Origin of the sequence: Rhodopseudomonas palustris HaA2 (assembly GCF_000013365.1) — a bacterium.
Classification (GTDB): Bacteria; Pseudomonadota; Alphaproteobacteria; order Rhizobiales; family Xanthobacteraceae; genus Rhodopseudomonas; species Rhodopseudomonas palustris_J.
Genome location: NC_007778.1, coordinates 684917 through 742175, shown reverse-complemented (window position 1 = coordinate 742175; position 57259 = coordinate 684917). Strand labels below are relative to the sequence as shown.

50 protein-coding genes and 1 tRNA gene (2 of these 51 cut by a window edge) are annotated in these 57259 nt (G+C 67.3%); 24 read left to right on the top strand and 27 right to left on the bottom strand.

Annotated features, from left to right (window positions below; all coding sequences use genetic code 11):
• The 5 genes from RPB_RS03345 to ptsN all read left to right on the top strand — a co-directional run.
• A protein-coding gene (locus RPB_RS03345; protein WP_011439558.1) for an LptA/OstA family protein crosses the window boundary here: on the top strand, window positions 1-314 show its end. The gene continues 346 nt to the left of window position 1, outside the view; 314 of the gene's 660 nt are visible here — the last part of the coding sequence; the start codon falls outside the window, past its left edge; it ends in the stop codon at window positions 312-314.
• A gap of 57 nt (window positions 315-371) precedes the next feature.
• A complete protein-coding gene (lptB, locus tag RPB_RS03340; RefSeq protein ID WP_041797913.1) occupies window positions 372-1334 on the top strand; it encodes an LPS export ABC transporter ATP-binding protein in 963 nt (320 codons plus the stop codon).
• A gap of 169 nt (window positions 1335-1503) precedes the next feature.
• Window positions 1504-3144 (top strand): RNA polymerase factor sigma-54, encoded by a 1641-nt coding sequence (gene rpoN, locus RPB_RS03335; protein ID WP_011439556.1) that lies wholly within the window; start codon window positions 1504-1506, stop codon window positions 3142-3144.
• A 55-nt stretch (window positions 3145-3199) separates the two neighbouring features.
• On the top strand, window positions 3200-3808 hold the full coding sequence (gene hpf, locus RPB_RS03330) for a ribosome hibernation-promoting factor, HPF/YfiA family (protein WP_011439555.1): 609 nt from the start codon (window positions 3200-3202) through the stop codon (window positions 3806-3808).
• 274 nt (window positions 3809-4082) lie between these two features.
• Window positions 4083-4544 carry a PTS IIA-like nitrogen regulatory protein PtsN gene (gene ptsN / locus RPB_RS03325; RefSeq protein ID WP_011439554.1) on the top strand — a complete coding sequence of 154 codons (462 nt, stop codon included), beginning with the start codon at window positions 4083-4085 and terminating at the stop codon, window positions 4542-4544.
• Between the two features lie 149 nt (window positions 4545-4693).
• Here the strand turns inward: ptsN and RPB_RS03320 are convergent, their stop codons facing one another.
• The 10 genes from RPB_RS03320 to RPB_RS03275 all read right to left on the bottom strand — a co-directional run bounded on the left by RPB_RS03320 (window position 4694) and on the right by RPB_RS03275 (window position 12707).
• A complete protein-coding gene (locus RPB_RS03320) occupies window positions 4694-4960 on the bottom strand; it encodes a DUF1150 family protein (protein ID WP_011439553.1) in 267 nt (88 codons plus the stop codon).
• A gap of 50 nt (window positions 4961-5010) precedes the next feature.
• On the bottom strand, window positions 5011-5436 hold the full coding sequence (locus RPB_RS03315; RefSeq protein WP_011439552.1) for an Hsp20 family protein: 426 nt from the start codon (window positions 5434-5436) through the stop codon (window positions 5011-5013).
• Between the two features lie 154 nt (window positions 5437-5590).
• The gene (locus RPB_RS03310) at window positions 5591-6685 is read right to left on the bottom strand and encodes a sn-glycerol-3-phosphate import ATP-binding protein UgpC (RefSeq protein ID WP_011439551.1); all 1095 of its coding nucleotides are present in this window, start codon (window positions 6683-6685) and stop codon (window positions 5591-5593) included.
• A 4-nt stretch (window positions 6686-6689) separates the two neighbouring features.
• Window positions 6690-7538: a sn-glycerol-3-phosphate ABC transporter permease UgpE gene (gene ugpE / locus RPB_RS03305; protein WP_011439550.1), complete on the bottom strand. Its 849-nt coding sequence runs from the start codon at window positions 7536-7538 to the stop codon at window positions 6690-6692.
• On the bottom strand, window positions 7538-8419 hold the full coding sequence (ugpA, locus tag RPB_RS03300) for a sn-glycerol-3-phosphate ABC transporter permease UgpA (RefSeq protein ID WP_011439549.1): 882 nt from the start codon (window positions 8417-8419) through the stop codon (window positions 7538-7540). The genes ugpE and ugpA overlap by 1 nt, the downstream gene beginning before the upstream one ends.
• Window positions 8420-8441: 22 nt before the next feature.
• The gene (locus RPB_RS03295) at window positions 8442-8837 is read right to left on the bottom strand and encodes an endonuclease domain-containing protein (protein ID WP_049824649.1); all 396 of its coding nucleotides are present in this window, start codon (window positions 8835-8837) and stop codon (window positions 8442-8444) included.
• A gap of 106 nt (window positions 8838-8943) precedes the next feature.
• Window positions 8944-10236, bottom strand: a complete 1293-nt coding sequence (ugpB, locus tag RPB_RS03290) for a sn-glycerol-3-phosphate ABC transporter substrate-binding protein UgpB (RefSeq protein WP_041797912.1) — start codon at window positions 10234-10236, stop codon at window positions 8944-8946.
• Between the two features lie 331 nt (window positions 10237-10567).
• Window positions 10568-11773: a CaiB/BaiF CoA transferase family protein gene (locus RPB_RS03285; protein ID WP_011439546.1), complete on the bottom strand. Its 1206-nt coding sequence runs from the start codon at window positions 11771-11773 to the stop codon at window positions 10568-10570.
• A 386-nt stretch (window positions 11774-12159) separates the two neighbouring features.
• A tRNA-Ala gene (locus RPB_RS03280) sits at window positions 12160-12235 on the bottom strand.
• A 67-nt stretch (window positions 12236-12302) separates the two neighbouring features.
• Window positions 12303-12707 carry a TIGR02300 family protein gene (locus tag RPB_RS03275; protein WP_041797910.1) on the bottom strand — a complete coding sequence of 135 codons (405 nt, stop codon included), beginning with the start codon at window positions 12705-12707 and terminating at the stop codon, window positions 12303-12305.
• A gap of 148 nt (window positions 12708-12855) precedes the next feature.
• Here RPB_RS03275 and aroA point away from each other — a divergent pair, with 148 nt between their 5' ends.
• Complete coding sequence (aroA, locus tag RPB_RS03270; RefSeq protein WP_011439544.1) at window positions 12856-14193, top strand: 3-phosphoshikimate 1-carboxyvinyltransferase; 1338 nt, start codon at window positions 12856-12858, stop codon at window positions 14191-14193.
• 10 nt (window positions 14194-14203) lie between these two features.
• Here aroA and RPB_RS03265 read toward each other — a convergent pair whose 3' ends face one another.
• The gene (locus RPB_RS03265; protein WP_011439543.1) at window positions 14204-14878 is read right to left on the bottom strand and encodes a lysophospholipid acyltransferase family protein; all 675 of its coding nucleotides are present in this window, start codon (window positions 14876-14878) and stop codon (window positions 14204-14206) included.
• Window positions 14879-15050: 172 nt separating this feature from the next.
• Between RPB_RS03265 and cmk the strand changes: the two genes are divergently transcribed.
• The 11 genes from cmk to RPB_RS03210 all read left to right on the top strand — a co-directional run bounded on the left by cmk (window position 15051) and on the right by RPB_RS03210 (window position 25804).
• Window positions 15051-15689, top strand: coding sequence for a (d)CMP kinase (cmk, locus tag RPB_RS03260; protein ID WP_011439542.1), 639 nt, complete (start codon window positions 15051-15053; stop codon window positions 15687-15689).
• Between the two features lie 296 nt (window positions 15690-15985).
• A complete protein-coding gene (gene rpsA, locus RPB_RS03255; protein ID WP_011439541.1) occupies window positions 15986-17683 on the top strand; it encodes a 30S ribosomal protein S1 in 1698 nt (565 codons plus the stop codon).
• A gap of 292 nt (window positions 17684-17975) precedes the next feature.
• Complete coding sequence (gene sppA, locus RPB_RS03250) at window positions 17976-18941, top strand: signal peptide peptidase SppA (protein WP_011439540.1); 966 nt, start codon at window positions 17976-17978, stop codon at window positions 18939-18941.
• Window positions 18942-19113: 172 nt separating this feature from the next.
• Complete coding sequence (locus tag RPB_RS03245) at window positions 19114-19419, top strand: integration host factor subunit beta (protein WP_011439539.1); 306 nt, start codon at window positions 19114-19116, stop codon at window positions 19417-19419.
• A 39-nt stretch (window positions 19420-19458) separates the two neighbouring features.
• Window positions 19459-19848 carry a lipopolysaccharide assembly protein LapA domain-containing protein gene (locus RPB_RS03240; RefSeq protein ID WP_041798536.1) on the top strand — a complete coding sequence of 130 codons (390 nt, stop codon included), beginning with the start codon at window positions 19459-19461 and terminating at the stop codon, window positions 19846-19848.
• A 56-nt stretch (window positions 19849-19904) separates the two neighbouring features.
• Window positions 19905-20561 carry a phosphoribosylanthranilate isomerase gene (locus tag RPB_RS03235; protein ID WP_011439537.1) on the top strand — a complete coding sequence of 219 codons (657 nt, stop codon included), beginning with the start codon at window positions 19905-19907 and terminating at the stop codon, window positions 20559-20561.
• A 1-nt stretch (window position 20562) separates the two neighbouring features.
• Window positions 20563-21777 (top strand): tryptophan synthase subunit beta, encoded by a 1215-nt coding sequence (trpB, locus tag RPB_RS03230; RefSeq protein ID WP_011439536.1) that lies wholly within the window; start codon window positions 20563-20565, stop codon window positions 21775-21777.
• On the top strand, window positions 21777-22613 hold the full coding sequence (gene trpA, locus RPB_RS03225; protein ID WP_011439535.1) for a tryptophan synthase subunit alpha: 837 nt from the start codon (window positions 21777-21779) through the stop codon (window positions 22611-22613). The genes trpB and trpA overlap by 1 nt, the downstream gene beginning before the upstream one ends.
• A 108-nt stretch (window positions 22614-22721) precedes the next feature.
• Window positions 22722-23690, top strand: coding sequence for an acetyl-CoA carboxylase, carboxyltransferase subunit beta (gene accD, locus RPB_RS03220; RefSeq protein WP_011439534.1), 969 nt, complete (start codon window positions 22722-22724; stop codon window positions 23688-23690).
• Window positions 23687-25033, top strand: coding sequence for a bifunctional folylpolyglutamate synthase/dihydrofolate synthase (locus tag RPB_RS03215; RefSeq protein ID WP_011439533.1), 1347 nt, complete (start codon window positions 23687-23689; stop codon window positions 25031-25033). The genes accD and RPB_RS03215 overlap by 4 nt, the downstream gene beginning before the upstream one ends.
• A gap of 21 nt (window positions 25034-25054) precedes the next feature.
• Window positions 25055-25804: a metallophosphoesterase family protein gene (locus tag RPB_RS03210; protein ID WP_011439532.1), complete on the top strand. Its 750-nt coding sequence runs from the start codon at window positions 25055-25057 to the stop codon at window positions 25802-25804.
• A 197-nt stretch (window positions 25805-26001) separates the two neighbouring features.
• Here the strand turns inward: RPB_RS03210 and trxA are convergent, their stop codons facing one another.
• The 11 genes from trxA to ubiE all read right to left on the bottom strand — a co-directional run bounded on the left by trxA (window position 26002) and on the right by ubiE (window position 43007).
• Window positions 26002-26322, bottom strand: a complete 321-nt coding sequence (trxA, locus tag RPB_RS03205) for a thioredoxin (protein ID WP_011439531.1) — start codon at window positions 26320-26322, stop codon at window positions 26002-26004.
• A gap of 94 nt (window positions 26323-26416) precedes the next feature.
• Entirely contained in the window at window positions 26417-29902 is a 3486-nt protein-coding gene (gene addA, locus RPB_RS03200) for a double-strand break repair helicase AddA (RefSeq protein ID WP_011439530.1), read from the bottom strand.
• Window positions 29899-33045 (bottom strand): double-strand break repair protein AddB, encoded by a 3147-nt coding sequence (gene addB / locus RPB_RS03195; protein WP_011439529.1) that lies wholly within the window; start codon window positions 33043-33045, stop codon window positions 29899-29901. Before addB ends, addA begins: the two co-directional genes overlap by 4 nt.
• A gap of 71 nt (window positions 33046-33116) precedes the next feature.
• Window positions 33117-33839, bottom strand: coding sequence for a nucleotidyltransferase family protein (locus RPB_RS03190; RefSeq protein ID WP_011439528.1), 723 nt, complete (start codon window positions 33837-33839; stop codon window positions 33117-33119).
• Window positions 33840-34026: 187 nt separating this feature from the next.
• A complete protein-coding gene (locus tag RPB_RS03185) occupies window positions 34027-34341 on the bottom strand; it encodes a PilZ domain-containing protein (protein ID WP_011439527.1) in 315 nt (104 codons plus the stop codon).
• Between the two features lie 111 nt (window positions 34342-34452).
• A complete protein-coding gene (locus RPB_RS03180; RefSeq protein WP_011439526.1) occupies window positions 34453-35970 on the bottom strand; it encodes a bifunctional tRNA (adenosine(37)-N6)-threonylcarbamoyltransferase complex ATPase subunit type 1 TsaE/phosphotransferase in 1518 nt (505 codons plus the stop codon).
• Window positions 35967-38480, bottom strand: coding sequence for a sensor histidine kinase (locus tag RPB_RS03175; RefSeq protein ID WP_011439525.1), 2514 nt, complete (start codon window positions 38478-38480; stop codon window positions 35967-35969). The genes RPB_RS03180 and RPB_RS03175 overlap by 4 nt, the downstream gene beginning before the upstream one ends.
• 180 nt (window positions 38481-38660) lie before the next feature.
• Window positions 38661-39119: a dUTP diphosphatase gene (dut, locus tag RPB_RS03170; RefSeq protein ID WP_011439524.1), complete on the bottom strand. Its 459-nt coding sequence runs from the start codon at window positions 39117-39119 to the stop codon at window positions 38661-38663.
• The gene (coaBC, locus tag RPB_RS03165) at window positions 39116-40573 is read right to left on the bottom strand and encodes a bifunctional phosphopantothenoylcysteine decarboxylase/phosphopantothenate--cysteine ligase CoaBC (protein WP_011439523.1); all 1458 of its coding nucleotides are present in this window, start codon (window positions 40571-40573) and stop codon (window positions 39116-39118) included. Before coaBC ends, dut begins: the two co-directional genes overlap by 4 nt.
• Before the next feature lie 101 nt (window positions 40574-40674).
• Window positions 40675-42249: a 2-polyprenylphenol 6-hydroxylase gene (gene ubiB / locus RPB_RS03160; RefSeq protein WP_011439522.1), complete on the bottom strand. Its 1575-nt coding sequence runs from the start codon at window positions 42247-42249 to the stop codon at window positions 40675-40677.
• Entirely contained in the window at window positions 42246-43007 is a 762-nt protein-coding gene (ubiE, locus tag RPB_RS03155; protein ID WP_011439521.1) for a bifunctional demethylmenaquinone methyltransferase/2-methoxy-6-polyprenyl-1,4-benzoquinol methylase UbiE, read from the bottom strand. The genes ubiB and ubiE overlap by 4 nt, the downstream gene beginning before the upstream one ends.
• A gap of 134 nt (window positions 43008-43141) precedes the next feature.
• Between ubiE and mutM the strand changes: the two genes are divergently transcribed.
• On the top strand, window positions 43142-44023 hold the full coding sequence (mutM, locus tag RPB_RS03150; protein WP_011439520.1) for a bifunctional DNA-formamidopyrimidine glycosylase/DNA-(apurinic or apyrimidinic site) lyase: 882 nt from the start codon (window positions 43142-43144) through the stop codon (window positions 44021-44023).
• A gap of 224 nt (window positions 44024-44247) precedes the next feature.
• Here mutM and RPB_RS03145 read toward each other — a convergent pair whose 3' ends face one another.
• Entirely contained in the window at window positions 44248-45630 is a 1383-nt protein-coding gene (locus RPB_RS03145; protein ID WP_011439519.1) for a serine protease, read from the bottom strand.
• A gap of 295 nt (window positions 45631-45925) precedes the next feature.
• On the opposite strand from RPB_RS03145, the gene RPB_RS03140 reads away from it, so the two are divergent.
• Entirely contained in the window at window positions 45926-46723 is a 798-nt protein-coding gene (locus RPB_RS03140; RefSeq protein ID WP_011439518.1) for a HesA/MoeB/ThiF family protein, read from the top strand.
• Between the two features lie 202 nt (window positions 46724-46925).
• Here the strand turns inward: RPB_RS03140 and RPB_RS03135 are convergent, their stop codons facing one another.
• A complete protein-coding gene (locus tag RPB_RS03135; RefSeq protein WP_011439517.1) occupies window positions 46926-47927 on the bottom strand; it encodes a 2-hydroxyacid dehydrogenase in 1002 nt (333 codons plus the stop codon).
• Window positions 47928-48257: 330 nt separating this feature from the next.
• Here RPB_RS03135 and RPB_RS03130 point away from each other — a divergent pair, with 330 nt between their 5' ends.
• Window positions 48258-48737: an SH3 domain-containing protein gene (locus tag RPB_RS03130; protein WP_433993733.1), complete on the top strand. Its 480-nt coding sequence runs from the start codon at window positions 48258-48260 to the stop codon at window positions 48735-48737.
• 355 nt (window positions 48738-49092) lie between these two features.
• Here the strand turns inward: RPB_RS03130 and irrA are convergent, their stop codons facing one another.
• The gene (gene irrA / locus RPB_RS03125) at window positions 49093-49575 is read right to left on the bottom strand and encodes an iron response transcriptional regulator IrrA (RefSeq protein ID WP_433993732.1); all 483 of its coding nucleotides are present in this window, start codon (window positions 49573-49575) and stop codon (window positions 49093-49095) included.
• Between the two features lie 265 nt (window positions 49576-49840).
• Here irrA and fabA point away from each other — a divergent pair, with 265 nt between their 5' ends.
• The 3 genes from fabA (at window position 49841) to fabI (ending at window position 52705) form a co-directional block, all read left to right on the top strand.
• Window positions 49841-50371, top strand: coding sequence for a 3-hydroxyacyl-[acyl-carrier-protein] dehydratase FabA (gene fabA / locus RPB_RS03120; RefSeq protein WP_011439514.1), 531 nt, complete (start codon window positions 49841-49843; stop codon window positions 50369-50371).
• Window positions 50372-50437: 66 nt separating this feature from the next.
• On the top strand, window positions 50438-51664 hold the full coding sequence (gene fabB / locus RPB_RS03115) for a beta-ketoacyl-ACP synthase I (protein WP_011439513.1): 1227 nt from the start codon (window positions 50438-50440) through the stop codon (window positions 51662-51664).
• A gap of 195 nt (window positions 51665-51859) precedes the next feature.
• A complete protein-coding gene (gene fabI, locus RPB_RS03105; protein ID WP_011439512.1) occupies window positions 51860-52705 on the top strand; it encodes an enoyl-ACP reductase FabI in 846 nt (281 codons plus the stop codon).
• Window positions 52706-53187: 482 nt separating this feature from the next.
• Here the strand turns inward: fabI and katG are convergent, their stop codons facing one another.
• Window positions 53188-55386 (bottom strand): catalase/peroxidase HPI, encoded by a 2199-nt coding sequence (gene katG, locus RPB_RS03100; RefSeq protein WP_011439511.1) that lies wholly within the window; start codon window positions 55384-55386, stop codon window positions 53188-53190.
• 249 nt (window positions 55387-55635) lie between these two features.
• Between katG and RPB_RS03095 the strand changes: the two genes are divergently transcribed.
• A complete protein-coding gene (locus tag RPB_RS03095) occupies window positions 55636-56574 on the top strand; it encodes a LysR substrate-binding domain-containing protein (RefSeq protein WP_011439510.1) in 939 nt (312 codons plus the stop codon).
• 33 nt (window positions 56575-56607) lie between these two features.
• Here RPB_RS03095 and RPB_RS03090 read toward each other — a convergent pair whose 3' ends face one another.
• Window positions 56608-57259: the end of a methyl-accepting chemotaxis protein gene (locus RPB_RS03090; RefSeq protein ID WP_011439509.1), read on the bottom strand. 1037 nt of this gene lie beyond the right edge of the window; only the last 652 of its 1689 coding nucleotides appear in the window; its start codon lies beyond the right edge, outside the window — the gene reads right to left on this strand; its stop codon occupies window positions 56608-56610.

Below are 57259 nucleotides of genomic sequence, written 5' to 3'. Positions count from 1 at the left end.
GCCCCGGCGGCGCCTCGGCGATCCGCAGGCTCGAAGCCAAGGGCAATGTCGTCGTCACCCAGAAGGATCAGGTGGTGACCGGCGACAGCGCGGTGTTCGACACCAAGACCAATCTAGTGACGATGCTCGGAAACGTCGTGCTGACCCAGGCCAAAAACGTGGTCCGCGGCGACCGGCTGATCGTCGACATGACCACCGGCGTGTCACGGGTCGAATCCAACAGCGGCCGCGTGCAGGGGTTGTTCCAATCGTCGGGCAGCGGCGCTGGCGGACCGCTCGGCATCGGACCGCCGACGGCGGGCCAGAAGAAATGACCGCGCAATGGCTTCGAACAATGGTGCGGTGCCCGGCAGGGCCTGATCGGTAGCGACATGGTGGATCTTCTCGGCATGTTCCGTCGGCGCGCCCCGAAACAACCTTCGGGCTTCGGGCGCCCGCGTGCGGACATTACCGCGCTGCGCGGCGACGTCGGCGACCTGCTGACCGCGCCGGTGCGCGACGCACCGCCGATCGCGCGGGCGGCCGGACACGATGCGCCGCTCGCTTCCACGCCGGCCCAGCCGCGTCCGCGCCGGCCGGCTGCCGCGGCGGCCCAGAGACGCGAAAGCCATAGCGGCTACCTGGCGGTGCATCGCGTCGAGAAGAGCTTCGGCACCCGCAAGATCGTGCGCGGCGTCAGCATCTATGTCCGCCGCGGCGAAGCGGTCGGCCTGCTCGGACCGAACGGTGCCGGCAAGACCACCGTGTTCTACATGATCACCGGGCTGATCAAGGCCGACCGCGGCGCGATCGAACTCGACGGCCACGACGTCACCAAGCTGCCGATGTATCAGCGCGCCCGCCTCGGCATCGGCTATCTGCCGCAGGAAGCCTCGATCTTCCGCGGGCTGAATGTCGAGCAGAACATTTTGGCGGTGCTCGAGGCGGTCGAGCCGGACAAGCGCAAGCGCGAGGCCGAACTCGACAATCTGCTGCACGAGTTCAATATCGAACGCTTGCGCAAATCGCCGTCGATCGCGCTGTCCGGTGGCGAGCGTCGTCGCGTCGAAATCGCCCGCGCGCTGGCGAGCCGTCCCAACTACATGCTGCTCGACGAGCCGTTCGCCGGCATCGACCCGATCGCCGTCGGCGATATTCAGGATTTGGTCCGACACCTGACCAATCGTGGTATTGGGGTGCTAATTACCGACCACAACGTCCGCGAAACGCTCGGCCTCACCGACCGCGCCTACATCGTCTATGCCGGCGAGATCCTCACCGAGGGCAGCCCCGAAGAAATCGTCAACAATCCCGACGTCCGGCGGCTTTACCTTGGCGAAGAATTCCGCCTGTAAGCGGTTGCAGTTTCGGGACCGACGCGGCATGCTTGCGTTGCCTTGCTCGCCCCGCGCTGGATCGCCGCTGGTGGCCCCCTACTCCGAATTTCCAATTCGTCAAGGCGTGTACATCAGCCGCGGAAAGGCGTAAGCAAGAAACGGACCAACTTGGATCGTTCCTGCCGCCATGGCACTAACTCAACGCCTCGAGTTCCGACAGTCACAGTCGCTGGTGATGACGCCGCAGCTGATGCAGGCGATCAAGCTGCTGCAACTGTCGAATCTGGACCTCGCGACCTTCGTCGAGGACGAACTCGAGAAAAACCCCCTGCTGGACCGGGCCAGTGACAACGCCGAACCGCCGGTCGCCGGCGAGGCAGTGATGGAGCGCGCCGAGGCCAGCGGCGACGATTTCGGCGGGAGCGAGAGCAGCGGAGACGGCTCTGACTTCTCCGACGGCGTCGGCAGCGACTCGTTCGAGCCGGGCGCCGAGGATTGGATGCACCGCGACCTCGGCAGCCGCAGCGAGATCGAGCAGACGCTCGATACCGGCATGGAAAACGTGTTTCCGGAAGAGCCGGCCGAGGCCGCCGCCCGCGCCGCGCAGGACGCGGCTCCAGCCTCCTACACCGAATGGGGCGGCGGCGCCTCCAGCGACGAGGGCTACAATCTCGAGGCCTTCGTCGCCGCCGAAACCTCCCTGGCCGATCGCCTCGCCGAGCAGCTTGCGGTGGCGCTCACCGCGCCGTCGCAGCGCATGATCGGCCAATATCTGATCGACCTCGTGGATGACGCCGGATATCTGCCGCCCGACCTCGGTGACGCCGCGGAGCGTCTCGGCACCACCCAGGCCGAAGTCGAAGCCGTCGTCGCCGTTCTGCAGACCTTCGATCCGCCGGGGATCTGCGCGCGCTCGCTGGCCGAATGCCTGGCGATCCAGTTGCGCGAACTCGACCGGTTCGACCCGGCGATGCAGGCTTTGGTCGAGAATCTGGATCTCCTCGCCAAGCGCGACATCGCCAGCCTCCGCAAGCTCTGCGGCGTCGACGACGAGGATCTCGCCGATATGATCGGCGAAATCCGCCATCTCGACCCGAAGCCGGGTCTGAAATTCGCATCGTCGCGGGTGCAGACCGTGGTGCCGGACGTGTTCGTCCGCCCCGGCCCGGACGGCGGCTGGCTGGTCGAACTCAACAGCGACACGCTGCCGAAGGTGCTGGTCAACCAGTCCTATTACTCCGAACTGTCGAAGACGATCCGCAAGGACGGCGACAAGTCGTACTTCTCCGACTGCCTGCAGAACGCCACCTGGCTGGTGCGCGCGCTCGACCAGCGTGCCCGCACCATCCTGAAAGTGGCGACCGAGATCGTGCGCCAGCAGGACGGCTTCTTCACCCACGGCGTCGCGCATCTGCGGCCGCTGAATCTGAAGGCGGTGGCCGACGCGATCCAGATGCACGAATCCACGGTATCGCGCGTGACCGCCAACAAATACATGGCGACCAATCGGGGCACGTTCGAACTCAAGTATTTCTTTACCGCTTCGATCGCTTCCGCCGACGGCGGCGAGGCGCATTCGGCCGAAGCCGTGCGCCATCACATCCGGCAGTTGATCGACGGCGAAGAGCCGACCGCCATCCTGTCGGACGACACCATCGTCGAACGGCTGCGCGAAGCCGGCATCGAGATTGCGCGCCGCACCGTCGCGAAGTATCGCGAGGCGATGCGGATCCCGTCGTCGGTGCAGCGGCGGCGCGACAAGCAGAGCATGCTCGGCACGGCCCTGGCGGCGCCCGCCGATCGGTCCCGCGACACCGCTCCGGCTTGATTACGCCGCTGCTCGGACTACTGTCATTACCCCCAAGGACGAAACGAGGCATCCCATGACTTTTCGGGTCTCCGGCAAAAGCATCAGCGTCGGCGAAGCCCTGCGCGGCCGCGTCAGCGAGCGCACCGAAGAAGTGCTGCGCAAGTATTTCGACGGCAATTATTCGGGCCACATCACGCTGAGCAAGGACGGCTTCGGCTTCCGCACCGACTGCTCGCTGCATCTCGATTCCGGCATCACGCTGGAAGCCGAATCGAACGCCGCCGATGCCTATGCGAGCGCCGATCAGGCGCTGCTGCAGATCGAGAAGCGACTGCGTCGCTACAAGAGCCGGCTGAAGGATCGATCCGCGCGCAAGGCGCATGCGGAGGCCAGCGCGCTGGCCGAACTGACCGCGCCGGTGGACATGCCGAGCTACATCATCGAAGCGCCCGGCGACGAGGAACATCACGAGGACGCCTACAACCCGGTGATCATCGCCGAGGCCACCACCGCGATGAAGCGGTTCTCGGTGAGCGAAGCCGTGGTCGAACTCGACCTCACCGGCGCCCCGGTGCTGGTGTTCCTTCATGGCAGTTCGGGACGGGTCAACATCATCTACCGGCGCGCCGACGGCAACATCGGCTGGATCGATCCGCCGGCGCTGAACGGCGCCGCGGCCTGACGGAGCGGCGGCGGAGCCGGCCGGAGGTTGCGGCGAGATCGGGCATTGACGCCCGCCGACGCCTCTGCCTATGGTCCGCCGCCTTCCGACGCCGGTCCGGAACGGCCGGAGTTTGCGACCGCTGGCAGGGATGGTAGATTAGCTAGGTTGATGATTTCAGGGATGTTTTCCCCAAGCTACGGAACAGCTCGGCGGACCTCTGGAATTCGAGCTTGACGCCGCCTCCCCCTGTCCTATTTCACACTGACCGCACATCACATCCTCGGAACGCCGCATGACGATTACCGATCTGGTCGCGCCCGAGGCCGTTATCCCGGCGTTGAAAGTCATCAGCAAGAAGCAGGCGCTGCAGGAACTCTCTGCGCGCGCCGCGGAACTCACCGGCCAGAACGAACGCTCGGTGTTCGAGGTCCTGCTGCAGCGCGAGAAGCTCGGCACCACCGCGGTCGGATACGGTGTGGCGATTCCGCACGGCAAGCTGCCGAAGCTCGAGCGGCTGTACGGCCTGTTCGCGCGCCTGGAACGCCCGATCGATTTCGAAGCGATGGACGGCCAGCCGGTCGATCTGATCTTTCTGCTGTTGGCCCCCGAAGGGGCCGGCGCCGACCATCTCAAGGCGCTGGCGCGGATCGCCCGCCTGCTCCGCGACCAGGATGTCGCCAAGAAGTTGCGCGCCTCCCGCGACGCGCAGGCGATCTACTCGGTGCTGGCGCTGCCGCCCGCTACGGCCGCATAGTTCGCGGCCGCACCGCGGCTGCTCGGGATTCCATTCAGCATTGCGGAAGATCGGCGCCGGCTCGAGCGCACGCGGGGCAGTATCGATGCGGGCCGCCTACGCGGGACCCGTCGCCGGGCGCCCGCGTCGCGCAATGCGAACGTCAGCGTTCAGTGAACGCTGACGGCCTGCAGCTCCTGGCTCCAGGCATTGGCAACCGCCGATTCGCGGCTGTCGGTCAGCATGATCGGCGTGCCGTCGGCCGAATGCAGCGCAAACAGCTTGATGCCCGGCGCGATATGCGGCGCCTGCGGGAACAGCCCGGGGACATCCTCCGAACGAATCTGCTTCACATAGGCGATATGACCTTCGCCCAGATGCGCCAGCGCTTCCGGCGTGACGCTGGCATTGTCGTGATTTGTGCCCATTCCAGTCATGGTCTCGACTCCTCTGTCAGACTAAGCGGTCGAGTCCGCTACTCGTTCCATTATTCATGTTCCGTGATGGCGATTGTCTTAATGACCCGCTCCGGCTCCGGCCGGACCAGATCGACGGACAACAACCCGTTCTTCAAATCCGCGCCCAGCACCTGCATCCCTTCCGCCAGCACGAAGGTGCGCTGGAAGTGTCGCGCGGCGATGCCGCGATGGATGTATTGCCGGGTCTTGTCATCCTGCTGCCGGCCCCGGATGACGAGTTGATTTTCCTCAATCGTGACATCGAGTTGATCACGGGTAAAACCCGCCACCGCGAGCGTGATCCGGAGTCGTTCCGGATCGCCATTGCCGCGCTCGCAGCGCTCGATGTTGTAGGGAGGATACCCGTCGGCACCTTTCACGACGCGGTCGAGCGCACGCTCGATCTCGTCGAATCCCAGCAGAAAGGGACTTGATAACGTGGGAACACGAGACATCACAAAGTCCTCTCGAAGCGACTTTGAGGGGGTCCTTACGGCACCCCTGACCGTGCGGCACCTCGCCGTCCGGTCACAGCCAATATGGGCAATCCGGCACGCGCGTTCAAGAAGGCCGAAACAACGAATTTCGCCAGTGGGTTAGGCGAAGGGCTCAGAGCTCGATCCGGCGCCTTCCGTCGGCACTGAACAAATGCAGGTGTTGCGGCAAAGCCGTGGCAAACATGTGATCGCCGATCGCCGGCGCATCCTGGCCCGGGACCCGGACGATGATGTCGTCCGGTGGCAGTTCTCCCGGCTTGGAACTGACCGCGGTCGGGTCGCCAGCGCGCGACCGGGTCCCGTAGATGAAAGTTTCCGGCCCGACCCGCTCGATCGCCTCGACGGTGAGGTCGAGCGACAGCCCGTCCGTCGCTGCGGGCTCCCGTGAGATTACCAGGTCCTCGGGGCGGACGCCGAGAATGCCGGCCCCGGTCGCGGCGTTGCCGAACCGGGCGCGGACGCCCTCGGCGTCGAGCAGCATCAGGTTCATCGGTGGCGCGCCGATGAAGGAGGCGACGAAGGTCGTCGCCGGACGGGCGTAGACCTCCAGCGGCGAGCCGATCTGCTCGACGACGCCGGCGTTCATCACCACCAGAATATCCGCCAGCGTCATCGCCTCGAGCTGGTCGTGAGTGACGTAGATCGCGGTGGTGCCGAGCCGGCGCTGCAGCTTGCGGATCTCGACCCGCATCGCCACCCGCAGCTTGGCGTCGAGGTTGGACAACGGCTCGTCGAACAGGAACACTTTGGGCTGGCGCACGATGGCGCGGCCCATCGCGACACGCTGGCGCTGGCCGCCGGAGAGTTGCCGCGGCTTGCGGTCGAGCATGGTGCCGATCTCGAGAATCCGCGCCGCCTCCTGCACCCGCGCGTCGATCTCGGGCTTGGGCATGCCGCGATTGCGCAGGCCGTAGGCCATGTTGTTGTAGACGCTCATATGCGGATACAGCGCGTAGTTCTGGAACACCATCGCGATATCGCGATCGGCCGGCTCGATCTGGTTGACGATTCGGCCGCCGATGTCGATCTCGCCGGCCGTGATCGTCTCCAGCCCCGCCACCATCCGCAGCAGCGTGGACTTGCCGCATCCGGAGGGCCCGACCAGCACGCAGAACTGGCCGTCGCCGACCTCGAAATCGACGCCCTTGATGGCTTCGAAGCCGCCCGGATATGTCTTGCGGACGTTGCGGAGAACGACGTTGGCCACGATGCTACTTCTCCGTCTCGACCAGTCCGCGCACGAACAGTTTCTGCATCAGCACCACCACCGCGACCGGCGGCAGCATCGCCAGCACCGCGGTCGCCATCACCACCGGCCATTCGGTCAGCGCGTCCGACGTCACGATCATCTTGCGGATGCCGATCTGAATCGTCTGCATATCGTCGCGCGTGGTGATCAGCAGCGGCCACAGATACTGGTTCCAGCCGAGGATGAACAGGATCACGAACAGCGCCGCCATATTGGTGCGCGACAGCGGCAGTAGCGTATCCCAGAAGAACCGGAACGGCCCCGCGCCGTCGATCCGCGATGCCTCCAGCAATTCGTCCGGCACCGTCATGAAGAACTGCCGGAACAGCAGCGTCGCGGTCGCCGAGGCGATCAGCGGCAGCGTCAGCCCGGCATAGCTGTCGAGCAGATTGAGGTCGGCAACGATCTTGTAGGTCGGATAGATCCGGACCTCGACCGGCAGCATCAGGGTGATGAAGATCAGCCAGAAGATCGTCATCCGGAACGGAAACCGGAAATACACGATCGCATAGGCCGAGATCAGCGAGATCGCGATCTTGCCGACCGCAATCAGCATCGCCATCACGAAGGAATTGAACAGCATGGTGCCGACCGGCTCGCGGGTGGTACCCGAACTGCCGACGAACAACGTCCTGTAGTAGGTCTCGAGGAAATGCCCGCCCGGCAGCAGCGACATCTGGCCGTTGGCGATGGTGGCATTGTCCTGGGTCGAGGCGATGAAGGCGATGTAGACCGGAAACGCGACGATCAGCACGCCGACCCACAGGATCAGATGCGGCAGCAGGTTTCCGAATCTGCGGTGCTCGACCATCAGTAGTTCACCTTGCGTTCGACGAAGCGGAACTGGAACGCGGTGAGCGCGATGACGATGCCCATCAGGATCACCGACTGCGCCGCCGAGCTGCCGAGATTGCCGCCGAGCAGGCCGTCGCTGTAGACCTTGTAGACCAGCGTCTCGGTGGCCTTGGCCGGGCCGCCGCGGGTCATGGTGTCGATGATGCCGAAGGTTTCGAAGAAGGCGTAGACGATGTTGACGACGATCAGGAAGAAGATCGTCGGCGACAGCAGCGGGAACACGATGGTCCAGAACCGCCGCATCGGCCGCGCGCCGTCGATCGCCGCCGCCTCGATGACGCTTCCCGGGATCGCCTGCAGCCCGGCGAGGAAGAACAGGAAATTGTAGGAGATCTGCTTCCACGCCGCGGCGAGGATGATCAGCGTCGCGGCCTGGTTGCCGTCGAGCAGCGGGTTCCAGTCGACGCCGATCGCGCGCAGGCCGTGGGCGATCACGCCGAGCGAGGGGTTGAGCATGAAGATCCACAGCACGCCGACCACCGGCGGCGCCACCGCGTAGGGCCAGATCAGCAGGGTGCGATAGAACATCGAGCCGCGCAGCGGCCGGTCGGCCATCACCGCCAGCAGCAGCGCCAGCGACAGCGACGACACCGCGATCAGGACCGAAAACACGAAGGTGCGCAGGATGGCGCTGAAGTAGTCCGGGTCGGCCAGCAGCTCCTGGTAATTCTCGAACCAGACGAAAGTGGTCGACAGCCCGAACGCATCCTGCAGCAGGAACGACTGCGCCACTGCCTGCAGCGCCGGCCAATAGAAGAACACCAGCACCACCGCGAGCTGCGGCAGCACCAGCCAATAGGGCAGGAATTTGGATTGAAAGACGGCGTTCTTCAGCATCGTGCGGACTGCTTGAGCATGATCAGCTCCCCTCCCCCCGCTCTTGCGGCGGGGAGGGGTCGGGGGTGGGGGGCGCCGCGCGCACGGCGTCTACGATGATCTGCATGACGCCGTCGATGTTGTTCAGAACATCGTTATTCCAGAACCTGAGCACGCGATAGCCCGCGGCCTCGAGATAGCCCGTTCGAACGACGTCGGAGTTCGATCCGGCGTGCTGGCCTCCGTCGATTTCGATGACCAGTCGGAGGGCATGGCAGGCAAAGTCCGCAAAGTATGGGCCGATCGTCGCTTGCCGGCGGAAATGGGCCTCGGCAAAGCCCGGTCGACGCAGGCGCTGCCACAGCTTGCGCTCGGCGTCCGTCGGATTTCGACGGAAACTCCGGGCTCGTTGGATCCGCTGGTCGACTGTGCGTGCCATCAGCGTTCGTGCCTGGGGCACCCCCCACCCCCGACCCCTCCCCGCCGCAAGAGCGGGGGGAGGGGAGAAGAGCCCACCCATGACGGTGGTGCAGGTTGCGGAGTGCTTACTTCACCGCGGTCTTTTCGAACTGCCGCAGCATCACGTTGCCGCGGGTGACGGCTGCATCCAACGCTTCCTTGGCGGTCTTCTTGCCGGCCAGCGCCTGCTCGATTTCCTCGGCCCAGACGTCGCGGAGCTGAACCATGTTGCCGAGCCGCAGGCCGCGGGAATTCTCGGTCGGCGGCTTGTTGGTCAGTTCCTTGATCGGGGTCTCGAGATAGGGCTGGTCGTTGTAGAAGCCGTCGGCCTTGGCCTTCTCGTAGGCCGCCTTGGTGATCGGCAGATAGCCCGACGCCTTGTGCACCGCGACCTGACGGTCGGTGTCGGACAGGAAGGCGAGGAACTTGGCGACGCCCTTGTATTCGTCGGCGCTCTTGCCGCCCATCACCCACAGCGAGGCGCCGCCGATGATCGAATTCTGCGGCGCGCCGGCAACGTCCGGGTAGTACGGCATCGGCGCGTTGGTCCAGGCGAACTTGGCCTGAGACTTGACGTTGCCGAAGAAACCCGACGAGGTCAGGAAGATCGGGCACTCGCCGGAGGTGAAGCGGCCCTCGCCGGTGTTGGTGCGGCCGGAATAATCGTAGGTCTTGTCCTTCTGCAGCTCGATCAGCGTCTCCAGATGCTTGACCTGCACCGGGCCGTTGAACTCCAGCTTGGTGTCGAAGCCGTCGAGGCCGTTGGCCTTGCTGGCCAGCGGTACATTGTGCCAGGCGGAGAGCTGCTCGAGATTGACCCAAGTGACCCAGGCGGTGGAGAAGCCGCAGGTGGCGTAGCCGGCCGCCTTCAGCTTCTTGGCATCCTCGAACACCTGCGGCCAGGTCTTCGGAACTTCGGCGATCCCGGCCTTCTTGAGCGCGTCGAGATTGACCCACATCACCGTCGAGGACGAGTTGAACGGGAACGACAGCATCTCGCCCTTGGAGGTCGAGTAGTAGCCGGTGATCGCCGGCAGGTAGGCGTTGGGATCGAATGTCTCGCCGGTCTCCTGCATCAGCTTGTAGACCGGCTTCACCGCGCCGGTCGCCGCCATCATGGTGGCGGTGCCGACCTCGAACACCTGCATGATGTGCGGGGCGTTGCCGGCGCGGAACGCCGCGATGCCGGCGTTCATGGTGTCGGCGTAGCTGCCCTTGTAGGTCGGGACGACCTTGTAGTCGCTCTGCGCGGCGTTGAAGTCGTTGGCGAGCTTGACCACGACATCGTTGTTGCCGCCGGTCATGGCGTGCCACCACTGGATCTCGGTCGCCGCCTGCGCCGGCGCGATCAGCAGCGTGGCGGCGATCGTCGTCGCCATCGCAGCGGTCAGAGCTTTCAAACGAAAAGTCATCGAGAGCCTCCCAGTTTGGCCGTCATCTTCGTGTGGCGCGCGTTAGCAGCGCAGGATGACAGACACATGACCGTATACAGCGGCCAGAGCGTAGGGGGAAAGCGGTCACCCGACCAACCAAGAATAAAGACTGATGCGGGGACGGCGGGTGCGGCGCACTGCATTGCAGCATACCGGTTTGCAGCACGCTGGTTTACAGCACACTGGTTTGCAGCACACTGGTTTGCAGCAGACTTGGCCGCGCCCATCAGCCTGCGCGGCGACGGCTGCGGGCGCCGCAGCGCCCGCAGTTCGCGGATCAGCGCTTGCGTTCGGGGCCGCTGACGATGCCGTCGGCGACGAGCTTCGAGACTTCGTCCGGCGTGTAGCCGAATTCGCCGAGCACCTCGCCGGCGTGCTGGCTGAAGGTCGGCGGAATGTGGCGCAGGCTGGCCTTGGTACGGTCGAACCGGATCGGCGAGGCGATGCCTTTGTACCAGTCCTTCTCGATGATATCGCCGCGGGCCTTGACGTGCTCGCTGGCCAGCGCCTTGTCGATCGCCTGCACCGGCCCGGCCGGCAGGCCGGCGGCGAGCAGCTTGCGGCACAGCGGCTCGGCGTCGTGCTGGGTCAGGATCGCCTCCAGCTCCGCGCGCAGCGCCAGGCGGTTTTCGACGCGGTCGCGGTTGCGGGCGAAGCGCGGATCGGTTCCCAGCTCTGGCCTGCCGAGTTCGCGGCACAGCTTGCGGAAGGTGCCGTCATTGCCGACGCCCATGAAGATGTTGCCGTCCCGCGCCGCGAACACCGAATACGGATAGAGATTCGGATGTTCGTTGCCGGTGCGCGCCGGCGGCTTGCCGTGAATGAAGAAGTTCGCCGCGTGCGGATGCATGATGGCGAGGCCGGTTTCGAACAGCGTCGCCTCGACGAACTGCCCGAGCCCCGACTTCTGCCGCTCCAAGAGCGCCATCAGGATGCCGGTGCAGGCGTAAAGCCCGGTCGCCATGTCGACCAATGCCACGCCGATGCGGGTCGGGCCGCTGTCCGGCGTCCCGGTCGATTCCATCAGCCCGACCATCGACTGGATGATGGCGTCGTAGCCGGGATGGCCGCCATGCGGACCGTCGCCGCCGAAGCCAGAGATCCGGCAATGCACCAGCTGCGGAAATTTCGCCCGCAGCACGTCGTTGCCGATGCCCCATTTGTCGAGCGTGCCGGGCTTGAAGTTCTCGATCATGACGTCGGCGTCTTCGAGCATCTTCATCAGCACGGCGCGGCCGCCCTCGGAGGCGAGGTCGAGACCGATCGAGCGCTTGTTGCGGTTGGTGCCGATGAAATACGCCGCGTCGTCGTCGTGGAACGGAGGGCCCCAATCGCGGGTCTCGTCGCCGGCGGGCGGCTCGACCTTGATGACGTCGGCGCCGTGGTCGGCGAGAATCTGGGTGCAATACGGGCCGCCGAGCACGCGCGACAGATCGATCACGCGCAAACCGGCAATGGCGCCGGGCAACAGTGCAGGAGTCATGAGGGCTTTCTTATTGAAGCTTTGCGGGAGGGTGAACTTACCGGTCAGAGGCGCTTCTTGGCAAATGCGCGGCCCTTCAAAGCGCACGGCGCGCTCCCCAAAATGCACGGCGAGCTCCCTCTCCCGCTCTTGCGGGGGAGGGTTGGGGTGGGGGCGCGACAGGCAGTGCGCACGCGATTGTGCGCCTGGCCGCTTGTCACCGCGTCGCCTTGACTGATGCTTCGATGCGCGAAGCCCGTGCCCGCGTCGCCCCCACCCTAGCCCTCCCCCGCAAGCGGGAGAGGGGACCTGCCGCGGTTGGCGAGAGGCTTTGCCTGAATCGTTACTTGGGAGCATCGGGGATGAAACAAGCTTGCCGAGCCGTAGCTTGCGAAGCAAGCGAAGGCTGGTGGAGCCAGGCGGGATCGAACCGCCGACCTCTTGCATGCCATGCAAGCGCTCTCCCAGCTGAGCTATGGCCCCTGAAGCCTGGGTGCGCGCGGACAAATCACCGCGCGCGGCATTCGTTGATCACAGATCGGCGACGATCTCAAGTCTCCTCATCGCCGGAAACGTCACCAATGATGTCGGTGACGTCTTCATCGCCTTCTTCCTCGTCGGCAATGAAGGTCGAATCGTCGTCGTCCTCGATCGATTCGTCGATTTCGATGTCGTCCTCCGACTCCGGCACGATGGCCTTGACCTTGCCGGTCTTCTCCTCGGCATCGGCCTCCTCGAGCGACACCAGCTCTTCGGCCTCCATCGCCTCGGGGGCCTCGGCGGCGGCGGGCGCGGCGGCGGAGCGCGCGTCGGCCCGGCTGCGCGATGCCACCACCGGCGCGATCGGCACGACTTCGCCGGTATAGGGCGAGATCACCGGAGTCTTGTTCAGATCGTAGAACTTTTTGCCAGTCACCGGGCAAATGCGTTTGGTTCCGAGATCGGATTTCGCCACTTGTGCAACCTTGGGATTTCTTGAAAAACGGTGCTTCACTTGGCTAGTTGCCACGCCGCTGTCAATAGCGGTTTATGCGGGAGCGACCGCTGCGCGCTGCGCGCGGCCGCCTTCGATCAGGCGCCCGGCGCGCAGGGGACCCGAAATCTTGAGCCATTCCGACCATACCGCGCCGCTCGAAGCGCGCCTCAGCGCGGCGCTGAGCGGCACCGCCCGCGTCCCCGGCGACAAGTCGATCTCCCACCGGGCGCTGATTCTCGGCGCGCTCGCGGTCGGCGAGACCCGGATTTCCGGCCTGCTCGAGGGCGAGGACGTGCTCAACACCGCCCGGGCGATGCGGGCGCTGGGGGCGCAGGTCGAGCGCACCGGCGATTGCGCCTGGAGCGTCCACGGCGTCGGCGTCGCGGGGTTCGCGCCGCCCGCGGCGCCGCTCGATTTCGGCAATTCCGGCACCGGCTGCCGGCTGGCGATGGGCGCGGTGGCGGGCTCGCCGATCATCGCCACCTTCGACGGCGACGCCTCGCTGCGCTCGCGGCCGATGCGCCGGATCGTCGATCCGCTGGAGCAGATGGGCGCCCGGGTGACGCAGAGCGCCGACGGCGGCCGGCTGCCGCTGACGCTGCAGGGCGCGCGCGACCCGCTGCCGATCACCTACCGCACCCCCGTACCTTCGGCGCAGATCAAATCCGCGGTGCTGCTCGCCGGCCTGTCGGCGCCGGGCGTCACCACCGTGATCGAGGCCGAGGCCAGCCGCGACCATACCGAGCTGATGCTGCAGCATTTCGGCGCCACGGTCGTGACCGAGCCGGAAGGCCCCCATGGCCGGAAGATTTCGCTGACCGGGCAGCCCGAGCTGCGCGGCGCGCCGGTGGTGGTGCCGGCGGACCCGTCCTCGGCGGCGTTCCCGATGGTCGCGGCGCTGATCGTGCCGGGCTCCGACGTGGTGCTGACCGAGGTGATGACCAACCCGCTGCGCACCGGCCTGATCACCACGCTGCGCGAGATGGGCGGCCTGATCGAGGAGAGCGAAACCCGCGGCGACGCCGGCGAGCCGATGGCGCGCTTCCGCATCCGCGGCTCGCAATTGCGCGGCGTCGAAGTGCCGCCGGAGCGCGCTCCGTCGATGATCGACGAATATCTGGTGCTGGCGGTCGCGGCCGCCTTCGCCGAGGGCACCACGATCATGCGCGGCCTGCACGAGCTGCGGGTCAAGGAAAGCGACCGGCTGGAAGCGACCGCGGCGATGCTGCGGGTCAATGGCGTGACGGTCGAGATCTCGGGCGACGATCTGATCGTCGAGGGCAAAGGCCACGTCCCGGGCGGCGGGCTGGTCGCCACCCACATGGATCACCGCATCGCGATGTCGGCGCTGGTGATGGGGCTGGCCGCCGACAAGCCGGTCAGGGTCGACGACACCGCCTTCATCGCCACCAGCTTCCCGGATTTCGTCCCGATGATGCAAAGGCTCGGCGCCGAATTCGGCTGACCCACAGCCTCTACGCCGGCTCGACCGGCACGCGGCCGACCAGCCGGTCGGTCTCCTGCTGCGCGGCGGTGAGGGACGCCGACAGCCGGGCACGGAGCTCGGCGCGATCGGCATCGGCATCGACGACGATCGGTTCGCCGAACCGGATCGCGATCTTCGAGAACAGGCCCGGCAGCAGCAGCCGGTCCCAGCTCCGCAGCAGCTTGCCGCGCTGCATGCTGACGGCGACCGGCAGGATCGGCAGCCCGGTGAGCCGGGCGAGGTCCAGGATGCCGTCATTGTTGATGTGCATGCGCGGACCGCGCGGGCCGTCGGGCGTCACGAACAGGCTGTGGCCGTCACGCGCCAGCCGCAGCATCTCGCGCGCCGCCCGCATGCCGCCCTTGGAACTCGATCCGACCGCGGTCTGGATCCCGTACACGGCGCCGGCCTTGCTGATGATCTGGCCGTCGCGATGACCGCTGATCAGCGCGATCATCGGCTTGCCGCCATTGCGCAGCATCGGCAGCATGTTCAGCCGGCCGTGCCACATCGCCAGGATGTACGGCTCGGCAATCGGAAACGGCGCACGGTCGAACCGGCCGGTCCACATCACGAGCTGCAAATAGGCCGCGGCCGGAATCACCGCCGCCCACTGGAAAGCGTCGCTCCTCAGGATGCGTTTGACGAAAGCAGGAGTGGCCATACCGAGGATTGTCCGGGCAAATCTGGTCGCGGCAAGCTGGGCTGATTTCCGCGGCTCGCGGGTTTATATCGGCCGGCAGCAAGCTGCAAACCGCGCCGCTTGAAATCCCTCTATCCGACGTGTTGAAGAGCAGCCGCGCCGCGCTGCGGCTTATTGAAGGGCTGAAGACAGCATGATCATCGCCATCGACGGACCGGCCGCCTCCGGCAAGGGCACGCTCGGCAAGCGGCTCGCCGCGCATTACGGCTTCCGGCACCTGGACACCGGCGTGATCTACCGGGCGGTCGCCAAGGCGCTGCTTGATGGCGGCGCCGACCTGACCGACCAGGCGCAGGCCATCGCCGCCGCGCAGGGGCTCGATCCCGGCCTGTTCGGCGATCCGGCGCTGAAGAGCCAGACCGTCGGCGACGCCGCCTCGGTGATTTCGGCCTATCCGAAGGTCCGCGAGGTGCTGGTCGGCTTCCAGCGGCAATTCGCCGCCGAACCGCCGGGTGCCGTGCTCGACGGCCGCGACATCGGAACCGTGATCTGCCCGGACGCCGACGTGAAAATCTTCGTCGTCGCCGATCCCGGGGTCCGCGCGCGCCGCCGGGCGCTCGAGGCGCAGGCGCGCGGCGAGCCGGCGGATGAGGCGGTGATCCTGGCCGACATCCTGCGGCGCGACGAACGCGACAAGGGCCGCAGCGCCGCCCCGCTGAAACAAGCGCCGGATGCAGTCTTGCTCGATAATTCCAATTTGGATATAGAAGGCGGCGTCCGGGCCGCCATCGCTATTGTCGAGGCCGTTCGAGCGGGCCGGCGTCGGGTCTGAGGACCAAACGACGCCGTCATTGGAGGAACGCCCGCTCCACGGTTCTGTACAGATGGTCGAACGCACAACGCCCAGGCCTCAATGAGGCCTGTCGTTCTCGTTCTGCGCCCCGCGTTTCTTGGAATGACAGTTTCTCGATCCGATCACATCGGATCAACGGCTCGACCGTGCAGGCATGCTGCCGGCCCGCTCCGCAATGATTTGCAGGGCGGTCGTCAGGTTCGCGGACCCCTGACACTGCGCGCGCGAGACGTCCCTCAACCGAACTGCCGGCGACATCCGCATCTGGAGAACAAATGGCCTCGACTGATACTTACAATCCGACCCGCGACGATTTCGCCGCGATGCTCGACGAGTCCTTTGCGGGCGGCAATCTGCAGGAAAGCTCCGTCATCAAGGGCATCGTCGTCGCGATCGAAAAGGACATGGCCGTCATCGATGTCGGCCTGAAGACCGAAGGCCGCGTGGCGCTGCGTGAATTCGCAGGACCCGGCCGTGACAGCGAATTGAAGGTCGGCGACACCGTCGAAGTGTTCCTCGACCGGATCGAGAATGCGCTCGGCGAAGCCGTTCTGTCGCGCGACAAGGCGCGCCGCGAAGAGAGCTGGGGCAAGCTCGAGAAGGCCTTCCAGGGCAACGAGAAGGTGTTCGGCGTCATCTTCAACCAGGTCAAGGGCGGCTTCACGGTCGACCTCGACGGCGCCGTGGCGTTCCTGCCGCGCAGCCAAGTCGACATCCGTCCGATCCGCGACGTCGCGCCGCTGATGAACAACTCGCAGCCGTTCCAGATTCTGAAGATGGACCGCCGCCGCGGCAACATCGTGGTGTCGCGCCGCACGGTTCTCGAAGAGACCCGCGCCGAGCAGCGCCAGGAGCTGGTGCAGAACCTCGAAGAGGGTCAGGTGATCGACGGCGTGGTCAAGAACATCACCGATTACGGTGCGTTCGTCGACCTCGGCGGCATCGACGGCCTGCTGCACGTGACCGACATCGCCTGGCGCCGGGTCAACCACCCGACCGAAGTGCTGACGATCGGCCAGACCGTCAAGGTCAAGATCATCAAGATCAACCACGAGACCCACCGCATTTCGCTCGGCATGAAGCAGCTGCTGGACGATCCGTGGCAGGGCATCGAGGCGAAGTACCCGCTGAACGCGCGCTTCACCGGCCGCGTCACCAACATCACCGACTACGGCGCGTTCGTCGAGCTCGAGCCGGGCATCGAAGGCCTGATCCACGTCTCCGAGATGTCGTGGACCAAAAAGAACATGCACCCCGGCAAGATCGTGTCGACTTCGCAGGAAGTCGAAGTGCAGGTGCTCGAAGTGGATTCGGTCAAGCGCCGGATTTCGCTCGGCCTCAAGCAGACGATGCGCAACCCGTGGGAAGTGTTCGTCGAGAAGTATCCGGTCGGCTCGACCGTCGAAGGCGAAGTCAAGAACAAGACCGAGTTCGGCCTGTTCCTCGGCCTCGACGGCGACGTCGACGGCATGGTGCATCTCTCCGACCTCGACTGGAAGCAGCCGGGCGAGCAGGTGATCGACAACTTCAAGAAGGGCGACATGGTCAAGGCCATCGTCCTCGACGTCGATGTCGAGAAGGAGCGCATCTCGCTCGGCGTCAAGCAGCTCGAAGGCGACCCCTTCGCCGAGCCGGGCGACGTCAAGAAGGGCGCGATCGTGACCTGCGAAGTGCTGGACGTGAAGGAATCGGGCATCGACGTACAGATCGTCGGCACCGACTTCGCCACCTTCATCAAGCGCTCGGAGCTGGCCCGCGATCGCAACGACCAGCGCGCCGAACGCTTCGCGGTCGGTGAGAAGGTCGACGCCCGCGTCATCCAGTTCGACAAGAAGGCCCGCAAGGTCCAGGTGTCGATCAAGGCGCTGGAAGTCGCGGAAGAGAAGGAAGCCATCGCACAGTACGGCTCGTCCGATTCGGGCGCGACGCTGGGCGACATTCTCGGCACCGCGCTCAAGCAGCGCGACAAGTAAGCTCGGGCTTACCGCTCACAGCATCAAGGGCTCCGGCATCGCCGGGGCCCTTTCTGTTTGTCTCGCGCCATCGCCGACCACCACGCCCACGACCTGACGGACTCCGCGCCGCAAAGACGTCGATGCGGGACAGGTCCGGCCATGACGAAGGAAAGGCCTCGCGCGGAAACCGGATCGTCGCGTCGCCCGCACCTTGTTTTCTTCAAATTGGGGCGCAATTGATGTATTCCCGTCACGGGAAATCAACGATCCCCTTTGAAAACCGTGAATAGTCTTCCGCCGGAGAATCTCCATGTCGCTTGATTCCGATGTGATCGTCGATCGCCGCCGCATTCGTCGCAAGCTGACGTTCTGGCGGGTCGCCGCGGTTCTGGTCGCGATCGGCGCCGTGATCGCGGTCGGCGCGATGGTGTCGCCGGCGGGCCCCGCGCTCACGACCTCCGGTTCGATCGCGCGGATCAAGATCGACGGACTGATCCGCAGCAACTCCGAACGGGTCGAGGCGCTGGAGCGGCTGGAGAAGTCGAACAGCGCCGCGGTGATCGTCCACATCAATTCGCCGGGCGGCACCACCGCCGGCTCGGAAGAACTCTACACCGCGCTGATGCGGCTGAAGGCCAAGAAGCCGATGGTGGTCGTGGTCGAAGGCCTGGCGGCGTCGGGCGGCTACATCGCCGCGCTCGCCTCCGATCACATCATCGCCCAGCAGAGTTCGCTGGTCGGCTCGATCGGCGTGCTGTTTCAGTATCCGAACGTCTCCGAACTGATGAAGACGGTCGGCGTCAAGGTCGAGGAGGTGAAGTCGTCGCCGCTGAAGGCCGCGCCGAACGGCTTCGAGCCGACCAGCCCCGAGGCGCGCGCCGCGCTGGAATCGCTGGTGCGGGATTCCTACGCGTGGTTTCGCGATCTGGTGAAGCAGCGCCGCGCCATGGACGACGATCAGCTCGGCATCGTCGCCGACGGCCGCGTCTTCACCGGCCGACAGGCGGTGGGTCTGAAGCTGATCGATCAGCTCGGCGACGAGAAGACCGCGGTGGCGTGGCTCGAAACCGAGAAGCGGGTCAAGAGCGGCCTGCCGGTGCGCGACTTCAAGCTGTCGCCGCAATTCGGCGACCTGACATTTCTGCGGGCCGCAGCGTCGATCACGCTCGATGCGCTCGGCCTCGGCGTGATCGCCCGACAGGTGGAGCAGTCCGGCGCGATGCATCTGGGCCTCGACGGCATGCTCGCTTTGTGGGTGCCGGGTAGCACCCGCTGACGACGATCGGTGGCCGGCGTCGCACGGCTTCGACCCCGGCGGATGAGCGCGAGCCGCATCGTGCGAGCACCGCCGGACGACTTTGTCCAGCCCGCCTCATTTGATTTAGCGTCTTGACAGTTCACAGTATTTTCAAGGAAATGGCGGTCCGCACGCACGGACCACACCCTCGATGATCAAATCCGAACTCGTTCAGCGTATCGCCGAGCACAACCCGCACCTTTACCAGCGGGACGTCGAGAACATCGTCAACGCGATCCTCGACGAGATCGTCGACGCGCTGGCGCGCGGCGATCGGGTCGAGTTGCGCGGCTTCGGCGCGTTTTCGGTGAAGCATCGGCCGGCGCGTGCCGGCCGCAATCCGCGGACCGGCGCGCATGTTCCGGTCGACCAGAAAAGCGTGCCGTTCTTCAAGACCGGCAAGGAAATGCGCGAACGGCTGAACCGCGAGACCGGCGACACTGATACCGGCGCGTAACGCGACGCCCGTTTGCTGAGCAAGGCGAGCGAGAACGACATGCAGAAGTTTCTGACAGCCCTGGTGCTGATCCCGCTCGGACTGATTTTCATCGTCTTCGCGGTCGCCAACCGCCATCTCGTCTCGGTGTCGTTCGATCCGCTCGATGTCAGCGATCCGATGGGCACCGTGCAGATGCCGTTGTTCGTCCTCATCATCGGCGTCGCGATCCTGGGCGTGATCGCCGGCGGGATCGCTACCTGGTTCCGGCAGCGGCATTGGCGGCGCGCGGCGCGGCGGCATCAGGCCGAAGCCATCGAGGCCAAGACGCAGCTCGCCAATCTGCGCGCCAGCATCGTCGCCCCGACGCCAAGCGAGCCGAAGCGGATGCTGCTGCTGGAACAGGGTTCCGCCTCCGGCAGGCGCGACAAGGCCAGCGCGGCGCTGTAGAACACCGTCGTGTTGCCGGCTCCCCTCGTCGCCGGCCGAACCCCGATCGCGAACCCATGTCCGTCGTCGTCAAAATATGCGGCCTGTCGACCCGCGACACGCTCGAAGCGGCGGTCGCGGCCGGCGCCGACATGGTCGGCTTCGTGTTCTTTCCGGCCTCGCCGCGTCATGTCGGGTTCGACCTCGCGCGCGCACTCGGCGACCAGGTCGGCAGCCGCGCCGCGAAAGTCGCGCTGACGGTCGACGCCAGCGACGCGCTGCTGCGCGACGTCGTCGACGCGCTCGCGCCGGATCTGCTGCAACTTCACGGCAAGGAAAGCCCCGAGCGGGTTCGCGCGATCAGGCAGACATTCGGGCTGCCGGTGATGAAGGCCGTGGCGGTGGCCACCGCTGATGATCTGGCGGCGCTGCCCGCTTACGCCGCCGCAGCCGATCGCATCCTGTTCGACGCGCGGCCGCCGAAGGACGCGCTCCGCCCCGGCGGTCTCGGCGTGCCGTTCGACTGGGCGCTGCTGAGCGGCCTCGCACTGCCGGTCCCGTACATGGTGTCCGGCGGCATCACGCCCGGCAATGTCGCCGAGGCGCTGCGGGTGACGCGCGCCGGCGGCATCGACGTGTCCTCCGGCGTCGAGACGGCGCCCGGCGTCAAAGATTCCGAATTGATCCGCAGCTTCATCCGCGCCACGCGCGCCAGCGAAGAGACGATGACCTGACATGAACCAGATCCTGCCGAACTCGTTTCGATCCGGTCCCGACGAGCGCGGGCATTTCGGCATCTTCGGCGGCCGCTTCGTCGCCGAGACGCTGATGCCGCTGATCCTCGCGCTGGAAAAGGCCTACGCGGAAGCCAAGGACGATCCGGCGTTCCGCGCCGAGATGGACGGCTACCTCAAGCACTATGTCGGCCGGCCGTCGCCGCTGTATTTCGCCGAGCGGCTGACCGAGCATTTCGGCGGCGCCAAGATCTACTTCAAGCGCGAGGACCTCAACCACACCGGCGCCCACAAGGTGAACAACGTGCTCGGCCAGATCATGCTGGCGCGGCGGATGGGCAAGCCGCGGATCATCGCCGAAACCGGCGCCGGCATGCACGGCGTCGCCACCGCGACGATGTGCGCGAAATTCGGCCTGCAATGCGTCGTCTATATGGGCGCGGTCGACGTCGACCGGCAGCAGCCCAACGTGCTGCGGATGAAGGCGCTCGGCGCCGAAGTCCGCCCGGTGACGTCCGGCGCCGCCACGCTCAAGGACGCGATGAACGAGGCGCTGCGCGACTGGGTCACCAACGTCCACGACACGTTCTATTGCATCGGCACCGTCGCCGGCCCGCACCCCTATCCGATGATGGTGCGCGACTTCCAGGCGGTGATCGGCCAGGAAGTGCGCGCGCAGATCATGGAAGCCGAAGGCCGGCTGCCGGATTCGCTGATCGCCTGCATCGGCGGCGGCTCCAATGCGATGGGACTGTTTCATCCCTTCCTGGATGATAGCAGCGTCGCGATCTACGGCGTCGAGGCCGCGGGCCACGGCCTCAGCAAGCTGCATGCGGCGTCGATCGCCGGCGGCAAGCCCGGCGTTCTGCACGGCAACCGCACCTATCTGCTGATGGACACCGATGGCCAGATCCAGGAAGCGCATTCGATCTCGGCCGGCCTCGACTATCCGGGCATCGGCCCGGAACACGCCTGGCTGCACGATGTCGGCCGCGTCGAGTTCATGTCCGCCACCGACACCGAGGCGCTCGACGCCTTCAAGCTGTGCTGCCGGCTGGAGGGCATCATCCCGGCGCTGGAGCCGGCCCATGCGCTGGCGAAAGTCGGCGACCTCGCCCCGCCCCTGCCGAAGGATCATGTGATGGTGCTCAACATGTCGGGCCGCGGCGACAAGGATCTCGCTTCGGTCGCCGAACATCTCGGGGGCCAGTTCTGATGACTACGCGTATCGACATCCGCTTCGCCCAGCTCAAGCGCGAAGGCCGCCCGGCCTTCGTCACCTTCGTGATGGCGGGCGATCCCGACCTCGCCACCTCGCTGCAGCTGCTCAAGGCGCTACCCACGGCCGGCGCGGACATCATCGAGATCGGCATGCCGTTCACCGACCCGATGGCCGACGGACCGGCGATCCAGGCCGCCGGCTTGCGCGCGCTGCACGGCGGCACCACGCTGCACAAGACGCTCGAGCTGGTGGGCGACTTCCGCAAGGACGACGCCACTACGCCAGTGGTGCTGATGGGCTACTACAATCCGATCTACATCTACGGCGTCGACGCGTTTCTCGCCGACGCCAAGGCGGCCGGGGTCGACGGGCTGATCATCGTCGATCTGCCGCCCGAGGAAGACGCCGAGCTGTGCCTGCCGGCGATGAAGGCCGGGCTGAATTTCATCCGGCTGGCGACGCCCACCACCGACGAAAAGCGGTTGCCGGCGGTGCTCGCCAACACCTCGGGCTTCGTCTATTACGTGTCGATCACCGGCATCACCGGCTCGGCTTCGGCGGATTCGGTCGCGGTCGGCGACGCGGTGGCGCGGATCAAGCGCCACACCGACCTGCCGGTCTGCGTCGGCTTCGGCATCCGCACCCCCGAGGGGGCGCGCGCGATCGCCGCACAGGCCGACGGCGCGGTGGTCGGATCGGCCCTGATCGACGCGCTGCAGAAGACGCTCGACACCGACAATCGCGCCACTCAGGCGACCGTCGGGGCCGTCGCGGATCTGGTCGCCTCGCTTGCGGCCGGGGTGCGCGGCGCCCAACAGGCTGCCGAATAGGCAGTCATCAATTCGGGCCATGGTCTGGACGGAGCCGTTGTCCGCCGCCATATCCCGACAGTGCAATGACCCTGGCGACGCCCTTCCGGGGGCGACGCGGAGACCATCATGAACTGGCTGACCAACGTCGTCCGTCCCAAGATCCGCAACATCCTGCGGCGCGAAACGCCGGAGAATCTCTGGATCAAATGTCCGGATACCGGACAATTGGTGTTCTACAAGGACGTCGAGCAGAACCAGTTCGTCATTCCCGGCTCGAACTATCACATGCGCATGGGCGCGACGGCGCGGCTGCGGTCGGTGTTCGACAACGAGACCTGGTACGATGTAGCGCTGCCGGAAGTGACCGCCGACCCGCTGAAATTCCGCGACGAGCGCAAATATGTCGACCGCATCAAGGATGCCCGCGCCAAGACCGGCGCCCATGACGCGGTGAAGGTCGGCTACGGCAAGCTCGAAGGCCTCGGCGTCGTCGCCGCCGTGCAGGATTTCGACTTCATGGGCGGCTCGCTCGGCATGGCGGCCGGCGAAGCGATCATCCGCGGCCTCGAGCTCGCGGTCGAGAAGCACGCGCCCTTCATCATGTTCGCGGCCTCCGGCGGCGCGCGGATGCAGGAAGGCATCCTGTCGCTGATGCAGATGCCGCGCACCACCGTCGCGGTGCAGCTGCTGCGCGAGGCGGGGCTGCCCTACATCGTGGTGCTGACCAACCCGACCACCGGCGGCGTCACCGCCTCCTACGCGATGCTGGGCGACATCCAGCTGGCCGAGCCCGGGGCGCTGATCGGCTTCGCCGGCGCCCGGGTGATCGAGCAGACCATCCGCGAGAAGCTGCCGGACGGCTTCCAGCGCGCCGAATATCTGCGCGACCACGGCATGGTCGACATGGTGGTGCACCGCCACGAGCTGCGCCCGACGCTGGCGCGGCTGTGCCGGATCCTGACCAAGACGCCGCTGCCCGCCGTCGAAGAGCCGGCCGTCGTCGACGACGATGCCCAGGATATCGAGGCCGTCGCGACCGAGATCGTGGCGACGCCGCCCGAGCCGGCGCCGCCGCCGGCCGCGCCGCAGGCGTGAGCGCAGCGACAACGCCAAAGCCGTCAGCCTCGGTCGGCGACCTCCGCGCGCGCCTGGCGCGACTGCATCCCGCGCAGATCGATCTGACGCTCGGCCGAATCGAACGGCTGCTGGCGGCGCTGGATTACCCTGAACGCCGATTGCCGCCGGTGATCCATATCGCCGGCACCAACGGCAAGGGCTCCACCCTCGCCTTTCTCCGCGCCATTCTCGAAGCCGCGGGCCTCTGCGTCCACGCCTACACTTCGCCGCATCTGGTGCGCGTCAACGAGACCATCCGGCTGGGGCGGCCGGGCGGTGGCGTGCTGGTGAGCGACGAAGAGCTGGCCGACGCGCTTTCGCATTGCGAGCGGGTCAATGACGGCGCGCCGATCACGCTGTTCGAGATCGAGACTGCCGCGGCGTTGTATCTGTTCGCGCAGCATCCCGCCGACGTGGTCCTGCTCGAAGTCGGCCTCGGCGGCCGGCTCGACGCCACCAATGTGATCGCGCATCCGCTCGCCTGCGTGCTGACGCCGATCGGGATCGATCACACCGAATTTCTCGGGCCGACGCTCGCCGAGATCGCCGCCCAAAAGGCCGGCATCATCCGCCGCGACGCGCCGGTGATCGTTGCCGAGCAACCCGACGACGCGATGGTGGTGATCGAGCGCGAGGCCAAGCGGCTGCGCGCGCCGCTGCACGCGCGCGGCCAGCACTGGCATGTCGAACTCGAACACGGCCGCCTCGCCTATCAGGACGAGCGCGGCCTGATGGACCTCACCGCGCCAAAGCTGTTCGGACGGCATCAGATCGACAATGCCGGGCTGGCGATCGCGGCGCTGCGCGCGCAGCAGCGCTTCGCCATCGATCAGGCCGCCTATCAGGCCGGGCTGCTCGCCGCGGAATGGCCGGCGCGGATGCAGCGGCTGACGTCGGGCACACTGCTCGATGACGCGCCGCAAGGCTGCGAGCTGTGGCTCGACGGCGGCCATAATGCCGATGGTGGCCGCGTCGCCGCCGCCGCGCTGGGCGATCTCGAAGAGCGGGTATCGCGGCCGCTGGTGATCATCGCCGGCATGATGGCCAACAAGGACGCCGGCGCGTTCCTCGCCAATTTCACCGGGCTGACGCGCCATCTCATCGCCGTGCCGATCCCCGATCGCGACGGCGCGATGCTCCCCGACCGACTCGCGGAGGCAGGGCGTGCGCTCGGCCTGCGGGTCGAGCTCGCCGACGATGTCGCGGCGGCTCTGCGCCGAATCGCAGGCCTTGCCTACGAACTGCCGCCGCGTATCCTGATCACCGGCTCGCTGTATCTCGCCGGCCATGTGCTCAGCCTCAACGGCACGCCGCCGAACTAACAAAAGCAAAAAGGAGACGACATGCGGATCGCCGCCATCGCCGACATGCACAGCAACTACGCGGCGCTGGAGGCGGTGCTGGCCGACATCGGCCGGCAAGGCGTCGACCACCTCGTCTGCCTCGGCGACATGGCGAGCGGCCCGCTCGACGCGCGGCGGACGCTGGACATGCTGATGGCGCTCGACATGACGGTGGTGCTCGGTAATCACGATCGCTATCTGCTCGATCGCCCGCGCGACGAGATGGGAGCGTGGGACAAGATCGCGCTCGATCAGCTCGACGCGCAGCATCTCGACTGGCTCCGCGCCATCCCGGCAACGCGGGTGCTCGACGGCGAGGTGTTTCTCTGCCACGCGACGCCGAGCAACGACGAGACCTACTGGCTCGAGACCGTGAACCCGGACGGCGCCATCCGGATGTCGGACCTTGCCGCGATCGAGGCTGGCGCAGAAGGCATCGCGCAGTCGCTGATCCTGTGCGCCCACACCCATATCCCGCGCGCGGTGCGGCTGCGCGACGGCCGCCTGATCGTCAATCCCGGCAGCGCCGGCTGCCCCGGCTATCGCGACAAGCTGCCTTATCCGCATCTGATGCAGACCGGCACGCCCGACGCGAGCTACGCGATCCTCGATCGCCGCGACGGCGAATGGCAGGTCTCGCTTCGCCTGATCCCCTATGACCACGCCGCGATGGCCGCACTCGCACGACAGAACGGCATGGCGGCCTATGCCGACACGCTGGCGAGCGGATGGGTCAAGCCGGCCGCCTGAGACCTGTGTCTTTGTCTACTGGCGGATAGCAGTCGCTCCCGCTGTGCTCGTGGCGCCCTCACCCCAACCCTCTCCCGCTTGCGGGAGAGGGCTAGGGTGAGGGCGACGCGGGCACGGCTTAGGCGGAGTGCACCCGGCCCTCTAACGCAAAACGGCCGGCGTGAGCCGGCCGTTGCAGAACGTTCGTCAGGCGCGGCTCAGACCGCCGAGCTGATCCACTGCTGCAGCTTGGCCTTCGGCGCGGCGCCGACCTGGCGCGAGGCCATCTCGCCGCCCTTGAAGATCATCAGCGTCGGAATCGACATCACGCCGTATTTCGACGCCGTGACCGGGCTCTCGTCGACATTGAGCTTCACGATCTTGACGGTGTCGCCCATCGCGCCGGAGATTTCGTCCAGCGCCGGAGCGATCATGCGGCAGGGGCCGCACCACTCGGCCCAGAAATCCACCACCACAGGGCCCTGCGCCTTGAGAACTTCAGCTTCGAAATCGGCGTCTGACACCTTGCCTACGGCCATGGGAACCCTCGTGAATGCGGATGATGGCGCAGCGGGAATCGCGCCGGGGAGCTGAATTCAACGTATGAACGCGCCGGGGCGGGGTCAAGCGCGCTCACGCCACCGTCAACGCGGCCTGCTCCGCGTCCAGCGCAGAGGCTGAAATCTCCATGATTTCAGGCGCTTCTGTCCACAGCAGCGCGGCCCTGACGGGACGCTGGGGATAAAGCCTGGCGAGCACCGCCCGATACAGCGCGAGCTGGCGCAGATAGGCTGGCGGCGTTTCGGCGAGGCTGCGCGGCGGCACCTGGTTGGTCTTGTAGTCGACGATCAGGACCTCGGCGTCGGTCACCACCAGCCGGTCGATCTGGCCCGAGACCAGCACCGGCTCGCCATGGCGCTGCAGCCGGCCGGCGATCGGCACCTCGGCGCGGCTACCCGGGGCAAACACCACCGCAAAGCGCGTCGCGGTGATCACTTGCAGCACCCGCGCGGCGAGCGCGTCGCGGTCCTCGTCGTTCCAATCCTTCGCATTGCGGGCGAGATAACGCGCCGCGGCGGAGGCGCGCGCATCCGCCGGCAGATCGGGCAGCGACTGCAGCAGACGGTGCACCAGCGTGCCGCGCTGCAGCGCGCGCTGGCGCTGCGCCTCGGATTCGCCGCGGCGCAGCCGACGGTGATCGGCGTCGTGGGCATCGGACGGGCGCAGCAGGTTGTCGGGCGCGCGCAGCGCCGGCGCCGATCGGTGCAGCCAGTTCGGCAGGATCAGCGGCGCGGCGGCCGGCGTTTCGTCCGGCGCGGCGGTTTCGACGACCTCGTCCTCGGGACGGCAATAGCGCTTTACCGCGCCGTCCGGCGGCGGCACCGCGCGCATCGCCAGACCTGAATTCTCCAGCCCCTTGCTGATCAGATCGTACCAGGACAGCGCGCGGACATCGTTGCGATTGCCGGGCATGCAGCCGCCGACGATCAGCCGGTCCGCCGCGCGCGTCATCGCCACATAGAGCAGCCGGCGATACTCGTCCTCGGTGTCGCTGATCATCGCGGCGCGGGCCTGCTCGACCGCGCGCGGATCATCGGCCTTGCGGCCGGCCCACACCATCGCAGACGGCGCGCCCGGCTGCGCATTGCCGCCAGGCAATCGGATCAGATTGAGCCGCTGGCTATCGGCCGGCGACGAGGTGGTATCGACCAGGAACACCACCAGCGCTTCCAGCCCCTTGGCGCCGTGCACGGTCATGACGCGGACTTCGTCGCGCGAGATTTCCATGTCGCGCTTGATCTCGGTGTCAGCGGCGCGCAGCCAGGCGACGAAGCCCTGCAGCGACGGCGGCTGCTTGCGCTCGAAACTCAGCGCCAGTTCGAGAAACTCGTCGAGCGCGTCATTGGCCTCCGGCCCGAGCCGGCGCAGGATGCGGGCGCGGCCGCCGTCGCCGCCGAGCAGCCAGGCGTAGAAGCCGAACGGCGTCTCGGCCTGCGACTGCTCCGCGCAGGTATCGAGACGATGCAACACGGCTGTTAGTTTCGCGTCGCCGGCCGCCTTGTCGCGCAGCGCGGCGCGCAGCGAGCCCTTGCGCCGCCACGCCAGCCGGAACAGATCGTCGTCGTCGAACCCGAACAGCGGGCTCTTCAGCGCCACCGCCAGCGCCAGATCGTCCTGCGGCAGCAGCAGTGCATCGGCGAGATTCATCAGGTCGATGATGGCGATGTGCTCGGTCAGCTTCAGCCGGTCGGCGCCGGCGACCGGAATCCCGCCGCGCTTCAAGGCCTGGATCACCGCATCGAACGCCGAACCGCGCCGGCGCACCAGCACCAGCACGTCGCCATAGCGCAGCCGGCGACGGTCGTCGCGCGGCCCCGTCATCGTGCCGCTTGCGATCAGCGACGCGATCTCGGCCCGCACCTTGTCGGCCAGCCGCACCTCGGGGCTGGTCTCCGACACCGCATCGAACGGCGCGCGCCAGCCTTCGATCTCCTGTTTGTCGTCCGGCACTTCCAGCGGCCACAGATCGATCAGGCTGGGGCCGGCGTCGGTCAGCGCCTCGTGCAGCGGATAGCTCGTATCGGCGTGGATGCTGCGATAGATGTCGGGATCGCGGAACACGTGATCGACCGATTGCAGGATGGTGGCGCCGGAGCGGAACGAGTAGTTGAAACTGACCTTCTCGAAGGCGAGCCCGGCGCCGTGGAAACGGCGCTGCAACAGATCGCGGCGCTCGGCGAATTCCTTCGGCACCGCGCCCTGAAACGAGAAGATCGACTGCTTCTCGTCGCCGACCGCGAACACCGTGCGCTTGATTCCTTCGCGCGCGCCCTCCCCCGCGGTGAATTCGGCGATCAGATGCGCGACGATGTCCCATTGCTTAGGGCTGGTGTCCTGCGCCTCGTCGATCAGCACGTGATCGACGCCGCGGTCGAGCTTGAAATGCACCCAGCTCGACGCGCCGCTGTCGAGCATCTGCAGCGTCCTGTCGATCAGATCGTCGTAATCGAGCAGCCCGCGTTCCTGCTTTTCGCGGCGGATGCGCTCGGCGACGTCGAAGGCGATCACCAGCAGCGCCCGCGTCCGCTCGCGCATCAGCAGCGCGCGGCGACGCTCCAGCAGGCCTTCGAGCCGCGCGCCCTCGCGCTTGAGATCCTCAGCGAACCCGGGCATGGGGTCGGCGATCTTCTTAGTCGCGAAGCTTTTGCGCAGCTTGGCTTCCTTGGTGAAGAACAGTTCGAGATACTTCTCGAGCTGCGCGGTGTCGCTTGCCGCCAGCGCATCGCGCAGCCGCTGCGCCTGATCGTGATCCGTCTTACTTCCGCCGTCGAATATGGTGGCGCCGTCCGTCCATCGCGCGCGCGGCAGATGCGGGCCGTCGACGATGTCGCGCTCGACGGCGTCGCAATCATCCTCCGCCGCGACGCCGAGGGTGACCGAGAGCTGCGCCATCGCGCCGTCGACGCCGCCGGCCTGGGCGATCCAGCCGAGAAACCGATCGCGGCTCATGCAGGCTTCCTGCACCACCTCGCGGAAGGTGATATCCGCCGCGCTGGTCATCGCCAACGCCAGCGCGCGTCCCGCCGCGCTGTCCGGCGCGGCGGCGGCCTGCAGCAACACCGCCAGGCTGGCGCGCTGCATCAATTCGGCCTGGTCGCGATCGTCCAGGACGCTGAACCGCGCCGGCACATTGGCCTCGAACGGAAACTGCTGCAGCAGCCGGGTGCACAGCGCGTGGATGGTCTGCACCTTGAGCCCGCCCGGCGTCTCCAGCGCGCAGGCGAACAGTTTTCGCGCCTGCGCCAAAAGAGACGGCCCGACCGACTTGATACCAGTCGCCTTGATCGCGGCCGTCAGCGCGGCGTCGTCGAGCGTCACCCAGCGGCCGAGCGTGGTGAAGACGCGCTCCGCCATGTTGGCGGCGGCGGCCTTGGTGAAGGTGATACACAGGATGCGCTCCGGCGGCACGCCGTCGAGCAGCAGCCGGATCACCCGTTGGACAAGGACGTGGGTCTTGCCGGAGCCGGCATTGGCCGAGACGAACACCGAGGCGGACGGATCGGAGGCGAGGATCTGCCGCTCGCGCGCCTGATCGGGAATGCTGCGCGGGCCGCTCATCGCCGCTCCTCCCCGGCGCCGCCGGCGGCCGACCATTCCTTGATCCGCGCCAGATCGTCGTAGCGGCCGTAGCGCTGCGTCCACATCGACAGCACCAGTGCGTGATAGGGCTGGGCCTCGTCGTCGAATTGCCGGACCAGCGCCGCGAGCTTGGCGCGGGCTTCGATCGCGGCGTCGTCGGGAGATTGCGGGGTTTCGTTGCCCACCGCGAGCTTCACGGGTAGTTCGCGACCCGGCGGCGAGTTGCCGCTGAGCTTGACGTACATCAGCTCGCTGACCGACGCGCCGGCGTCGATGTCCTGGAAACCGCCGTCACGCAGGATCGCGGCTTCCAGCGTCAATTGCGGCGACAGCCCCAGCCGCACCTGCTTGCTGCTGGGCGGATTGCCGGTCTTGTAGTCGAGGATCGCGTAGCTGCCGTCGGGCCGATGCTCGATCCGGTCGGCACGCGCGGTCAGGACGAAATTGCGGCCGCCGTCGAGCGGGATGGACAGGCTGCCGTCGCGCTCGGCGAACACGCGGCGTCCGTCGGCGCGCCGCCCCTGCTCCCAATTGCCGAACCACGCGGCGATGCGGGCGAAGCGCGGCCACCACAGCGCGCGCGCCTCGGGATGATCCATCAGCGGTGCAAAGTGCTTTTCGCCGATCTCGCGAAGGAGGCCCGCCGGATCGTCGGGCAGCGCATCGGGGAAACGCTCGGTGAAGTCGCCGAGCGCCTCGTGGATCGCCGAGCCGCGATTCGCCGCCGACAACGGCATGTCGACCGGGTCGAGCGCCGACAGGCCGAGAATGAACTTGGCGTAGATCGTGTAGGGATCGCGCAGCCAGTCCTCGATCGCGGTGACCGACAGCTTCAGCGGCCGGGCCTCGCGCGGCGGCTTCGGCGCCGGCTGGGCGATCGGCGTCACCTGGTCGGGCCGATCCAGCGCCAGCGCGTAGTCCAGATAAGTCGCTCCGCGCGCCTTGATGTCGCTCCAGCGCGCCTTGCCGGCGACCGCTTCGAGCCGGTGCAGAAACCGCGACGCCACCGCCGGCGCGCCGCCGACCTTGGCGGCGTGGCTGAGGATCACTTCATTCGCGCCGAGTAGTTGCGCGAAGTCGTGCGCCGACAGGCCGATCCGGCGCTCGGGCAGATCGAGCCCGAGCTCGTGGCGCATCGGCCGCGACAGCCACGGATCGATCCGCGGCGCCGGCGGCCAGACGCCTTCGACGAGGCCGCCGAGGACGACGCGATCGTGCTGCGTCAGCCGCGCTTCGAGCGGGCCGTAGATCCGCAGCGCCGCGCCGGCGAGTTCGGGCCGGCGCACGATCCGGTCGCTGAAGGCGGTCTCGAACAATTCGGGATAGTCATGCGGCGGCACCATTACGCCGCTGAGCGGCTCGACTTCCGCCAGATCGTCGAACGCCTTCAGCAGCGCCGATCCTTGCGGCCCTTCAAACGCGACGGCATTGTCGTCGTGATCTATCGATAGCGCGATCAACACGGCGCGATGACGCTGCCCGAAGGCACACAGATCGATCGGCTCGACGCCGACGCTCTCCAGCGGCGCCAGCGCGGCACGCAACGCCACGATCAGCGCGTGAGCTTCGTCGAGCGCCTCGTCGCCGAGCCGGGCGCGCGGCTCGGCGCGATGCAGCGCACTGAGTTCGCCACTATTCAACTTGGTCAGCTCGGCGCGATAGCGCGCGAACTCCTTCGCCAGTCCCTCGGTACCCGCCGCCGGCCGCGTGCCGCGCAGCAGCGCCAGCTCGAGCGTTTCGATCGCAGACCGCCAGCCATAAGCGGCGCGGCCGAGCCGCAGCAGCGGATGTTTCAACAAAGCGAGCAATGTCGCCGGCTCGCAGCCGTGCAACGCCGTCTCGGCGGCGAGCCGGGCGAAGATGCCGGCCTGGGTATCCATCAGCGAATCGCCGCCGGAATCGTCGACCGGCAGCTTCCAGCGGCCGAGCGCGGCGACGACGCGGCGCGCCAGCGCGCGGTCCGGCGTCACCAGCGCGGCGGATTGGCCACGCTCGCGTGCCTCGCGCAACACGACCGCAATCGTCAGCGCCTCGATCTCGGAGTTCGGCGCCTCGATCAGCGTCAGGCCATGGGTGCCGTCGCCAATCAGTTGGTCGATAGCAGGATCGGCGAGCCGGTCGTGCCACGCGGCCGTCGCCGATGACGGCCGCATCATCTCGGAGGCCAGCACCTCGCGGCCGTGACGCTCGCCTTCGCCAAGGCGAAGGACGTCGCGTCGTTCCAACCCCATCCGCGCCAGCAGGCCGTGCATCGCGAATTGCGGATGGTTCGGCGACGGCGGCGAAATCAGCTTGCCCTGCTTGTCGTGCACGGCGCCGATCATCTGCCACGCGGCTTCGTCGAGTTCGGTGTCGAGGCCGGGCAGCACCACGGCGCCGTGCGGCAATTGGGCGATGGCGTGCAGGAGGCGCGCGGTCGCCGGCATCGAGCCGGTCGAGCCCGCCGCGATCACCGGGCCGCCGCGATGCGCCGCGAGCCGCGCCGCTTCGGCCTCGATCAACAGATCGCGCCGCGCCGCCGGTTCGATGCGGTCGGTCTCGCGCAGATGCAGCGGCCACCACTGCCCGGCGATCTTGAGAAAATCCAGCGTCAGCCGCCAGTAACGGTCGAACGCATCCGGCACCAGCATGTCGAGCGCGGCCCAGTCGACGCCGCGCGTCGCCATGTCGTCGATCAGCCGCGCCAGGTCGTCCGCCAGCGCCAATGTCGAGGCCGGGCCGCCGACCACCAGCGGCGATTGCTGCGGATCGCCGGGCCGCAGGCCCTTGGCCCAGGCGGCGATCAGTTGCGCCAGCAGCAGGCGCCGCGGCAGTCCGTCGAGCGCCGGCGGAATGTCGAGATCGGCCGCGCCGGTCGCGGCCTGCGCGAACGCCAGTTCGTCTTCGTCGACATCGCCGAGCGGAACGATTCGCGGCAGCAGCACCGCGTCGGTGCCGAGCACGTCGAGAAAGATGTCGCGCGCGAGGCGGCCGGCGCGACGCGTGGGCAGATACAGCGTCGCCTCGGCGAGGCGCTCGGGCTTGGCCCGCGCGTCGAAGCCCTCGATCAGTCGACCATCGACCAGCGCTTCGATCGTCGTGCGCAGAAACGGCGCGGAGGGCGGGACACTGAAAACGCGCATGACAATCCTGATTCGGCGATCAGGCGATCATGGCATGCGGCGGACCGGCACGGGAGGTGCCGGGCGGCGCGTCACGCGACGCTGGCCAGATAGGCGCGCTCGGCCGCGGCGACCGCGTCCGGAGTTCCGACATGCATCCAGACGCCGTCGAGCCGCAGCCCGAACAGCCGCTGCTGCGCGGCGGCGCGGTCGAACAGCGTCGTCAGCGAGAACTCGCCTTGCGGCGCGTCCTGGAAGATCGCGGGCTGCATGATGGCGACGCCCGCATAGACGAACGGCGTCACCTCGTTCTCCTTGCGCTTGCTCAAGGTGCCGTCGGCCGCCATGGCGAAGTCGCCCTTGCCGGCATAGCCGATGCTGCCGGCGGTCGGCGCCATCAGCAGCAGAATATCCATCCGCGCCGGATCGAACGCATCGGCCAGCCGCGCCAGATTCGGCCGGACGCCGTCGATCCACAGCGTATCGGCGTTGAGATGATAGAACGGCGCCTCGCCGAGCAGCGGCAGCGCCTTCACCACCGCGCCACCGGTGCCGAGCACGACGTCGCGCTCGTCCGAAATGATCACGCGCGGGCTTTTCCGCGCGGCGGTGTGATCGATGATCTGGTCGGGGAGATAATGCACGTTGACCACGGCCTCGGCGACGCCGGCATCGGCGAGCCGGTCGAGCACGTGATCGAGCAGCGGCTTGCCGGCGACCGACACCAGCGGCTTCGGCATGTGGTCGGTGAGCGGGCGCATCCGCAGGCCCAAACCAGCGGCGAGAACCATCGCTTTTGAAGGTTGAACGGACATCGTCGCTCGTTGTTGGGACCCGACCGGCTCGGTGCGAATCGATTGTATCACGCAGCACCAGCCGGTCTATCGGCGCTCATCTTGGCGATCTTTGGGTATTCACGAACCATGACGCCGATGCGACATCCGCCGAAGGGGCAGCCGCGCGCGGCGAACCGGCGCAGTCATGTCGGGCAGAAGACGCCGGTCAGGCGACCGTGGCCGGGCTGCGGGCGGCCTGTTTCTTTTTCTTGTCGTGGCGGAGGAAACTGACGCCGATCTGATCGCCATTGACCCAGCTCAGCTCGCAACGGCGATAGGCCAGGCCGGTCGACGACAACAGCAGGAAGAATTCCTTGAGGTTCAGCCCTTCGACCGAGCCCTCGATGGTCAGCTTGGCGCCGGTCTCGGAGACGTCCTCGAGCATGCACGGACGGCGCCAGGTGCCGTCGATCGCCATCATCTGCGCCCGGATGCCGCGCTCGAACACGACGCGGCCGTCCTTGTTACGTTCGCCAGCCATCTCTCATCCCTCGCCCCGAAACAGCGGCAACGGCATGCCGTTCCTGGGAAGACTACGGAGGCCGACCCTAGCGAAAGCCCGACTAACAAGACGTAAATTCGACCTTTCAAATCAGAACGGCGCCGGCACATTGGCCTGATACCAGGCGCGGAACTCGGCCAGCGACGGATGCGCCAGGGAGCGGGCCAGATAGGTCCAGATCCGCGGCTGGTGGCGCAGATATTGCGGCTTGCCGTCGCGCCGGTTGAGCCGCGCGAAGGTGCCGAGCAGCCTTGTGTTGCGCTGCGCCGACATCACCGCATAGAGCCGCGCGAAAGCAGCCGGATCGAAGCCCGGTTCGGCGGCGAGCCGGGCCTTGATGTAGCGGCCGAGCAGCGCCAGTTCGAGCGCTTCGGGCACATCGACGCGGGCGTCCTGCAGCAGCGACACCACGTCGTAGGCGGCGGGCCCGAGCACGGTGTCCTGGAAGTCGATCACGCCGACGCGGGCGATGTCGCTGCGCGCGTCGAGCCAGATCAGATTCGGCGAGTGATAGTCGCGCAGCACCCAGGTTCGCGTCTCGCCGGCGATGCCGTCGAGCAAGCGCCGCCACATCGCGACGAATTCGCCGCGCTGCGCGGCGGAGGGCGGGGCGCCGCGGTCCGGCAGGTACCATTCCGGCATCAGCGACACCTCGATCAGCATCGCGTCGGTGTCGAACACCGGGATCGCGTAGTCGCCGTGCGGCAGCGGCAGCGTATCGGGCAGCGACTGGCCGTGCAGCGCCGCCAGCATGTCGGCCGCGGCCTGATAGCGCTCGACGATCGGCACGGGCGGCGAGCCTTCGACGAAGCCCGCGGTGCCGAAATCCTCGGTGATCAGGAATCCGGAATCGAGATCGGCGTGATGGATCTGCGGCGCCGAGACGCCTTGCGCGCGCAGGCCGTTCGCGATCGCGACGAACGGCCGGATGTCTTCCGCGAGGTGCACGGCTGCGCTGTAGCTCTTGCCGGCGTACAAAGCGGGCCCGTCGGGCCGCCGCGGCGCGTTCATCAGGATCAGCGAGGCGCCGTCTTTGACCAGCCGCGCATAGGACCGCGTCGAGGCGTCGCCCGGCATGTGGCGGCGATCGGCGTCAGCATGGCCCGACGTCTCGATGAAACTGCGCAGCGCCGCCAGCCGCTCGACCTGCGCGGCCGCCTTGCCGTGGCCGGTGATCTCGGCGGCGCGCGCCATCGAGCCGAGTGCCGGGCGATGACTGAGCGCGATGTCGATGCGGTCGGGCGGCATCGCGCCGGGCGCGCGCTCCGGCCATTCGATCAGCGCCACCGTGCCGTCCGGCAGCGGCGACAGACCGATCTCCTCGAGTTCGGACGGATCCTCGACGCGATACAGATCGGCGTGCAGGAGCGGGAACGGCGGCAGGTCGTAGCTCTGCACCAGCGTGAAGGTCGGGCTCGGCACTTCGAGCTCATCGTCGCCGGCCAGATAGCGGATCATCGCCCGCGCCGCGGCGGTCTTGCCGGCGCCGAGATCGCCCGACAGCGTGACGACATCGCCCGGGCCGATCAGCAGCGCGATGTCCGCCATCAGCCGCGCCGTCGCCGCCTCGTTGGCGAGCGCGACCGAGAATGTCGCGGGGTCGCTCATTCGGCGGCGTTGCGCTGCGCGCCCGGCTCGATCGGGAATTCGCAGATCACCGAGGTGCCGTGCCCGACCACCGAATCGACCTCGACCTTGCCGCCGTGCAGCTCGACGAAGGAGCGCACCAGCGCCAGGCCGAGCCCCGGGCCGCGATGCCGCGAGCCTTGGGAATCGCTCTCGAACAGATCGAACACCTTGTCCTTCAGCGCCGGCGCGATGCCCGGACCCGCATCGGTCACGGTGAACACCACGTTCGTCCCCTTCTTGCGGACGACCAGCTTCACGGTCGCCTCGTTGGGCGAGAAGCCGATGGCGTTGGCGAGCAGATTGTACAGCACCTGCACGACCCGGCGCTCGTCGCCGACGAACTCGCCGATCGCCGGATCGGTGTCGATGTCGAGCGTGATCTGGTCGCGCGCGAGGCGGTCCTGAATGCCCTCCGCCGCCGCCGCGATGGTGCGGCGGATCTCGATCGGCCCGAGATTGAGCGTCATCGCGCCGGCGTCGATGCTGGCGAGATCGAGGATGTTGTTGATGATCGCCAGCAGCGCGTTGGTCGACGAGGTGATGTAGGCGATGTATTCCGACTGCTTGTCGTTGAGCGGGCCGGTGCTCGGGTCGCCGAGCAGATGCGCGAAGCCGATGATCGTGGTCAGCGGCGAGCGCAGCTCGTAGGAGACGTGGTGGACGAAGTCGATCTTGATGCGATCGGCGGTCTCCAGCGCCTCGTTACGCTCGCGCAAGGCGCGCTCGACATTCTCGGTGTCACTGATGTCCTGGAACGTCAGCATCGTGGCGCCGTCGGGCAGCGGCATGGTCTTGCAGGACAGCACGGTGCCGTCCTTTCGCTCGAGCTTCAGCGCCACCTGTTTGCGGTCGTCGATCCCGGTGATGGCGCCGCGCAGCGCCTGCCAGCTCGCGTCGTCGTCGTAGAGCGGCCGGCACCAGGCCTCGACGGTTTCGATGTGCGGCCGGTCGTTGAGCGCTTCCGGCGACAGGTTCCACATCCGCGTGAACGCCGGGTTGAACAGTTGCGCGCAGCCGTTGCTGCCGAACACCGCGACCGCTTCGCTGAGATTGTCGAGGGTCTCGCGCTGGACGTCGATCAGCCCGCCGTAGCGGCGCTGCAGATCGAGGCTTTCGGTGACGTCGTCGAACAGATAGGTGACGCCGCCTTCCTGATTGGGCGTGGTGACGATGCTGATGGCCCGGCCGTCGGGCAGATACCAGATCGCCTTGTCGGCCTCGACCGCCCGATAGGCCTCGTGCAGCCTGTTCTTCCACTCCCGGAAGTCGCGTTCCTCCGGCAGCTTGCGCGCGGCGCGGAGCCGGTCGAGCACGCTCGAATCGTCCGGATGGCTGTCGAGGAAGGTGCGGTCGAGGTCCCACAGCTTGCGATAGGAATCGTTGTAGAAGGCGAGCCTTCGCTGCGCGTCGAACACCGCGACGCCGGACGACAATTGATCGAGCGTGCGGCGATGCGCCTCCGCCATCCGCACCAGCGCCGCGCCGAGCGCCGCCGCCTCGCTGGAATCCACCGCCATGCCGGCGCTGCCGCCCTTCAGCCGCAACGCGCGGACGTCGAAGTAACGACGCTCGCCGGCGACCACGATCGGCAGCCGCGCGGCGAATTCGGAATCCTCGGCGAGCGCCCGCGCGAGATTGCCGCGATCGGTGCTGTCGAGCAGTTCGAGATTGCGGCCGACCGCATCCGCCGGGCTGCTCGCATCGGCCGCCCGCGCATAGGCGGCATTGGCGAAGTTGAGTTCGCCCGAGGCGCGCCGGGTCCAGATCGGCCAGGGTGCGGCATCGGCGAAGCCGCGCAGCATGTCGGTTTCATCCTGCAGCATCTTGAAGCGGCGCGACATGTCGGCGAGTTCGCGACGGACGCCCGAGAGTTCGCGAATCCGCAGGATCGCCTGGCCGCCGACGGCGCGGCCCATCGCTTCGATCGCGCGTCCGGTCGACGTCGTCAGATGCAGCAGGAAGGCTTCGCCCTTGTCGAGCAGCGCGTCGACGGCGTGATCGATCTGCAGCGCCGGCTCGGGCGGCAGCCAGGTTCCGAACGCGAGCACGCGTTGCGGCTGTCCGCCATGGGCGTCGTTCGGCAGCAGCAGCGCGATGTCGCCGCTGATCTGCGGACGGTCGTCGCCGGCGGACCACGAGATCAGCACTTGCGGCTCGGCGAACAGCAAGGCGCGGAAGCGATCGGACTCGGCCTGCAGCGTCTGCACCTCGGCGCGCAACCGCGCCTCCTGCGCGGCGGCGCGCTGCCGCGTGCGCATCAGCAGGATCGCCGACATCACCGAGAAGCCGAGCACCGACACCGCCATCGCCAGCGTCACCAGCTCGTGGCGGTTGAGATCGACGATGATCCAGGAGGTCAGCGCGGCGAGCGGATCGTCAGCCGCGAAAGCCGGCGACGATGCCGTGACCAGGCCAGCGCCCGCGAGGCCGCGCACCAGCGACGTGCACGACAAGCAGGTCCGACGCATCGACCCCAATACGTCCGACATGGATTGCCCCAAACCATCCGGCGCGATCGCGGATCGCCAGCGTCGTCGCCGAATCGCTGGACATTATCCTGTTCGCGACTCCGCGGGTAAGAGTCCAGACCGTGAACGGCGCCGGCGCGCGGGTCGAAATGAGGAAAGTATATTTTCAGCTGACGAATCCGCGCGTGCTTGACACAAAATCTAGCGGCCGGTCGAGCCGAAGCCTCCTACACCACGCGCGGTTTCCGACAGCGTCTCGACGCTGATCAGTTCGGCGCGGACCACGGGGGCGATGATCATCTGCGCGATGCGCTCGCCGCGGCGGATGGTGAAGGGCTCCTTGCCGTGATTGATCAGCAGCACGCCGATCTCGCCGCGATAGTCGGCGTCGATGGTGCCGGGCGCGTTGAGCACGGTGACGCCGTGCTTGGCGGCGAGGCCCGAACGCGGCCGTACCTGCGCCTCGTAGTTCGGCGGCAGCGCGATGCAGAGACCCGTTGGAACCAGCATGTGGCAGCCCGGGGCCAGCGACAGCGGCGCGTCCGCGGAGTTCGCCGCGCACAGATCGAGACCGGCGGCGTGCGCGGACTGATACGCGGGCAGCGGCAGGCCTTCGGCGTGGGGCAGGCGCTTGATCTCGACGGCGATGGCGGGGCTCATGATTGGTGTACTTCCAGTTCTCGCGCGATTCGCGCGACCAGCGCGGTTGCGACGTCGTCCTTGGTCATCAAAGGCCACGACTCCACATCGACGGTGTCGGCCGATTTCGTCAGCAGATGCACGGTGTTGCGGTCGCCGCCCATGACCCCGCCGGCGGCCGAGACGTCGTTGGCGACGATCCAGTCGCAGCCCTTGCGGGCGAGTTTCGACCTGGCATTGGCGAGCAGATTCTCGGTCTCGGCGGCGAAGCCGATCACCAGCGGCGGGCGGTCGTCGCCGAGCTTCGCGACCGTCGCCAGGATGTCGGGGTTCTCGGTGAGTTGCAGCGGCGGCGGGCCGCCTTCGCCCTTCTTGATCTTCTGACCGCCTTCGCTGGCGACGCGCCAGTCGGCGACGGCGGCGGCGAAGATCGCGATGTCGGCGGGCAGCGCGGCTTCCACCGCATCCAGCATGTCGCGCGCGGACTCCACACGCGTCAGCGTCACGCCGTCGGGGGCGCGTAGATCGACCGGGCCGGAGATCAGCACCACCTCGGCGCCGGCCGCGGCCGCCGCGGCGGCGATGGCGTAGCCCTGCTTGCCGGAGGAGCGGTTGGCGATGTAGCGCACCGGATCGATCGGCTCGTGGGTCGGCCCCGCGGTGATCAGCACGCGCCGGCCGAGCAGCGGACGCGGTGACGGCGGCGCCAGAAGTGCCTGTGCGGCAGCAGCGATTTCAACCGGCTCGGCCATCCGGCCGGTGCCGGCTTCATTGCGCTCGGCCATCTCGCCGGCATTGGGGCCGACCAGGACGATGCCGTCGCGCTTCAACTGATCGACATTGCGGCGGGTCGCGGCGTTGGCCCACATCAGCGGATTCATCGCAGGCGCGAGCAGGACCTGGCGATTAGTCGCCAGCAGGATCGCGGTGGCCAGATCGTCTGCGTGGCCATTCGCGATCTTGGCCATCAGGTCCGCGGTGGCGGGCGCAACCACGATCAGATCGCAATCGCGCGCCAGCCTGATATGGCCGGCATCGAACTCGCTCTGCGGGTCGAACAGATCGGTGTAGCAGCGCTGATGCGACAGCGCGCTCGCGGTGAGCGGCGTGACGAAGTGCTGTGCGGCCTTGGTGAGCACGACGCGAACCTCGGCGCCGCGCTCTTTCAGGCGACGAATCAAATCCATCGCCTTGTAGGCGGCGATGCCGCCGCCGACGATCAGCGTGATGCGGGCGGTCGAAGGGCGGTCGGAGACAAAAGCCGTTTGATTTTCGGGACTTACGTCACCCGGACCGGGCTCGGCGGCGGCGCCGCCGGCTTGCGGCAAACTGGTGGCAAACCCGTGGCGCTGGTGGACCGCGTCGCGCAGGATGACGCGAACCTCATCTTCCATCGAGCGGCCGTTGCCGGCCGCGCGCTGGCGCAGCTCGGCCTTGAGGGCGTCGTCGAGTTTGCGGATCGTCAGGTTGGCCATGGCCGGCAGACTAGCGGATGCAGGCAACGCAAGCAATATACGACCGCGATGCGGTCATCGCAGAGCGCATTCACTGCAGTCATCAAATGCCTGCAATGCCGTCAGAACCGTGACAGCGCGATCAGCACCCCGATGAAGGTCGCGGCGATCACCCACAGCGCGATGGTGCGCCCGCGGGTGCGGCCCCGCTCGTTGCGGCCGATCGCCGCGATGGTCTCGGGCGCGAGGACGAGGCCGTCCTTGGTCATGCCTTCGAGCTGGTTCAGCACGGTGACGGCGCGCGACACGATGGTCGGCAGTCCGCTCAGCGTGTGGCCGAGTTCGCCGGCGCCGCTGAGCACGCCCTCGACCTTGCCGATCGGGCCGAGGTTGCGCTGAATCCATTCGCGTACCACCGGGTCGGCGACCTTCCAGATGTCGAGCTTCGGATCGAAGCTGCGCGCGACGCCTTCGACCACCACCATGGTCTTCTGCAGAAGTATCAACTCCGGCCGGGTCCGCATGTCGAACAGGCCGGTGACCTCGAGCAGCAGCGTCAAGAGCTTCGCCATCGAGATTTCTTCGGCGAGGCGATTGTGGATCGGCTCGCCGATGGCGCGGATGGCTTGCGCGAAATTCTCGACCGAATGATGCGGCGGCACGTAGCCGGCCTCGAAATGCACTTCGGCGACGCGGCGATAGTTGCGGGTGATGAAGCCGAGCAAAATCTCCGCGAGGAAGCGCCGCTCCTTCGGCAGCAGCCGCCCCATGATGCCGAAATCGACCGCAACTAATCGCCCCTCGGTGTCGAGGAACAGATTGCCGGGATGCATGTCGGCGTGGAAGAAGCCGTCGCGCAGCGCGTGGCGCAGGAAGCTCTGGATCACCTTGCGGCCGAGCTCGACGGTGTCGACATTGGCTTCGGCGAGGCGCTTGTGATCGTTCAGCGGGATGCCGTCGATCCACTCCATCGTCAGCACGTTGTGCGTGGTGCGGTCCCAGTCGACGGTGGGGACGCGGAAGTCCGGATCGTCCTTGGTGTTCTCCGCCATCTCGGAGGCGGCGGCGGCTTCCAGCCGCAGATCCATCTCCATCGCGACCGAGCGCGACATCGTGTTGATGACTTCGACCAGTCGCAGCCGCCGCGCCTCGGACGAGTACATCTCGGCCTTCTCGGCGACGAAGAAGAAATCCGACAGGTCGCGCCTGAACCGCGCCGACACGTTGGGCCGCAGCACCTTCACCGCGACCTGCTTGTGCACGCCGCCGACCTCGACGACGCCGCGATGCACCTGCGCGATCGAGGCGGCGGCGACCGGCGGCGACAGGCTGACGAAGGCCTGCGCGATCGGCCGCTCCAGCGACGCCGCGATCACCGCCTCGGCCTCGTCCTGCGCGAACGGCGGCAGCCGGTCCTGCAGCGCTTCGAGATCGCGCGCCATCGCCACGCCGACCACGTCGGGGCGCGTCGCCAGGAACTGGCCGAGCTTGAGATAGGCCGGGCCGAGCCGGGTCAGCGCGCGCGACAGCCGCGCGCCGGATTTGGCGCCGGGCCGCTCGATCAGCCGCGCGAGGCGCACCGGCAATTGGCCGGCCGGCGGAATCAGCGACGGATCGACCACGCCGAACACGCCCTCGCGCGCGAACACGAAGGCGGCGCGGGCGAGCCGCGCCACATGAGTGAGTGCTGCGATCACAAACGCCAGCCCGAATGCAGCGCGACGATGCCGCCGGACAACACCTGCCAGTTGACGCGCGCGAAGCCGGCCTCGCGCATCATCTCGCCGAAATCGGCGGGCTTGGGAAATTTGCGGATCGATTCGACCAGATATTGATAGCTCTCGGCGTCGCCGGTGACGACGCGGCCAATCTGCGGGATCACCTTGAACGAGAACAGGTCGTAGATCTTGGCGAGGCCCGGCACGTCGACGCTGGAGAATTCGAGGCACAGGAAGCGGCTGCCGGGCTTCAGCACCCGATGGGCTTCCTTCAGCGCCAGATCGATCCGCGGCACGTTGCGGATGCCGAAGGCGATCGTATAGGCGTCGTAGCTCTTGTCGGGGAACTGCAGCGCCTCGGCATTGCCCTCGACGAATTCGACCTGGCCGTCGAGATGGCGCTCGACGGCGCGCTGGCGGCCGACCTCGAGCATGTCGGTGTTGATGTCGCAGACGGTGGCCTGGAAGCCCGCGCCGGACGCCTTCGCCGCGCGAAACGAGATGTCGCCGGTGCCGCCGGCGACGTCGAGCAGGCGGAACGGCTGGTCGTCGCGCGGCGGGTTCAAGGTCGTGATCATCACGTCCTTCCACAACCGATGCATGCCGCCCGACATCAGGTCGTTCATCAGGTCGTAGCGGCTGGCGACGCTGTGGAACACGTCGTTGACCAGCGTCTGCTTGTCCTGCAGCGGAACGTCGCGATAGCCGAAATGCGTGGTCTGGCCCGGCTCGGTCATGCCTTCAACTCCTGCATACGGACGGTTCTCCAGGGCGCGATGCCGCCCGGAACACGAAATGCCGCTCCGCGGCGGACCATATAGCGCGCCGGGGCGGCAGGCGCTATCACCTGAATGCCTTATGGGACCCCAGCATGCCTGAACTGCCCGAAGTCGAAACCGTCCGCCTCGGGCTGCAGCCGGCCATGGAGGGATTCCGGATCGACCGCGCGATGGCGAACCGCTGCGATCTGCGGTTTCCGTTTCAACCCGACTTCGCCGCGCGGCTGACCGGGCAGACCATCACCGGGCTGGGGCGCCGCGCCAAATATCTGTTGGCCGATCTGTCGAGCGGCGACGTGCTGCTGATGCATCTCGGCATGTCGGGCTCGTTCCGGGTGGTGAACGGCGCCGGCGACGCGACGCCGGGCGAGTTTCACCATCCGCGCAGCGAGGACCGCACCCACGATCACGTCGTGTTCGAGATGTCGAGCGGCGCGCGGGTGATCTTCAACGACCCGCGGCGATTCGGCTTCATGAAGATCTTTGCGCGCGCCGCGATCGACGACGAGCCGCATCTCAAGGGGCTCGGGCCCGAGCCATTGGGCAACGCCTTCGACGCCGCGATGCTGGCGCGGGCCTGCGCCGGCAAGCAGACCAGCCTGAAGGCGGCGCTGCTCGACCAGCGCGTCGTCGCCGGGCTCGGCAACATTTATGTCTGCGAGGCGCTGTGGCGCGCGCATCTGTCGCCGAAGAGGAAGGCGTCGACGCTGGCCGACCGCAAAGGCGCGCCGACCGATCGCGCCGTGCGGCTGGTGGATGCAATCCGCGCCGTGCTCGGCGACGCCATCAAGGCCGGCGGCTCGTCACTGCGCGACCACCGCCAGACCTCCGGCGAACTCGGTTACTTCCAGCATTCCTTCGCGGTGTACGACCGCGAAGGCGAGCGCTGCCGCACGCCGGGATGCAATGGGACGGTGAAGCGGCTGGTGCAGAACGGGCGGTCGACGTTCTGGTGTTCGGGTTGCCAGACGTAGGTGCGGCGAAGGCGCCGGCGCCGTGCTCGGCTCGCCCTCACCCCAACCCTCTCCCGCAAGCGGGAGAGGGGGCTCGCCGTGCGCGGGGTAAGGCCCTGCATCAAACACCAATAGCGATCGAGATCATTCTCATAAGTCGCCCCGCGATGCGGCCGGACTCTCTCTCCCGCTTGCGGGAGAGGGGTGGGGTGAGGGCGACGCGGGCACGGCGCCGGTGATAGTTGTTACTTCCGCACGCAGATCACGCGCACGACGCTGGCCTTGGCGTCGGCGGGCGCGTCGGTGGCGGGCTTGATGGCGTTGCTCACGAGAAACTTACGCACCGTCTCGGCATCCACCAGCGCCGCTTGCGGCGCGACGGCGCCGTTGGTTGCGCCGGCGACGACCGACGGGCGCAGCAGCGCGAGGCCGGCGAAACGGCCGTCGGCGTCACGCGCCGGGGCGCCGGAGAAGCCGAGGCCGGGCGCGGGTGCCAGCGCGAGACCGCCATTGCTGCCGACCGGTGTGACGCCGGCCTTGCTGACGCTGACCGCCGAACCACCGCCCTGATTCTGCGGATCAGCGATGCCGACGACATCGACCGACGCTTTCGCCGCGCCGCTGCCGAGCGCCAGCGGCTTCAGGCCGCGCGCGCCATAGATCCGCAGCAGCGCCAGATCATGCGCCTTGTCGGTGGCGGCGAGGTCGGCATTGCCGTGTGCTGCGATTTGTCCTGCGATCACGATCGACTGGCAGGCCTCGACCGCGTCGCGATCGGCCAGGATGGCGCCGTCGTCGCTGACGATGGTGCCGGTCGAGTACTCGACCTTTTTGCGTGGCGGCGGACCGGCCAGGGCGCCCGAGGGGAACGGATTGAACGCGCTCGACATCGCGACCACCACCGGCTCCATCGTGCCCTCGGTGGCCTGATCGTACAGGATGGTGAGAATGCGGACCTCGGAATCCTTGAAGGCGCCGCGCATGTAGAACTTCTTCAGACCCTGGGTGCCCGACAGCACGAAGAAATCCGGTTTGATCGCGCTGTAGCCGACCTTGCGGCCCGGCTCCTTCTTCTCCTGATCGGCGAGTTTCGCGATGGTGATTCCGGCCTCCTTGCGCCGCGCCAGCACGATCTGGATGGTGCCGGTCGACGACGCCCATTTGCTGCCATTGGCGTCGGAGGTCTGCTGCGGCACCAGCTTGGCCGGAATCCCGAGCCGCGCGCCGGTGACCATATCGCTGATCAGCTTCCAGCCGACATTGCCCTGCAGTTTTCGCGCGGCCTCGGTGAGCTGGGCGCGCTCCTGCGGATTGAGCACGCCGGTCTGCTTGCCGCCGTGATTCTTCTGGAACGCCTTGATGGCCGTGACCATGCGCTCGGACGGCTCGCCATTGATGACGCCGTTGTAGTCGCCGGTCCAGGCGAGATCCGACTGGATCGCCTGGCGCTCGGCGGGCGTCATCGCCTGCGCGGTCTCGGCCGGGGTCTGCAGCGCCGGGCGAACCGGCGTGGTCGCCACCGGCTTCGGCTTGACGGCGGGCACGGCACCGGACGGCGGCGCGGTCTGCGCCGCGGCGAGGCCGGTGGCGCTCGCGATCATCAAGGTTGCGGCCAGCATCGTTCTCATGACAATTCCGCCTTGTGTCGCGCGTCGGTTGAGTCCGGCGCAGATAACCATAGATGCTTGGTCGGAAACAATCGCCGCCGGGTTCGATGTTCGGGGCCGGCCTCCTGCCATGAGTCGTCATCCTGAGGCGCGCGCCGATCTTCGGCGCGCCTCGAAGGATGCGGCGACGGAGCACGTGGCCCATCCTTCGAGACGCCCCGGCTTCGCCCTGTCGGGCTTCGCCGCGGCTCCTCAGGATGACGAGGTGGGCGCGGAAACGAAGACGACGACAGACGTTGAAGGACACCACCCGACCATGCTGAGCGCCGAGGAACTCGAACGCTATGCCCGCCATATCGTGCTGCGCGAGGTCGGCGGGCCGGGGCAGGCGGCGCTGCGGCGCGCGCGGGTGCTGGTGGTCGGCGCCGGCGGGCTCGGCGCGCCGGTGCTGATGTATCTGGCCGCCGCCGGCGTCGGCACGCTGCACATCGTCGACGACGATGTGGTGTCGCTGTCGAATTTGCAGCGCCAGGTGATCCACGCCACGCCGGATGTCGGCGCTCGCAAGGTCGACAGCGCGGCGGCGCGAATTCATGCGCTCAATCCGCATGTGCAGGTGGTGCCGCATCCGACGCATCTCACCTCCGCGAATGCGCTGGGGCTGATCGGCGATTGCGACCTGGTGCTCGACGGCTCGGACAATTTCGCCACGCGCTATCTGGTGTCGGACGCCTGCTTCATCGCAAAGAAGCCGCTGATCACCGCGGCGCTCGGCCAATTCGACGGCTCGCTGACCACGATCCGGGCGCATGAGAAAAATGCGCAGGGCGAGCCCAACCCGACCTATCGCTGCCTGTTTCCGGAAGCGCCGCCGCCCGGCACGGTGCCGGCCTGCGAGGAGGCCGGCGTGATGGGCGCGCTCGCCGGCCTGCTCGGCTCGATGATGGCGCTGGAGGCGATCCGCGAAATCGTCGGCTTCGGCGAGGGGCTGGTCGGGCGGCTGCTGATGATCGACGCCCGCGCGATGCGATTCGAGACGCTGCGCTATGCGCGCGATCCGGCCAATCCGCTGAACGGGGATATGGCGCGCATCGTCGATCTCAGCGCGCATTGAGGGGACGGTATTGCGGACTCACTGCCCGCGTCGCCCTCACCCCAGCCCTCTCCCGCAGGCGGGAGAGGGAGTCCGGCCGCATGCGGTTCGAATGGTTTTGTTCAGTCTCAAACTCAGCAACGCGCACGGCGAGCCCCCTCGCCCGCTTGCGGGAGAGGGTTGGGGTGAGGGCTCGCGGGCACGGCGGTGGAGTCGAGCGCGGCTACAGCATCCCCGGCAGCACGCGATCCGGCGGCTTGTGGTTGTCGAGGAAGGTGCGGATGTTGATGATCACCTTCTCGCCCATCTCGACGCGGCCTTCGATCGTCGCCGAGCCCATATGCGGCAGCAGCACCACCTTGCCGTGCTTGGCGAGGCGCACCAGCTTCGGATTGACCGCGGGCTCGTGCTCGTAGACGTCGAGGCCGGCGCCGGCGATGTCGCCGCTCTCGATCAGCCGGGTCAGCGTCTCCTCGTCGATCACCTCGCCGCGCGCGGTGTTGACGATGAAGGCGTCCTTGCGGACCAGCTTCAGACGGCGCGCCGACAAGAGATGGAAGGTCGCGGGCGTGTGCGGACAGTTCACCGAGATGATGTCCATCCGCGCCAGCATCTGGTCGAGCGAATCCCAATAGGTCGCGCCGAGTTCGTCGGCGATCCGCGGCGCCACCGGCTTGCGGTTGTGATAATGGATCTGCAGCCCGAAGGCGCGGGCGCGGCGCGCCACCGCCTGGCCGATCCGGCCCATGCCGATGATGCCGAGGCGCTTGCCGCCGAGACGGCGGCCGAGCATCCAGGTCGGCGACCAGCCGGGCCATTCGCCGCCGTCGGTGAGCAATGCGGCGCCTTCGATCAGCCGGCGCGGCACCGCGAGAATCAGCGCCATCGTCATGTCGGCGGTGTCTTCGGTGAGCACCTTCGGCGTGTTGGTGACGGTGATGCCGCGGGCATGGGCGGCGGCGACGTCGATATTGTCGATGCCGTTGCCGAAATTCGCGATCAGCCGCAGCTTGCAGTCGGGCTGATTCAACATCTCGCTGGTGATCGAATCGGTGACGGTCGGCACCAGCACGTCGGCGGTGCGCGCGGCGTCGGCGAGCTGCTCGGCCGACATCGGCGCGTCGTCGAGATTGAGCCGCGCGTCGAACAGTTCACGCATCCGGGTTTCGATCGAGTCCGGAAGCTTGCGGGTGACGACGACCAGAGGCTTTTTCTTCACCGACATTCAACCGCTCTCTGACGAGTCTGGCGAGACTGTTTAGTCCGCATTAACCCAGCTGTTCGACACTCCCGCTGCAGCGCGACCGCAGGGGGCCAAGTCGGCCAAGTCTGTTTGGCCAAGTCCCTTCCGATCGGTCCCTTCACCACCTTGGGGTTACCGGATGCCTTGCGGCCTTCTCTAGCAGAAGACCGCGCCAAGACAAGGACCCCGGGAAACGGACCCCGGGACAGGGACCTTTGGGGCTTCATCGAAGCGGCCGCGCACATCATTCGAGTGGAGAGCGTGTCGATGAAGCTGACGAAACCGATCGCAGGATTGTTGTTCGCAGGTGCGATGGTAGGTGTGGCGGCGCCGTCATTCGCTGCGAAGGATTCGCCGCTGTCGACCAGCGGCCTGCCGGTGCCGCGCTACGTCAGTCTCAAGTCGGATCACGTCAACGTCCGGATCGGCCCGACCAAGGACAACGACGTCGCCTGGGTCTACACCCGCGCCGGGCTGCCGGTGGAGATCACCGCCGAGTTCGAGAACTGGCGGCGGGTGCGCGATTCGGAAGGCGCCGAGGGCTGGGTGTATCACTCGCTGCTGTCCGGCCGCCGCACCGCGGTGATCACCATGAAGGACAAGGACGAGCTGGCGACGCTGTATGAGAGCGCCTCGACCGACAGCGCGGTGGCGGCGCGGCTGCAGGCCGGCGTGGTGGCGCAGATCAAGCGCTGCGACGCGGTCTGGTGCCGGATCGCCGGCCAGGGTTTCGACGGCTGGATCGAGAAGCAGCGGCTGTGGGGCGTCTACGCCGACGAGCAGGTGAAGTGAGCTGATTGTCGCGCGAGGCTGCGACTCGCGTCGCCCTCACCCCACCCCTCTCCCGCAAGCGGGAGAGGGAGCGGGCTGCGACTCGCGGCGACCTCACCCCGGCCCTCTCCCGCAAGCGGGAGAGGGAGCAGGCTGCGACTCGCGGCGACCTCCACACGCGGCAACGCGCACGGCGCGCTCCCTCTCCCGCTCTTGCGGGGGAGGGTTGGGGTGGGGGCGCGACGGGGGCGGAGTCGGCGGCTCGGAACGGCGGGCGTCTGCCTAAAACGCAGGCACGGCGCCATGCGCCGCTGCCGACCCCTACGAAGTCACGAGGACGTCACAATCTCTTCTGGAATAGCTCGAAACAGACCGCTCAGGACTTCTTGCGCAGCCGGACCACGACGTCGACGCGGGCGATTTCGTAGCCGTCCGGGACTTCCGGGGTCGACCGCAGCGCGACGTGCTGATCCGGAATGTCGATCAGCTCGTGGTTGTTCTCGAGATAGAAGTGCTGGTGCGCCGAGACGTTGGTGTCGAAATAGGTCTTGGTGCCGTCGACGCTGACCTGACGCAGCAGGCCGACATCGGTGAGCTGGTTGAGCGTGTTGTAGACCGTCGCCAGCGACACCGGGACCTTGGCCTGGCTGGCCTCTTCGTACAGCATTTCCGCGGTGAGATGGCGGTCGCCCTTGCTGAACAGCAGCCAGCCCAGCGCCATGCGTTGACGGGTCGGACGCAGGCCGACCGACTGCAGCATCTCGTTGACGTCATGCCAAGGGCAACCATTGAGGTGAGGCTCGACAGCATGCGCCGAGGTCACATGGTCCTCTCTCGAATATGTCGCACGATCACCGATATCCACGTCCGCAATCCTCTATGTTCGATCTTTTGACTATAGGAAGCATTCCAATAGCGTGCAAGCGCCTCGCAACTAGAACCCCTCGGACGTTTGACTTAAGGAGGAATACGGAGGTGCCGCTTTGACCGGTCATGTGCCTATGTTAGACACCGCCGCGCACCCGCCGTTGCACAAGGAACGGGCGGGCGCCGACCGTTCGATCGCGGGGGCTGGAGCAGCCCTGTCGCGGCCGGAGTCCGGGAAACTGAAGAGGCAGAGCTGCATGCAGGACCGTCGTTCCAGCTACGATTACGAAGACTTGCTGGCCTGCGGCCGCGGCGAACTGTTCGGCGCCGGCAACGCGCAATTGCCGCTGCCGCCGATGCTGATGTTCGACCGCATCACCGAGATCAACGACAGCGGCGGCGAGCACGGCAAGGGGCTGATCCGCGCCGAGCTGGATGTGAACCCGGACCTGTGGTTCTTCGCCTGCCACTTCAAGGGCGATCCGGTGATGCCGGGCTGTCTCGGGCTGGATGCGATGTGGCAGCTGGTCGGCTTCTTTCTCGGCTGGTCCGGCGGCCTCGGCCCCGGCCGCGCGCTCGGCCTCGGCGAGCTGAAATTTTCCGGCCAGGTTCAGCCGAACATCAAGAAGGTCGTGTACAACATCGACGTCAAGCGGGTGATGCGGTCGAAACTGTGGCTCGGCATCGCCGACGGAACCATGGCGGCCGACGGCGAGATTTTCTATCGCGCCAAGGATCTGAAAGTCGGTCTGTTCAGGCAGGACGCCGCAGTTCAGCCTGCCGTCTAGGCTAAGCACCGAAATCCGTTCGAGCCGTCCCGGTTCGACCAACGACAAGCAATGAACGAGGCGAGCATGAGACGGGTTGTTGTCACGGGGATGGGGATCGTCTCATCGATCGGAAACAACACACAGGAGGTGCTGGCGAGTCTGCACGACGCCAAGTCGGGCATCACCCGCGCCGAGAAGCACGCCGAGCTGGGGTTCCGCTCGCAGGTCCAGGGCCTGCCGTCGCTGAATCCGGCCGACGTGGTGGATCGCCGCGCGATGCGGTTCCTCGGCGAGGGCGCGGCGTGGAACCACGTCGCGATGGAACAGGCGCTGGCCGATTCCGGGCTGGAGGAGAAAGACATCTCCAATCCGCGCACCGGCATCGTGATGGGCTCCGGCGGCCCGTCGGCGCGCACCATCGTCGAGGCCGCCGACACCACGCGGACCAAGGGCCCGAAGCGCGTCGGCCCGTTCGCGGTGCCGAAGGCGATGAGCTCGACCGCGTCGGCGACGCTCGCCACCTGGTTCAAGATCAAGGGCGTCAACTACTCGATCTCGTCGGCCTGCGCGACCTCCAACCACTGCATCGGCAACGCCTACGAGCTGATCCAGTGGGGCAAGCAGGACGTGGTGTTCGCCGGCGGCTGCGAGGAACTCGACTGGTCGCTGTCGGTGCTGTTCGACGCGATGGGGGCGATGAGCTCCAAGTACAACGACACCCCGGCCACCGCGTCGCGCCCCTACGACGTGTCGCGCGACGGCTTCGTGATCGCCGGCGGCGCCGGCGTGCTGGTGCTGGAAGAGCTGGAACACGCCAAGGCGCGCGGCGCCAAGATCTACGGCGAGATCATCGGCTACGGCGCCACCTCGGACGGCTACGACATGGTGGCGCCCTCGGGCGAAGGCGCCGAGCGCTGCATGCAGATGGCGCTCGCCACCACCGGCGGCATCAAGATCGACTACATCAACCCGCACGCGACCTCGACGCCGGCCGGCGACCCGCCGGAACTGCAGGCGCTCCGCAACGTGTTCGGCGTCGGCGACAAATGCCCGCCGATTTCCGCCACCAAGGCGCTGACCGGGCATTCGCTCGGCGCCACCGGCGTGCAGGAGGCGATCTATTCGCTGTTGATGATGCAGAACGGCTTCATCTGCGAGAGCGCCAACATCACCGAGCTCGACCCGGCCTTCGCCGACATGCCGATCGTGCGCAAGCGGATCGACAACGCCCAGCTCGGCGCGGTGCTGTCGAATTCGTTCGGCTTCGGCGGCACCAATGCGACGCTGGTGTTCAAGCGGCTGGACGCGTGATTATTTAACCTCTCCCCGCCCTGCGCGGGGAGAGGTCGACCTTGGCGCGCCAGCGCGAAGGTCGGGTGAGGGGCCGGGCACTGCCCTCACCTCGCCAGCAGCAGTCGCGGGCCGGAGAGCCCCTCACCCCAACCCTCTCCCCGCAAGAGCGGGGCGAGGGAGCAAGCCCAATGCGCGGCGGAGCCAGAGAACCACATGCAATCACTGATGCAGGGCAAGCGCGGCCTGATCATGGGCGTCGCCAACAATCATTCGCTCGCCTGGGGGATCGCCAAGACGCTGTCGGCGCACGGCGCCGAGCTGGCCTTCACCTATCAGGGCGAGGCGCTCGGCAAGCGGGTCAAGCCGCTGGCGCAGTCGCTGAACGCCGAGCTGGTGCTGCCCTGCGACGTCGAGGACATCGCCAGCGTCGATTCGGTGTTCGCGACGCTGAACGAGAAGTGGGGCGGGCTCGATTTCATCGTCCACGCCATCGGCTTCTCCGACAAGAACGAGCTGAAGGGCCGCTACGCCGACACCACGCGCGAAAATTTCTCGCGCACCATGGTGATCTCCTGCTTCTCCTTCACCGAGATCGCCAAGCGCGCCGCCGAGCTGATGCCGGAGAGCGGCGGCACCATGATCACGCTGACCTATGGCGGCGCCACCCGGGTGATGCCGAACTACAATGTGATGGGCGTGGCCAAGGCGGCGCTGGAAGCCAGCGTGCGCTACCTCGCGTCCGACTACGGCCCGCGCAACATCCGCATCAATGCGATCTCGGCCGGTCCGGTGCGGACGCTGGCCGGCGCCGGCATCGCGGATGCGCGGATGATGTTCAACTACCAGCTCCGCCACGCGCCGCTGCGCCGCACGGTGTCGATCGAGGACGTCGGCGGTTCGGCGCTGTATCTGTTGTCGGGGCTGTCCAACGGCGTCACCGGCGAAGTGCACTTCGTCGATTCCGGCTACAACATCATCTCGATGCCGCACCCCGAGGCGCTGAAGACCGTCGACGAAGCCGAAACCGCCGCCGAACAACGCGCCGCGAAGGGCGAGTAGCGCCGGCGCTGCCACGCCCCATCCGTCATCCTGAGGAGCGCGCCCTTGCGCGCCTCGAAGGATGAAGCGACGGGTGCAAGCGGCCCATCCTTCGAGGCTCGCTGCGCTCGCACCTCAAGATGACGGCGGATGAGTTGCGGCGCCGATCGAAAGCAGACGCGACGAGTCCGCGTAGGCACGGCGCTGCGCGCCTTTGCCCACCTTACGCAACTCGTCATTGGCGCCGTGCTCGGCTCACCCTCACCCCAGCCCTCTCCCGCAAGCGGGAGAGGGAGTCCGGCGGCGGTCGGGGTGGGGCCACACCTCTGCTTCTGACGTTGATGAGTTAGGCGACGCGGCGCAACGGCCGCGGCGCGCGCCCTCTCCCGCTTGCGGGAGAGGGCGGGGGTGAGGGCGCCGCGGGCACGGCGTTAGTTCGATACCCACCCACGCAAAAAGGGCGGCCCGGAGGCCGCCCTTTCGCGTCTTGATATCAGCTTCGCTTACTTCGCGACGATGTCGAAGCGGTCGGCGTTCATCACCTTGGTCCAGGCGGCGACGAAGTCGCGGGCGAACTTCGGCTGGGCGTCGGACTGGGCGTAGACTTCGGCGAGCGCGCGCAGCTGCGAGTGCGAGCCGAAGATCAGGTCGACGCGGGTGCCGGTCCAGCGCAGTTCGCCGGTCTTGCGATCGCGCCCCTCATAGACGACTTCGGTGGTGGCCGAGGGCGACCAGGCGGTCTTCATGTCGAGCAGGTTGACGAAGAAGTCGTTGGTCAGCTTCTCCGGCCGCTCGGTGAACACGCCGTGGGTGGTGTGGCCGACATTGCCGCCGAGCACGCGCAGCCCGCCGAGCAGCGCCGTCATTTCCGGCGCCGTCAGGTTGAGCAGTTGCGCGCGATCGACCAGCGATTCTTCCGGCGACATGTACTGCTTGCGCTTGCCGATGAAGTTGCGGAAGCCGTCGGCGCGCGGCTCCAGCACCTTGAACGAGTCGGCGTCGGTCTGCTCTTCCAGCGCGTCCATCCGGCCCGGGGTGAACGGCACCTGGATGTCGGTGCCGGCGTCCTTCGCCGCCTTCTCGACGGCGGCGCAGCCGCCGAGCACGATCAGATCGGCGAGCGAGACCTTCTTGCCGTCGGTCTGCGCGCCGTTGAACTCCTTCTGAATCGCTTCGAGCTTGCTCAGCACCTGGGCGAGATCGGACGGCTGGTTGACCTCCCAATCCTTCTGCGGGGCGAAGCGGATGCGCGCGCCATTGGCGCCGCCGCGCTTGTCGGAGTGGCGATAGGTCGAGGCCGAGGCGAACGCCGCGGAGACCAGCTGCGACACCGACAGGCCGGAGCCGAGGATCTTCGCCTTGAGAGCGGCGATGTCCTTGTCGCCGACCAGCTCGTGATCGACCGGCGGGATCGGATCCTGCCAGATCAGGTCTTCCTTCGGCACCAGCTTGCCGCGATAGCGCACCTTCGGGCCCATGTCGCGATGGGTCAGCTTGAACCAGGCGCGGGCGAAGGCGTCGGCGAACTGATCCGGGTTCTCGAGGAAGCGCCGCGAGATCTTCTCGTAGGCCGGGTCGAAGCGCAGCGACAGGTCGGTGGTCAGCATCGTCGGCAGGCGCTTCTTGGTCGGATCGAACGGATCCGGAATATTCGCCTCGGCGCCCTTGGCCTTCCACTGCTTGGCGCCGGCGGGGCTCTTGTCGAGCTCCCATTCGAAGCCGAACAGGTTTTCGAAGAAGTGGTTGCTCCACTGCGTCGGGGTCTGGGTCCAGATCACTTCCGGGCCGCCGGTGATGGCGTCGGCGCCGAAGCCGGTGCCGAAGCTGCTCTTCCAGCCGAGCCCCTGATCCTCCAGCGCGCCGCCTTCGGGCTCCGCGCCGATCAGCGACGGATCGCCGGCGCCGTGGGTCTTGCCGAAGGTGTGGCCGCCGGCGATCAGCGCCACGGTCTCTTCGTCGTTCATCGCCATGCGGGCGAAGGTCTCGCGGATGTCCTTGGCGGCGGCGACCGGGTCGGGATTGCCGTTCGGGCCTTCCGGGTTGACGTAGATCAGGCCCATCTGCACGGCGCCGAGCGGGTCGGAGAGTTCGCGCTCGCCGCTGTAGCGCTCGTCGCCGAGCCAGCTGCCTTCAGGACCCCAGAACAGCTCCTCGGGCTCCCAGGTGTCGGCGCGGCCGCCGGCGAAGCCGAAGGTCTTGAAGCCCATCGATTCCAGCGCGACGTTGCCGGTCAGCACGTAGAGGTCGGCCCACGAGATCTTGTTGCCGTATTTCTGCTTGATCGGCCACAGCAGCCGGCGCGCCTTGTCGAGGTTGGCGTTGTCCGGCCACGAATTCAGCGGCGCGAAGCGCTGCTGGCCGGCGCCGGCGCCGCCGCGGCCGTCGGTGGTGCGATAGGTGCCGGCCGAATGCCAGGCCATGCGGACCATCAGGCCGCCATAGTGGCCGAAATCCGCCGGCCACCAGTCCTGCGAATCGGTCATCAGCGCGTGCAGATCCTTGATCACCGCGTCGAGATCGAGGCTCTCGAATTCACGGGCGTAATCGAAGCCCTTGCCCATCGGATCGGACAGCGTCGAATTGCGATGCAGCAGGCTGATGTCGAGATGCTCCGGCCACCAGTCGCTGTTCCGGCGCCCGCGCCCGCCGCCATGCGGGAACGGGCATTTGCCGCCGTCCTTGTCGTCCGTCTTTGCGTCCATTGTTGCTCTCCGTCGTCGCCTGCCAGTGTGGTCGCGTCGTTCGAACGCGTGATGACAGTGTGGGTGTTGGGCCAGGAATGCCGCGGACGCGGGGGGCCGTCCGCGGCATCTCGTCCTGGGGTGATGCTGTTGTGTTGGCCGTCGGCTGTCCGCTGGATCAGCGTCGCCCGGCCCGCGCAGACTGGATCAGTTCTACGATCAGGTCCAGTCGAATTGATTTTGGATACCGATCAGATTATCTGATCGTCTATGGTGACGCTCCGTCAGCTCCGCTACCTCTCCGCCCTCGCCCGCTTCGGCCATTTCGGCCGGGCGGCGGAAGCCTGCGCCGTGACCCAGCCGGCGCTGTCGATGCAGATCGCCGATCTGGAGCGCACGCTCGGGGTCAAGGTTGTCGAACGCCGGCCCGGCGAGGTGTTCCTGACCGAGATCGGCCGCGAGATCGCCCGCCGCGGCGAGGACCTGCTGACGGCGTCGCGCGATCTGGTGGATTTCGCCCGCCACCGCGCCCAGCCGCTGACCGGCCGGCTGACGCTCGGGGTGATTCCGTCGCTGGCGCCGTATCTGCTGCCGAAGCTGCTGCCGCTGCTGCAGCAGCGCTACCCCGAATTGCGGCTGGAGCTGCGCGAGAGCCAGACCCGGCAATTGGTCACCGAGGTCGGCAGCGGCGCACTCGACGCCGCCCTGCTGGCGCTGCCCGCCGGCAACCGCGAGCTCGATGCGATCACGCTGTTCGACGACGAATTCCTGCTGGCGGTGCCGGCCGACGACCCGCGGCCCGAGACCGCGACGGTGGCGGTCGACGAGATCGACCAGTCGCGGCTGATCCTGCTCGAAGACGGCCACTGCCTGCGCGACCAGGCGCTGGCGTTCTGCGCCACCGCGCGCAACCGCGCCATCGCCATCGGCGGCACCAGCACCACCACGTTCGGCGCCTCCAGCCTCACCACGGTGATCCAGATGGTCGCCGGCGGCTACGGCGTGACGCTGATTCCGCAGATCGCCGCCGAGATCGAGCGCCGCGACACCAGGGTGAAATTCCTGCGGCTGCGGCGGCCGCAGCCCGGCCGCACCATCGGCCTGGCGTTCCGCAAGACCTCGCCGCGCCGCCAGGACTTCGAAGCGCTGGGCGAGGTGGTGCGGGAGGGAGTGGGCGGCCGCAGCAGCATGGCGCAGCCGGCAGCCTGATCGCGATACGGCGAGCGGCAGCGATCCCTCGGCTCAGCCGCCCGCCGCCATCGCGGCGGCTTCGGCGGCGGCGCGCTGCATGCTCGACGACATTTCGCCGGTCACCGTGCTCTGTTCTTCGACCGCGGCGGCGGTCGAGGTGACGTATTCGCTGACGTTCTGGATCGCGGTCTTGATCTTGCCCAGCGCGCCGACCACGTCGCCGGAAATGCCGTTCAGATTCTCGATCTCGGCGCCGATCTTGTCGGTGGCCTGCTTGGCCTGATTGGCGAGGTTCTTGACCTCCGAGGCGACCACCGCGAAGCCGCGCCCGGCCTCGCCAGCGCGCGCCGATTCGATGGTCGCGTTCAGCGCCAAGAGATTGATCTGCCCGGTGATGTGGCCGATCAGTTCGACGATCCCGGTCATCGCCTGCGCGGCCTCGTTGAGCCGGTTGGCCTGGCCGTCGGCGGCGTCGACCTCGCCGACCGCGGACAGCGCCGTCTCGCGCGACTTTGTCATCGCCTCGGAAATCTCGCGCACCGACGCGTTCAGTTCCTCGGCGCCGGCGGCGACCGATTCCATCATCCCGCGCACCCGCTCGTTGCCGAGCCGGATCAGCACCTGCCGGGTGGTGTCGGTGGCGTATTTCACCACCTTGAACGGCTTGCCGTTGAGATCGAGGATCGGATTGTACGACGCCTGA

Bases quoted from the DNA above. Each gene is read 5' to 3' on its own strand.
- RPB_RS03240 (WP_041798536.1), top strand. From the start codon at position 19,459: ATGCAGAAGTTTCTGACAGCCCTGGTGCTGATCCCGCTCGGACTGATT.
- ubiE (WP_011439521.1), bottom strand. From the start codon at position 43,007: ATGACCGAGCCGGGCCAGACCACGCATTTCGGCTATCGCGACGTTCCG.
- RPB_RS03175 (WP_011439525.1), bottom strand. From the start codon at position 38,480: ATGTCGGACGTATTGGGGTCGATGCGTCGGACCTGCTTGTCGTGCACG.
- katG (WP_011439511.1), bottom strand. From the start codon at position 55,386: ATGGACGCAAAGACGGACGACAAGGACGGCGGCAAATGCCCGTTCCCG.
- RPB_RS03285 (WP_011439546.1), bottom strand. From the start codon at position 11,773: ATGACTCCTGCACTGTTGCCCGGCGCCATTGCCGGTTTGCGCGTGATC.
- fabA (WP_011439514.1), top strand. From the start codon at position 49,841: ATGCAGGACCGTCGTTCCAGCTACGATTACGAAGACTTGCTGGCCTGC.
- hpf (WP_011439555.1), top strand. From the start codon at position 3,200: ATGACTTTTCGGGTCTCCGGCAAAAGCATCAGCGTCGGCGAAGCCCTG.
- ugpE (WP_011439550.1), bottom strand. From the start codon at position 7,538: ATGGTCGAGCACCGCAGATTCGGAAACCTGCTGCCGCATCTGATCCTG.
- RPB_RS03190 (WP_011439528.1), bottom strand. From the start codon at position 33,839: ATGTCCGTTCAACCTTCAAAAGCGATGGTTCTCGCCGCTGGTTTGGGC.
- cmk (WP_011439542.1), top strand. From the start codon at position 15,051: ATGATCATCGCCATCGACGGACCGGCCGCCTCCGGCAAGGGCACGCTC.
- sppA (WP_011439540.1), top strand. From the start codon at position 17,976: ATGTCGCTTGATTCCGATGTGATCGTCGATCGCCGCCGCATTCGTCGC.
- dut (WP_011439524.1), bottom strand. From the start codon at position 39,119: ATGAGCCCCGCCATCGCCGTCGAGATCAAGCGCCTGCCCCACGCCGAA.
- RPB_RS03145 (WP_011439519.1), bottom strand. From the start codon at position 45,630: ATGAGAACGATGCTGGCCGCAACCTTGATGATCGCGAGCGCCACCGGC.
- accD (WP_011439534.1), top strand. From the start codon at position 22,722: ATGAACTGGCTGACCAACGTCGTCCGTCCCAAGATCCGCAACATCCTG.
- RPB_RS03140 (WP_011439518.1), top strand. From the start codon at position 45,926: ATGCTGAGCGCCGAGGAACTCGAACGCTATGCCCGCCATATCGTGCTG.
- addB (WP_011439529.1), bottom strand. From the start codon at position 33,045: ATGCGCGTTTTCAGTGTCCCGCCCTCCGCGCCGTTTCTGCGCACGACG.
- mutM (WP_011439520.1), top strand. From the start codon at position 43,142: ATGCCTGAACTGCCCGAAGTCGAAACCGTCCGCCTCGGGCTGCAGCCG.
- addA (WP_011439530.1), bottom strand. From the start codon at position 29,902: ATGAGCGGCCCGCGCAGCATTCCCGATCAGGCGCGCGAGCGGCAGATC.
- RPB_RS03130 (WP_433993733.1), top strand. From the start codon at position 48,258: ATGGTAGGTGTGGCGGCGCCGTCATTCGCTGCGAAGGATTCGCCGCTG.
- RPB_RS03265 (WP_011439543.1), bottom strand. From the start codon at position 14,878: ATGGCCACTCCTGCTTTCGTCAAACGCATCCTGAGGAGCGACGCTTTC.
- ugpA (WP_011439549.1), bottom strand. From the start codon at position 8,419: ATGCTGAAGAACGCCGTCTTTCAATCCAAATTCCTGCCCTATTGGCTG.
- lptB (WP_041797913.1), top strand. From the start codon at position 372: ATGGTGGATCTTCTCGGCATGTTCCGTCGGCGCGCCCCGAAACAACCT.
- RPB_RS03180 (WP_011439526.1), bottom strand. From the start codon at position 35,970: ATGAGCGACCCCGCGACATTCTCGGTCGCGCTCGCCAACGAGGCGGCG.
- fabB (WP_011439513.1), top strand. From the start codon at position 50,438: ATGAGACGGGTTGTTGTCACGGGGATGGGGATCGTCTCATCGATCGGA.
- RPB_RS03245 (WP_011439539.1), top strand. From the start codon at position 19,114: ATGATCAAATCCGAACTCGTTCAGCGTATCGCCGAGCACAACCCGCAC.
- ugpB (WP_041797912.1), bottom strand. From the start codon at position 10,236: ATGGCGACGACGATCGCCGCCACGCTGCTGATCGCGCCGGCGCAGGCG.
- RPB_RS03235 (WP_011439537.1), top strand. From the start codon at position 19,905: ATGTCCGTCGTCGTCAAAATATGCGGCCTGTCGACCCGCGACACGCTC.
- ptsN (WP_011439554.1), top strand. From the start codon at position 4,083: ATGACGATTACCGATCTGGTCGCGCCCGAGGCCGTTATCCCGGCGTTG.
- RPB_RS03315 (WP_011439552.1), bottom strand. From the start codon at position 5,436: ATGTCTCGTGTTCCCACGTTATCAAGTCCCTTTCTGCTGGGATTCGAC.
- RPB_RS03210 (WP_011439532.1), top strand. From the start codon at position 25,055: ATGCGGATCGCCGCCATCGCCGACATGCACAGCAACTACGCGGCGCTG.
- trxA (WP_011439531.1), bottom strand. From the start codon at position 26,322: ATGGCCGTAGGCAAGGTGTCAGACGCCGATTTCGAAGCTGAAGTTCTC.
- RPB_RS03095 (WP_011439510.1), top strand. From the start codon at position 55,636: ATGGTGACGCTCCGTCAGCTCCGCTACCTCTCCGCCCTCGCCCGCTTC.
- trpB (WP_011439536.1), top strand. From the start codon at position 20,563: ATGAACCAGATCCTGCCGAACTCGTTTCGATCCGGTCCCGACGAGCGC.
- rpoN (WP_011439556.1), top strand. From the start codon at position 1,504: ATGGCACTAACTCAACGCCTCGAGTTCCGACAGTCACAGTCGCTGGTG.
- RPB_RS03185 (WP_011439527.1), bottom strand. From the start codon at position 34,341: ATGGCTGGCGAACGTAACAAGGACGGCCGCGTCGTGTTCGAGCGCGGC.
- rpsA (WP_011439541.1), top strand. From the start codon at position 15,986: ATGGCCTCGACTGATACTTACAATCCGACCCGCGACGATTTCGCCGCG.
- coaBC (WP_011439523.1), bottom strand. From the start codon at position 40,573: ATGGCCAACCTGACGATCCGCAAACTCGACGACGCCCTCAAGGCCGAG.
- RPB_RS03295 (WP_049824649.1), bottom strand. From the start codon at position 8,837: ATGGCACGCACAGTCGACCAGCGGATCCAACGAGCCCGGAGTTTCCGT.
- fabI (WP_011439512.1), top strand. From the start codon at position 51,860: ATGCAATCACTGATGCAGGGCAAGCGCGGCCTGATCATGGGCGTCGCC.
- trpA (WP_011439535.1), top strand. From the start codon at position 21,777: ATGACTACGCGTATCGACATCCGCTTCGCCCAGCTCAAGCGCGAAGGC.
- RPB_RS03320 (WP_011439553.1), bottom strand. From the start codon at position 4,960: ATGACTGGAATGGGCACAAATCACGACAATGCCAGCGTCACGCCGGAA.
- RPB_RS03135 (WP_011439517.1), bottom strand. From the start codon at position 47,927: ATGTCGGTGAAGAAAAAGCCTCTGGTCGTCGTCACCCGCAAGCTTCCG.